Here is a 57,671-nt window from a genome sequence, read left to right as displayed (position 1 = left end):
CCACCTGGACAACGGCAAGATCCTCAGCACCCGGTCACGAGGCAAGAACGCCTACTACATCCCCGGCGGCAAACGCGAACCCGGCGAAACCGACATCGACACCCTCATCCGCGAGATCGACGAGGAACTCTCCATCACCATCATCCCCGCCACCGCCACCCACGTGGGCACCTACCAGGCCCAAGCACACGGCCACGCCGAGGGCGTCACCGTGCAGATGACCTGCTACACCGCCGACCATCACGGAGTGCCGACGCCCAGCAGCGAGATCGAAGAAATCACCTGGCTGAGCTACGCCGACCGCGACCGCGTGTCCCCAGTCGACCAGATCATCTTCGATCACCTACACCAGGCTGGACGACTTCGCTGACTCAGCAACACCCGAACCGATCCACAGGTATTGACTATTGCTCCGTCCGGCTGTTGTCGGGCGATGCCGACTGATCGTCCCCAATGCGGCCCCACACTCCGGAGCCCAGGACCTCGCTGATTCGCCGCTTGGCGATCTGGGTCTTGACCTCATGAGGCATTTCTCGTAAGCCCTGTGGAGAACCTCCACGCCGTTGCCTGCCCACTCGGCTACCCGCTTCGGCGGAACGCCCGCATTGAGCCACGTGGAGAGGCAGGCAGTGAGGCGTGGTCCCGGCGTCCCGAGCCGTCTCACGGGCCTTTCGCCAGATCCACAGGAATGTGCTCTTGGCCGGCTCGGCCACGGATGAAAAGGCTCAGCGCCTCCTGATCGGTTCCCCTGCCCTTTTGAAGGGGACGCCGCTTTGAAGGGGACGCCGCTTTGAAGGGGACGCCGCTCGGGCGGCAAAGATGTACGCGGGTCGCCCGCCGACGTCGGTTCCTTCTTGGCGCAGGTCAGAAGGGGCCGCTCTCCGGATAGCCAGCCTTTATGACGGCCTTGCGGGTCTTCGCGTTGAGTTTCTTCTCGCTGATGACTTTGCTGGCCGCCGGTGCGGCGATCTTCACCTTGGCGCCCCAACCCGAATACTTGGTATCGGTGTGGAAGACCATCTGGTCATAGGCCGCGGTGCCGCCGTCCGGGTAGGCCGTCGTGTCGACGACCGTGCGGGTGAGCAGGTTGTGTTCATCGAAGTACAGGTGGAACTCGACGTCGCCTTCCCCGGCGGACTTGTCGTGCCGGAAGTCAGCGAGTTTGGCGGTGCCCTGATATTCGCCGGTCTCCACTTCTGATGCGTTGTTCAGCATGAACTGCAGTTCCGCTGGAGTGACGCCCATGTCGAGGACGGCGTTTTCGTGTCCGCTGGTCTTCGACTGGATCCAGGAACGACCGGAAGGCAGCGCCTTGGCGATGCCGGCGTTGGTCACGTAGGCGTTTCTGCCCTCAGCGATGACCCGGTAGGGAAGGTTGGGCCCTTTCTGGCGTGAGGACATGCGGACACGGAGGTCGGCAGCCGCTACGTTGCCCTTGCCGAAAGCCAGGGTGCCGACCGTGTGGGTGCTCACCCGTACCTGCATAGACCGGTCGTCGGCGGTGAAATCGAGGGTGACGCCACTTGATTCGGTGACCTTTACGCTTTTGCCCGGGACCAGCTGGGCCTTCAGGGCTTTCACCGGGTCCGCTGGAGCGGCCTGCACGGATGCGACGGATGCCGCCTGAGCGGGTACGGCCACCGCGCACACGGTCGCGGCCGTTGCCACGAGGCCTGCGAAGAAGAGCTTCATCAGCGTCCTTGCTTGGGGGATATAGCAGGGAAAAGAGTAAAGGGTGGTTTTGACGAGATAAGGGATGTCTCGTAACGATCTTGTGTAGACCGGTGATCCCAAGTGGTGGTGATAGCCCTCGATAAAGGCGGGCGGGGTAGTCCTTGCGTCCGCTCTCGTATTTTCGGGTCAGGGCTGGCAGTTCCGCCGACGTGCCATCGGCCGGGAGAGTTCCCACGTGGATCCACCGTCGATGACGAAGGCAAGCGGGACCGGCTCGGCTGGAGCTGGGCCGTCCCCGGGTTCGGGCAGGAAGTGCCGATCTGCATGGGCACAGTGCCGATCCTGCCGCTGAGCAAGGGCGGCTACACCGTTCGCGACTGAGCGCATGACAGAGGTCTCCGCCTCAGCTGGCGGCAAGTGCCGTACAGCAACGCCGTACAGCGACACCGCCCTACACGATCACACGCCACCGACCCGTATCTCCCACCTGACCAGGCCGGGACGCTCATGACGAGGCGTCTGCCCTTCCCTACGGATCAGAAGGTCAGGGGTTCGAGTCCTCTCGGCCGCGCAGCAGGTCGAAAGGCCCTCCGGGATCATTCCGGAAGGCCTTCGGCATGCCACCACTGGTTCGGCCGCACCGCGGTGAAGTCCCGGTTCAACAGATCACAGGCCCGCTCACGGCCGTCGTCGTGGGGCGATTCCGGCGGTCACCAGATTCCGGCGGTCACCAGGCGTGTGGTGAAGCGCAAGGAGGTGTGCTGCGCGTACTACAGCGGGCTGTACCTTCCAGCGGGTGGCGAGGGGGATTCTCCTAAATGAAGCCTTTTTCTAGGGTTGTCGCCATGAGTGATCCGTATCGAATCGATCCTGGTGCCCGCCCGTCTGCCCCCCGGCAGCAGCGCGGTGGTTCCCTGCTGCGCGTGTTGCTCTGGATCCTGCTTGTCGTGGGTGTGGCGGTGAACCTGGTGTCCAACATCGCCATGAAGGGCGACCTCACGCCGGTCGGGCTGGCGGGCGGGGTGGTCGGCGTCGCGAGCATCGTGGGCCTGGTCGTGCACTACATCAGCCGGCGCCGCTCGTGACTCCGGTCGTCACCCTGGACCGGGTCACCAAGACCTACGGCGAGATCGTTGCGCTGGATGAGGTCACGCTGGCCTTTCCGCGTGGCAGGTTCGTGGCGATGATGGGGCCGTCGGGCTCGGGGAAGAGCACGTTGCTGCACTGCGCGGCCGCGCTTGACCCGCCCACCTCAGGCTCGGTCGTGATCGGCGACGTCGATGTCAGCCGGTTGTCCGAGACCAGGCGTATAGAGCTGCGCAGGAAACACGTCGGATTCGTGTTCCAGTCCTACAACCTGCTGCCCACCATCACGATCGAGGAGAACATCACGCTGCCGCTCCGGTTGGCGGGCGTCCGCCCGGATCGGGTCTGGCTCGGAGAACTGGTGGATCGGGTGGGCCTGCGCGAGCGGCTGCACCACAGACCGGCCGAGCTGTCGGGTGGTCAGCAGCAGCGGGCGGCGATCGTCCGCGCGCTGGCCGCGCGTCCCGATGTGGTGTTCGCCGACGAGCCCACCGGAGCTCTCGACCTGCGCAGTGCCGCGCAGGTGCTGGAGCTGCTGCGCGAGCTGGTGGACGAGCTCGGCCAGACGGTCATCATGGTCACGCACGACCCGGCGGCCGCCGCCCGTGCGCACGACACGCTGGTCATGGCCGACGGGAAGGTGGTCGACGTGCTCGGCGCCCCGTCGCCGGAAGATCTCGCGGTACGGCTCGCGCGGCTCAGTCAGGAGCCCGTCGCGTGATCAGGATGTCGTTGGCCATGGCCAGGATCGGCGGACTCGTCGTGGTGTTCGCGGCCGTGCTCGGCGGGATGGCGCTGGTGACCGCGACCGGGGTGATGGTGGACTCGGGGTTCCGCTCGCAGCCTGCCGTCCGGCTGGCCGGAGCGGATGTGGTGGTCTCCGCGCGCCAGTCGATCCCGCGTGAAGAGGATCTGCCGGTGGCGTTGCCCGAGCGCGCGACCGTGCCGAGTTCGCTGGTCGGCGCGGTCTCCGGTGTTCCCGGGGTGGCGGACACGGTGGGTGACCTGAGCTTTCCCGCCGCCGTCCTTTCCGGTACGGCGAGCCGTACGGCTGACCCGGCGACGGCGGGGCACGGGTGGTCTTCGCTCGCGCTGAGCGGGCGGCTCACAGCGGGGCACGCCCCGCGCGCCTCGAACGAGATCGCCGTGAACGGCGGGCGGATCGGGCAGCAGGTGCGGGTCGTGGCGGGCGGCCGGCCGGCGGCCTACCGGGTGACGGCGCTGGTCGACGCCCCCGGCCTGTACTTCGCCGACGCCAGGGCCGCCGAACTGGCGGGCAGGACGGCTGGCGCGCGGGCGGGCACCGTCGACCTCGTCGCGGTCCGGGCCGCGCCTGGCGTCGCCCCCGAGGCCCTTGCCGAGAGGCTCAGGGACCGCCTCGGCGAGCACTACGAGATCATGACCGGCCGGTTCAGAGCCGACGCGGAATCGCCGGGCGCGGCGGCGGGTCGAGGGCTGCTGCTGGTGCTCCCCGGCTCGATCGGCGGCATCAGCCTGATGATCGTCGGCTTCGTGGTGGGCGGCGGGCTGTCACTCTCGATCAACAGGCAGCGCCACGAACTGGCCTTGCTGCGGGCGGCGGGAGCGACCCCGCGCCAGGTGCGCCGGATGGTCGCCATCCAGGGCGCCGCGGCCGCCGTCCTGGCGCTGGCTCCCGGCGCCGCGCTGGGTTACTACCTGGCCGCCCGCTTCGGCGAACTGCTCGTGCGCATCGGGGCGCTCCGTGCCGACCAGCCGCTGGTGTACGGGCCGCTGCCCGCGGTGGCCGCGACGCTGTTGCTGCTCGGCGTCGTGAGGGTGGCGTCGTGGGCCGCCTCGCTCCGCATCTCGCGCATGCCGGTCGTCTCCGGCATCGTCGACACGCGCACTCCTTCGGGGGCACGCACGAACGCCGGCTTGTTGCTCATGCTGGCCTCCCTGGTGCTGGCCACTGCGCCGCTCGTCGTGCAGACCGAGGCAGCCGCGATCGGCCCGGCCACGGCCGCGCTCCTGGCCGTGATCGGCCTGGCGTTGGCGGGACCCCGGCTGGTCCAGCGGACAGCGGGAGCCCTGGCCGGGTCGCGGCTCATGGCTCGGGTCTCGGGCCCCGCCTGGCTTGCGGTCAACAACTGTCACGGGCACGCGCTCAGGACCGCGGGTGCGGTCGCCGCCCTCGGCATGGCGGTCACGCTCGGCCTCAGTGTGGTGCTCACCCAGACCACGATCACCAAGGCCATGTCGGAGCAGGCCACGCTGGGCATGCATGGCCTCGTCACCATCACCGCTCCCGGCTTGGGCGGCATTCCCCACGATCTGCTCGCCGAGGTGCGGGCGACCACCAGGGCCGCCGGGGTGGCGACGACCACGGTGGTGACCGAACCGCTCCTGTTCGGTGACGATCCGCGCCTCATGTCGAGACCCGCCATGGCGCTCGGACCGGACGCCGAAGGGCTGGTCGATCTGGAGGTGGTGCGTGGCGGGTTGGACGAGCTCGAGGGCGACGCGATCGCGCTCGACGAGCGGGTGGGTCAGGTCGGCCAGTCGCTCGACGTGACCATGGGCGACGGGGCGCGGGTGCGGGCGCGGGTGGTCGCGACCTACCGGCGAGGGCTCGGATTCGGACCGATCGTGGTCTCCCATGACCTGGCCGCCGGTCACATCACAACCGGCCTCGACACCGCGATTCTTGCCCGGCCCGCAGAGTTCGGCCCGCTGCTCGACCGATGGCCTGGGGTCGAGCTCACGACCCTGCCAGAGGGCCCGCAGGCTGGTTCGGCCTCGGCCCAGGCGCTGGTGAACATGGCCGTCCTGGCCGTACTGCTGGCCTACGTACTGGTGGCCGTCGCGAACCGGCTGGTGGCGACCACCACGGCCCGGCGTGACGAGCTGAACGCCCTGCGGTGGCTGGGCGCGACGCCGGGCCAGCTGAGGAGGATGATCCGCTGGGAGGCGGCGATGATCGGCGCCGGGGCGGCGGGGTCGGGGCTCGTGCTCTCGGCCGTACCGCTGGCCCTGCTCGGCGTCGGCTTCCTCGGCCGTCCTGTGCCGGCGGGGCCGCTGTGGCTGGTGCCGTCATCCGTACTGGTGGTGGGCTTGGTAGTGTGGCTTGCCGTTGAACTCCCCGCTAGAAGGATCCTCCGATAAGTGCGGTTGACACACGTGTGGCGCAACGCTCGATATCTTCTGGTGGGCTTGCCGACGGCGATCGCGACGATGATCCTCCTGCCGCTTCTAGCCGTCGGCGTGATGTCCACCGGGTTGGGCGGGCTGGGGCTCGTGGTGGTCCCGCGCATGATGATGGGGCTACGGCGGTGGGCCGAATGGCATCGGCGGCGCGCGGCCGCGCTGCTGGGCGTCACGATCTCCGAGCGGGAGGCGTGTCTGCCCGAGGGGGTTCGCGCGCAGTGGCGGCAGGTCCTGGAGGATCGTGAAAGCAGGCGCGACCTGTGGTGGATGCTCCGGCACATCGCGACCGGCGTCCCCGCCGGGCTGGTCGCGCTGGCGTCCCTCGGTGCGCTGGTGTTCACCGTGATCGCGGCCCCGATCTGGTGGCTGTTCCCCGCGGAGCAGCCGCTGACGTTGCTGGCCATCCCGGTGACCGGATGGGCGAGTGCGCTTGGTCTCGGCGCCCTGCAGATCGCCGTTGCGGGGGCGCTCGCCTGGTGGGCGCTGCCGAGGCTGGGTCGCTTGCACGCGCAAGGCTGCCTGGCGGTGCTGGAGCCGTCCGCGGAGGACCAGCTCGCCGAGCGGGTCGGCGAGCTGACCGAAAGCAGGGCGGGCGTGCTCGACGCCCACGGCGCCGAGCTGCGCCGGATCGAGCGAGATCTGCACGATGGAACCCAGGCCAGGCTCGTGGCCATCGCGATGCGACTGGGCGTGGCCAGGGAGGCGCTGCCCGAAGACGCCGGGATCCTCGCCAGGCTGCTCGAGGAGGCGCACGAGGGGACCGAGGAGGCGATGGCCGAGCTGCGAGACGTGATTCGCACGATGTACCCGCCCATCCTCGCCGACAGGGGGCTGCCGGGCGCGGTGACCGCGGTGGCCGCACGGGCGGGCATCCCCGTCGAGGTGACGCTGGACGACCTGGGACGGGTACCCGCGGCGGTCGAGGCCGCCGCATACTTCATCGTGGCGGAAACGATCACCAACGCCACCAAGCACAGCGGCGCCACGTGGGTTACCGTACGGCTGACCAGGCAGGGCGACAGGCTGCAGACCGAGATCGCCGACGACGGGCGCGGCGGGATCGACGAGAGCCGCGGCACCGGCATCGCGGGCATCCGCAGGAGAGTGGCCGCGCTCGACGGCACCGTGCTGGTCGAGAGCCCTGTCGGCGGGCCGACCGCCATCACCGTGGAGCTGCCGTGCGCGTCGTGATCGCCGAGGACAACGTCCTGCTCTCGGCGGGCCTGGAGCTGCTCCTGGGCACCAAGGGCATCGAGGTGGCCGCCGTCGTCACCGACGGGCCCAGCCTGATGGAGGCCGTGGACCGGCATCGGCCCGACCTCGTGATCGCCGACGTGCGGCTGCCGCCGTCCTTTCGCGACGAGGGGATCAAGGCGGCCGTGGCCATCCGGCAGGCGCATCCCGGCCTGCCGGTCCTGGTCCTGTCGCAGTACGTCGAGGAGGTCTACGCGCGCGAGCTGCTCGCCGACGGTTCCGGCGGGGTCGGCTACCTGCTCAAGGACAGGGTCGGCCGGGTCGGGCAGTTCATCGACGACCTGCGACGGGTCTCCGAGGGCGGCACCGTCATGGACCCTGAGGTCATCGCCCAGCTCATGGCCGGCGGCGGCGGGAACGCCCTCGACGTGCTCACCAACCGGGAGCGGGAGGTGCTGTCGCTGATGGCGCACGGCCTCAGCAACGCCGAGATCGGCCAGCGGCTGTCGGTCACCGACAACGCCGTGCACAAGCACATCGGCAACATTTTCGCCAAGCTCGGCCTGCCGGTCTCCGACGGAGGCCACCGCAGGGTGCTCGCCGTACTGGCCTTCCTCGACAACCAGTAGCGTTACGGTCCTGACTCAGGTGGCAATCCCCTCGAACCGTAGAGACTTCGGAAGCCCGGTTCGTATTACCCCCTGGCCGCACCCTCCGGCCAGATCACGGTCACTTGCACACCACGCTGCCGAGCTTCCACCACGACGTCGGCCGTACCGCCTGCACCCGTGGACGGCTCCCCATCCCATACCGCCATGAGTTCGTCGATGGAGCTCAACATCGCCGTATTGGCTCCGATGTACGCCTCCCGGTTGGCGTGATCGAAATCCATGACACGCACCCGCGCGGCCTTGCCCAGCAGCCGGTCGAACTGCTCTATGTGATCCGGCTTGACCTTGGTGTCGCGGTAGTCCCGTGAAGGCAGGACGACTTCAAGCGTCCCGCCCATCTCCAATACGGCGTCGGCGAAGAGAGAGTCGGCTCCGCGGGCGATGCAGGACACCCCCACCACCTCATCGGCTACCTGCGCAAGATACGAGCGAAGGGCGTCGGACACGAGACGAGCCGTATCCGGGGTCAGGTTCATATGGCCGGTAACACCGATACGCATCATCAGCATCTCCTGATCGACGACAGTGTTCTCCTAGCGTGCCAGCGTCTCCCGAATCTGTTGACTCAGTCCGGCCATCGCGGAGTCACTCCGAGCCGTGATCTCCACGTACAGCTCGCGGAGTTGAACGCGCACCCGGTCGGACTGAACTTGGCCGGCCGTGTCCGCAGCGGCACTCCCCGCTGCGACCGTCTCTCCTAGGTCGCCGTTCAACAAGTGCGCTTGAGCGAGCCCTATCTGGTCCAAGGCCAGGCTGCGCATGCTGGAACGCTTGCGAAGCTCCAGGGCCCGGCCGATATGAGTCACGGCATCGGCGGCGTGACGGCTGTTCTGGCGCGCCATCTCCAGGTAACGTCCGCCGGTGACGCCAGCGAACTCGGCCGCGTCGAAGTAGCTGATCCATTCGGGGTCGGGGTCGTCTTCGCAGATCTCGGTGAAGGCATCCTCGGCCGCGTCCGTCGCTCTCCGGAACGCTTCGTGTCGGCCGAGCGCGGCGTAAGCCCATGCCTCGCGGGTGTGCAGCATGGCCCGCAGCCGGGGCGTGCCGACCGTTTGAACTCCGTCCAGGGCCAGGCGGATCAGCTCCAGTGCGTCCTGCGGCCGGTCGAGGTAGAGCAACTGGCGAGCCATGGACGCCAGAACACTGGCCCCGAATGGTTGGTCCCCGGTGGGCTTGGCCGCCTGGAGGGCCAGGACGTAGTACTTCTGCGCCGCGGTCTGCATGCCGCAGTCCCACGACATCGTGGCGGCGATCTTCGCCAGCTCGGCCATCACGTGGAACAGCCGCACAGTGATATCGCGAGGATGGGAATCTCGAAGCAGGTCGGCGACCTCGTTGAGCTGGCCGATCACCGCTTTGCGTGCCAGGCCTCCGCCTCGGGAGTCGTCCCAGGTCCGGAAGACGTCGGCGGTCGCCTCAAGCTGAGCCACTTCATCAGCACCGATGCGACCCGGCCGGGAGGTGGCGGGAAGCTCTCTCGGGCTCTTGGTCAGCCAGCGCTGAACAGGATCGATGAGCGGAAGTCCCGCTGTTATGGCCAGCGCCTTAACGGCTTGGCGACGGTCAAGCATTAGATCACTTCTAGTGACGTCGTAAATGGCGCTTGCTGTAGATCGCGGTTCCCATATCCAGGGTAGAGCCGGTTCAGCCACCATAACACTCACTAATTCATCGCTCTCAGTGGGAGCTTGGGACACGAGCGGTGAGGAATTGAAGATAACAGCCTCATCAAGACAAAAAGCTCGGGCATACAGCGTTGGATACGGGTCCCTTGGCCGGTGCTCGCCCGCCTCCCAGCTCTTGATGTTGCGGATGATGCTTTCACGCGCAGGCAGATGGCCACGTGTCTCCTCGCTGGCTGCTTCTACCAGCCGCTTGGCCATATCGCGTTGAGACCATTCGCGATCACGCCGCTCATCCCGTAACCGTGCTGCCCAGGGGGGAACCGCGCCGGTCATCGGCACACCTCTTCGGAAGCAGGGGAAAGGGCTCTTTCCCTTAGTTTCCCCTAATCCCACCTGGTCGCACGTGCTTTTACAGCGATCTCATAAGAGGTGACTGTCTAAAACAAACGGAACCCGCGGGCGCTGACACGCCGCACGGGTTCCTTGATCAGGAAGTGACTCCTGACCCGTGACCAACTTTAATGCTCCGATCTTGGTTCGGCGGACGGCAAGTGACTGCGGCTGCTTCGCCGACGCGCCGCCGATGCCCATGGGTTGCGCCGTCTGCGGCCACGCCCCTTACGCGCACGGCTGTCCTGGCCGGCCCGCTGACCACGAGTACACCCAGCCCTCCGGCGCGTTGATGGCCGCGCGCTTGGAGGCTCGCCGTACCGGGTCAACCCGCCTGTCCTGCCCCGACTCGCCCGCCGTCGTGGCCCCGGCCGAGACGGTCCCACCTGTGCCCGCGCAGCCCTGCCCCGAGGGGGCTCCGACCACGGTGCCCGCCGTACCCGCGCCTCTGCCCGAGCGGGTGTCGCGTCCCGTACGACGCCCGGCACCCACGCCCCGGACCACCGTCACCTGTCGGCATATAGACGGGCGACGGCCGATGTCCTGTGCCGCGCGCGGCCTCGGCATCACCGCGTCCCCACGGCGGCCGTCCCTGCCGTACTGCGGGCTCCAGAGGCTTCTTCCCCATCGCGCAAGGCGGACCCGCCCGACGCTCCGAACGACCGGACGGGTCCTTGACCGGACACAGGAGGTCCGACCCATGGAGGATGTTAGATCCAGGATGCCCGAGCCCGCGATCCCCGGCTGGCGGCTGATCCTCAGTGACCGGGGCCGCTTCTGGGCAGTCCGCGAAAAGCCGTTCCCCCGGGGCGCGCTGCACGCCGGAGCCGAGCCCATCGTGGACGCCGACACCTTCGACGGGCTGGAGGCCGAGGTCGAACGGCAGGAAGAGATCGCCAAGCAGGTGGTCGCGTGATCGGGAACCCCCGCACACCCGGCCGCCACCGCGCGGGCCTGGCCCCCGTCGCCGTCGTCCCACGCCGTCTGTGGGACGGCCCGGCCCGTGCCGAAGCCGAACGGCTGGACGGCGCCTGGCCGGGGTGGACCGTCCTGTACGGCGCAGGCGGCCGCCGCTTCTACGCCATGGCGACCTGGCCGACGCCGGAGGCGCTGATCGTCTCTGATCCCACCCCCGAGGGCCTGGAGGCTCAGATGCACGATGCGGAGATGGCCCGGATCGTCCAGCGCCGGCCGTATGCGCCCGTGCCGGCCGGGGCCGGCCGCTCATGAGCAGGCACGGCGGCACCGTTTCCCAGGCGCGTGCCGCCGTGCCGTGGTTACCGCACAGCGCGGCGCGGAGGGGCGCCGGCGTTGTGCGTGACGCGGGCGGGCGGAGTCGTTACCCGACCCGCCCGCGTCGTCCAGGCGATGACCAATCCCGATGGGCAGACCTCATCCTCAGAGGTCCTCATGCGGGGGTGTGCGCCGTCACTCAATCCCAGCAACAACGACAGAAAGAAGGAAAGCATGACAACAGCAGTCGCCCCTTGGGGGCTCGGCCGGATGAGTGAATCTTTTCCGGAGGCCGAGTCGCCGTACATGACGGTCCAGCTCGACCCAGCGACCCAGCTCACCCGCTTTCACGGTGCGGACGGCGTGATCGTGGACATGGGCAAGAAGACCTACGCCACCATAAGCATGTCGAAGGGCGGCGGGAGCGACGGCTCAGGCGGCAGCGCGAACGTCGCGGACGACTCCAACACCGACTCGGCGTAGCGGATGCGGCCATCGCCACAAACCGTGCTGGTCATCACATCGGCGGAGGACGTCACCGCCAACCTGGTGATCGAGGCGCTGAACATGCGCCAGGTGCATGTTGCCCGCGTCGATCCTGCCGATATCGGCGCCGAACTGGTGTTCAGCGCCTCCATCGGTGATGGCTGCGGAGAGTGGGCTGGCCGACTCCGCACACCGAGTCGCGACATTGCGCTCGCGGAGGTCGGGGCGGTGTACCACCGCCGCCCCACCTCGTACTCGGCCCGGTTCGCCCACCTGCCCGCCCAGCAGCGCACCTTCGCTGTCACCGAAGCTCAGCACGGACTCGGCGGCATCCTGAACAGCCTGCACGGCGCGGTGTACGTCAACCACCCCGCCGACATCAGAAGGGCGGACTTCAAGGTCGCTCAGCTTCAGGTGGCCTCCCGGCTCGGTCTGCGCATCCCGCGGACCTTGGTCACCAACGATGCGGAGCAGGCGCGGAGGTTCGCCGAGCACAGCCCGATGATCTACAAATCGTTCCGGGGCGTTCCACATGCCTCAGACGGATCCGCTAGTGCGATATGGACGCAGCGGGTCACCCCGCAAGAGCTGGACGACTCGGTGGCAGTGACCGCCCACCTGTTCCAGCAGGAGGTGCGAAAGGCCGCTGACGCCAGGGTGACCGTGATCGGGCGGAACGTGTTCGCCAGCAGGATCAGTTCCCCCGACGGCGCTCTCGACTGGCGCAGCGGTGACTGGGAGAAGCTGGTCCACGACCCTATCGACGTACCCGAACCGATCAATCGTGCCCTACACGCCTACCTCGACCGGTTCGGGCTGGTGTTCGGCGCATTCGACTTCGCACTCGAAACCGACAGCGGTCAATGGATCTTCATCGAGTGCAACCCCAACGGGCAGTGGGCTTGGCTGCCTGACTCAGACGCGATGGCGCACGCCATCGCTGACGTACTACTGGAAGGGTGGTGGCCGTGAATACGGCCATGAAACTCCGCCACGCGCTGGCAGAGCATGTAGGGTCTCCCGACTGGCGCAAGGCGATCGAGCAGGTGCCGCGTGAGCTGTTCATCGGAGATGCCGTCTATCTGCGCGACGCGGCTCGCGGCGACCTGTGGACAGCCGCCCACCGTGCCGAGATGGACGAAGGCGACTGGCTGGCCCTGGTCTACTCCGATGAGACATGGGTGACCCAGGTAGACGGAGTACTGGCCGAAGAGGCGACAGGTGTGGTGACGGGCTCTCCCAGCTCGTCGTCCACGACTCCGAGCCTGGTCGTGCGGATGCTGGAGGCCGCCCAGATCACCGACGGTGACACGGTGCTGGAGATCGGCACCGGCACCGGCTACTCCACCTCGCTGATGTGCCACCGGATCGGCGACAGCGCGGTGACCTCGATCGAGTACGACCCTGCCGTGGCCGAGCGCGCCAGTAAGGCCATCACCGAAGCCGGATATGCGCCGACGCTGGTTGTGGGTGACGGCCTCCACGGCTACGACGACAACGCCGAATACGACCGGTTGATCGGTACCTGTTCGGTACGGACCATCCCGCCGACGTGGATGGGGCAGGTACGCGCCGGCGGAACCATCACCACCCCTATGTGGGGCTGGATGGGCGGGGTCGCGTTCGCGCATCTCACCCTCGCCGAGGACGGCACGGCGAGCGGACGCTTCCTGCCTGACGACTTGTACTTCATGCGAGCCCGCTCCCACCTGCCGCCGCCCAGGCCGCCGGTCATGACGGGCATCGGGGACGCTCGGGAGAGCAGGATCGATCCGGCAATTTTGGATGACGAAGCCGCACTGTGGGTCGCCCAGCTCGCCGCGGCGGGCACCCAGCGGTCGGTGGCCGGCGACACGACGATCCTGTTGGACGTCGCCACCGGCTCCCGGGCCGACACCAGGCCCAACCCCGGCGGTGGGTGGACGGTTCACCAGCACGGTCCCTTGCGCCTGTGGGACGCGGTCGAGGACGCCGTCCTGCTCTGGCAGGACGCCGGGTCTCCGCACCAGTCGGCGTTCGGCCTCACCGTCACCCGGGAGGGTCAGTACGTCTGGCTGGGCGACCCCCATGGCCCGAGCTGGAACCTGCCCGCATAGACGAAGGCGGTCCCGGCCCCCGCGTGTGTCTCACGTATCCGGCGTACCGCGAAGACCCGTACTTGCCGGCTGCTGCGACACCACGAATTCAAGATCAGTAGTTTTCGGAAAAGGATTTTCGGAAAGGGTCTCGGAAGAGAGTCTTGGAACGGAATTCGACTCGCCGGTTCCAGGACTGACGCCCCCCGCCAACGGAAGGTGGGGTGGCTGAGGTGGCGGAAGCTTCGGCGGGCGCGCAGGCCGGCGAGAGTTCCGTCGAGCTTGCGGGCTATCGGCAAGAGCTGAAACGGACGCTCGGCTCTTTTCAGGTGTTCGCGATCTCGTTCGCGTTCATCTCGGTGGCGGTCGGCATCTTCGCGACGTACGACGACGTGCTGCAGAACGCGGGGCCGGTCGGGATCTGGCTTTGGGCCATCGCGGCGGTGGGGCAGACCCTGGTGGCGTTGGTGGTCGCGCAGTTCGCGGCCCGCATCCCGCTCAGCGGCTCCTCCTACCAATGGGCCTCGCGGCTGGCCAACCCCAAGATCGGCTGGGGGTTCGGTTGGCTGACCTTCTGCTACCTGGCGATCGCCGTGGTGGCGGTCGACAACGCGCTCGCGAGCCAGGCGTTCATGCCGCTCGTCGGCATCGAGCCGGACGAGGACACCGCGCGCTTGATCACGCTCGGGGTGCTGCTCATCCAGGTCTTGCTCGCAGTGGGCTCGACGCGCATCGTCAGCTTGATCAACGCGAGTGCGGTGGGGCTCGAACTGGTGCTCGTCGTGGTGGTGGCGATCGCGCTCGTCATCGCCGTGGCGATCACGGGCAACGGCGCGGTCGACAACCTCACCTCGCGTGGTGTCGCCGAGAACGCCCCCGACTATTTCGCCGTCGGCGGCGGGTTGATGCTCGCGATGATCATGGGCCTCGCTACGCTCGTCGGCTTCGACGCCGCGGCGAACCTGGCTGAGGAGGCCAAGGACCCCTATCGCACCGTCCCGCGCGCGATCGTGGGATCGGTCGTGGCGGCCGGGCTGCTGGGGCTGCTGTTCCTGATCTCGCTCACCGTCGCGATCGACGATATCCCCCGGATCAGCGCCAGCGGCTCGCCGGTCGCGGCGATCATGCGCGATCAGCTCGGTCCGGTGATGGAGAGGACGCTGCTGGTCGCGATCACGTTCGCGTTCTTCGGCGCCGGGCTGGTGGTGATGGCCGCGTGTTCGCGGATCGTTTTCGCGATGTCGCGCGACTCACGCTTCCCCGCCCACCGGCTGATGCGGCGGGTCGACCCGCGCACGCATACGCCGGTCCCGGCGACGATCCTGATCTTCGTCGTGGGGGTCGTCCTGATGGTCGCGCTGCCGGGTGCGGCACTGCTGGAGCTGATCACGGCGGCGACGATCCTCCCGGCGATCATCTACGGCTTGACGATCATCCTCTACCTGGCGGTGCGCGGACGATTGGATCGCAAGAAGGGCGCGTTCGACCTCGGACGCTTCGAGCTGCCGGTCGCGATCGGCGCGCTGGTGTGGTCGGTCGTCGCGCTGTTCGTGCTGGTGGTGCCCGCGGGAGCGTTCGTCCCCGTCCTGATCGTGGTCGGCTTGCTCCTCGCGGGCGGGCTGTTCTTCCTCGGCCTGCTGGTATTCGATCGCCAGGCGCTGGAGACCGAGCCCGGAGACGTGAGCGTCTTCAAGCATTGACCGCGGGCCCGTCGATGCCCCTGGGGCCGGCGGGCGGTCAGATGGTCCTGGCCAGGGCGCGGGAGATGCCCAGGGCCGCGGCTTTGACGACGGGGGCCAGGCGGGTGGGCTGGAACCGGGCGAGGGGGACGGAGACGGACAGGGCGGCGACGGCCACGCCGGCGCCGAAGATGGGGGCCGCGATGCAGGCGCCGCCGAGCTGGGCCTCCTCGCGTTCGTAGGCCAGGCCCGCCGCCTGGATCTGGCCGATGGCCTCCTCAAGGCGCTGCGGGTCCACGATCGAGTGGGGGGTCATCCGGCGCAGGGGGCGGCCGAGAACCTCGTCGATCAGGTCGGGCCCCGAGTAGGCCAGCAGGGCCTTGCCGATTCCGGTGCAGGTCAGGGGGAGACGCCCGCCGACACGGGAGGGCAGGGCGAAGGCCGCCTGGCCGCGGATCTTCTCGACGTAGACCACGTCCAGGCCGTCGCGCACGCCCAGGTGCACGGTCTCGTGGGTGGCCTCGTAGAGATCGTGCATGAAGGGCAGCGCCGCATGTCTCAGGTCGCGTTCCAGGGGCACGATGCAACCGAGCTCGAAGAGGCGACGGCCCAGGTAGTAGCCGTCGTCGCGGCGGGTGACCGCACCGATCTCGGCGAGCTCGGTGAGCAGCCGGAAGGCGGTGGTCTTGGGCAGGTGGCACCGTTCGGTGACATCGGCCAGACGCAGGGGACCTCCCGTGGGGCGGAACGCGTCGAGCACGAGCCAGGACTTCTCCAGCACCGAAAGGTGGTCGGGGTTCCGTTTCACGGAACACATTGTTGCCGATGAACGGCTCTCACCTCTATACCCGTACCTAATGGCCCAGCCGGGTCCTACCCTGAGGAGAAGCCTTGTCTGACCAGGTAACCCACTTCATCGGTGGGGTGCCGGTCGCCGAGGGCGCGACGTTCGCCACGCACGACCCGGTGACCGGGCAGCCGGTCCGCCAGGTCCACGAGGCGGACCGAGCCATCGTCGACCGGGCGGTCGCCGCCGCACGTGCGGCCCTGCCGGAGTGGGCGGCGCTGCCGGTGGCGGAACGGGCCGCCTGGATGCGCCGTCTCGCCGACGCGATCGAGGAGCGGTTCGAGGAGCTGGTGGCCGCGGAGATCGCCGACACCGGTAAGTCGATCACGCAGACCCGCACGTTGGACATCCCGCGGGGCGCGGCCAGTTTCAGGTCCTTCGCCGAGATCGCGGCCCAGCGCCCGGAGAGCGCGTTCCATCTGCGCGACGTGCTGAGCTACACCGTGCGCAGGCCGCTCGGCGTGGTCGCGGTGATCGTGCCGTGGAACCTCCCCTTCCTGCTGGCGACCTGGAAGATCGGCCCTTCGCTCGTGGCGGGCAACACGATCGTGGTCAAGCCCTCCGAGCACACGCCGGGCTCGGTCGCGGTGCTGGCGGAGATCGCCGCCTCGATCGGCCTGCCGCCCGGCGTCCTCAACGTGGTGCACGGGTTCGGCGGCGGTTCCACCGGCCAGTTCCTGGTGGAGCACCCGGGCGTGGACGCGGTGACCTTCACCGGCGAGAGCCGTACCGGATCGACGATCATGAAGAGCGTGGCGGACCGGGTCAAGCCGGTCTCGTTCGAGCTGGGCGGCAAGAACGCCGGGCTGGTCTTCGCCGACGCCGACCTGGACGCGGCGGTCGAGGGAAGCGTGCGGTCGGTCTTCACCAACGGCGGCCAGGTCTGCCTGTGCACCGAGCGGCTCTACGTGGAACGGCCCGTCTTCGAGGAGTTCACCACGCGGCTGGCCGAGCGGGCGGGAGAGCTGAGGTTCGGGCGCCCCTCCGACGAGGACACCACGATGATGCCGATGATCTCGGCGGAGCATCGGGACAAGGTGCTCTCCTACTACGAGCTGGCCAAGAACGAGGGCGCCGAGATCCGGGCGGGGGGCGGCGTGCCGCGGTTCGACGACGACCGCGACGGCGGCTACTACGTCGAGCCGACCGTGCTGACCGGGCTCGCGCGCGACTCCCGGGTGAACCGGGAGGAGATCTTCGGCCCGGTCTGCCACGTCGCGCCGTTCGACACCGAGGCCGAGGCGGTCGAGCTGGCCAACGACAGCGAGTACGGCCTGGCGGCGACGGTCTGGACGACCAGCCTGAACCGGGCCCACCGGGTCGCCCGGTCGCTGGAGGCCGGCCTGGTCTGGGTCAACACCTGGTACCTGCGGGACCTGCGCACCCCGTTCGGCGGGGTGAAGCTGTCGGGCATCGGCAGGGAGGGCGGCACGCACTCGCTGGACTTCTACTCCGAACCCACCACGATCACGATCAAGCTGGAGCTGGGACATGACTGAGTGGAGCGAGGCCACGGACGTGCTCGTCGAGGCGGCCGACCAGCTGCTCGAGGCGGGGCGCAGCGGCAAGCCCTGCCCGCCGGTACGGGAGACGCTGCCGGACAGGACCGCCGAGATCGGCTACGCCGTACAGGAGATCAACACCCGGCGGGCGCTGCACGACGGCCGGAGGCTCGTCGGACGCAAGATCGGCCTGACCTCCCAGGCGGTCCAGCGCCAGCTCGGCGTGGACCAGCCGGACTTCGGCATGCTCTTCGCGGACATGGCCTACCTCGACGGTCTGCCCATCCCGACCGGCCGCTTCCTGCAGCCCAGAGCCGAGGCCGAGATCGCGCTGGTCCTCAAGAGCGACCTGGTGGGCGGGCCGTTCACGGTGGCCGAGGTCATCCGGGCGGTCGACTTCGTACTGCCCGCGATCGAGATCGTGGACAGCCGGATCGCGGGATGGGACATCACGCTCGTCGACACCATCGCCGACAACGCCTCCAGCGGCGCCTTCGTCCTGGGCAACACGCCCGTCCCGCTCGCCGGCCTGGACCTGCGGCTGGCCGGGATGACCATGAACCGGCGGGGCCAGGAGGTCTCCACCGGCGCGGGCGCGGCCTGCCTCGGGCATCCGCTGAACGCCGCCGTCTGGCTGGCCGACGCGCTGGGCCGCAGGGACTTCCCGCTGCGCGCCGGGGACATCGTGCTCACCGGGGCGCTCGGCCCTGTGGTGCCCGTCGAGCCCGGCGACGTCTTCGAGGTCGTCATCGACGGTCTCGGCTCGGTGCGGGCGGTCTTCTCATGACCCTCGGCGACAACGTGACCCTCGACGACGAAATGGCCCTCGGTGACGACATGGCTCTCAGTGACAGCGTGACTTCCGGCGACGCCGGCGCGACGACGCCGGCCGCCGGGCGGGTGAGAATCGCGATCATCGGCTCGGGGAACATCGGCACCGACCTGATGTTCAAGGCGCTGCTGTCCGATCGGGTCGAGGTCGTCGCGATGGCGGGCATCGACCCCGACTCCGACGGCCTCGCCCGCGCCCGCAGGCGCGGGGTGGCCACGACCCACGAGGGCGTCGAGGGCCTGGTCGGCCTGCCCCGGTTCACCGAGGTGGACCTCGTCCTCGACGCGACCTCGGCGAAGGCGCACCTCCACAACGACCGGGTGCTCCGGGCACACGGCAAGCGGGTCATCGACCTGACCCCCGCCGCCGTCGGGCCCTACGTGGTGCCTCCGGTCAACCTGGACGCCCATCTCGCCGAGCGCAACCTCAACATGGTCACCTGCGGCGGGCAGGCGACGATCCCGATCGTGGCGGCGGTGGCCTCGCAGGCCCCCGTCAGGTACGCCGAGATCGTCGCCTCGATCGCCTCCCGGTCCGCCGGGCCCGGCACCCGCGCCAACATCGACGAGTTCACCGAGACGACCTCACGGGCTATCGAGGAGGTCGGCGGGGCCGCCAAGGGCAAGGCGATCATCGTCCTCAACCCGGCCGAGCCACCGCTGATCATGCGAGACACGGTCTACTGCCTGGTCGACGAGTGTGACGAGGCCGCGGTGGCGCAGGCCGTGCGGGACATGGTGGAGAAGGTCCGTGACTACGTGCTCGGCTACCGGCTCAAGCAGGACGTGCAGTTCGAGAGGATCCCGCCGGGAGAGCCGCTGCCCGGCGGGGGGCGGAACGGTGGGACCAAGGTGAGCGTCTTCCTGGAGGTGGAGGGGGCGGCTCACTACCTGCCCTCCTACGCCGGAAACCTGGACATCATGACCTCGGCCGCGTTGCGCACCGCCGAGCGGCTGGCGGAGCTGCCGGGCGGATCGGGCGCGATCATGGATGCGAAGGTGGGCGCGTGAAGCTCTACGTCCAGGACGTGACGCTGCGGGACGGCATGCACGCCATCCGGCACCGCTACACCACGGCCCAGGCCGCCGAGATCGCCGCGGCGCTGGACGCCGCCGGTGTGACGGCCATCGAGATCGCCCACGGCGACGGCCTGGCCGGGGGCAGCTTCAACTACGGCGCGGGCGCGCACACCGACGACGAGTGGATCGAGGCGGTCGCGGGAGCCGTACGGCAGGCGAAGCTGACGACCCTGCTGCTGCCCGGCATCGGAACGATCCACGATCTCAGGCGCGCTCACGCGCTCGGCGTGACCTCGGTCCGGATCGCCACCCACTGCACCGAGGCCGACATCTCCGCTCAGCACATCGCCACCGCGCGCGAGCTCGGCATGGACGTGGCCGGGTTCCTGATGATGTCCCACATGGCACCGGCCGAGGAGCTGGCCCGGCAGGCCAAGCTCATGGAGTCCTACGGCGCGCGGTGCGTCTACGTGACAGACTCCGGCGGCCGGCTGACCATGGACGGGGTCCGGGAGCGGGTCCGGGCCTACCGCTCGGTGCTCGACGAGGACACGGAGATCGGCATCCACGCCCACCACAACCTGGGACTGGGGGTGGCCAACTCGGTCGTGGCCGTGGAGAACGGCACCTACCGGGTGGACGCCTCCCTGGCGGGGATGGGCGCGGGCGCGGGCAACTGCCCGATCGAGGTGTTCGTCGCGGTGGCCGACCTGATGGGCTGGGAGCACGGCTGCGACCTGCACGCCCTGATGGACGCCGCCGACGACCTGATCCGGCCGTTGCAGGACCGGCCGGTCCGGGTGGACCGGGAGACGCTGACGCTCGGCTACGCCGGGGTCTACTCCAGTTTCCTGCGTCACGCCGAGGCCGCGTCCGCACGCTACGGGATCGACACCCGCACCATCCTGACCGAGGTGGGCCGCCGCCGGATGGTCGGCGGCCAGGAGGACATGATCGTGGACATCGCGCTGGACCTGGCGCGTGCGGAAGGGGCCTCGTGAGACCGATGACCGACGTCCACAAGCTCGCCGCGGTGCTGGACGAGGCGGCGCGCACGGCCCGCGCGGTGCCGCAGCCCGAGCAGGACTACGACGTGGCCACCGCCTACCGGGTCCAGGAGGAGCTGCTGCGGCTCCGCCTGGAGCGGGGTGACCGGCTGTCGGGGGTGAAGCTGGGCTTCACCAGCGAGGGCAAGCGCCGCCAGATGGGCGTGCACGATGTGATCTTCGGCCGGGTGCCGGAGTCGTCGGCCGTTCTCGACGGTTCATGCGCCGATATATCGGGCTATATCCATCCGCGCGTTGAGCCGGAGGTCGTCTACCTGATCGGCCGCCGCATCGCCACGGTCGCCGACGCGCTCGCGCCCGGTGCCGTCGCGGCGGTCGCCCCCGGCATCGAGATCATCGACTCGCGCTATGAGAACTTCCGGTTCTCCCTGCCGGACGTGATCGCCGACAACACCTCGGCCGCCGGATACGTGATCGGCCCATGGCAGCCCTGGGATTCCACCCGGTGGAACCTCGGCGTCGTCTTCGAGATCGACGGTCGCCCCGCGCACACCGGTTCCACCGCCGCCATCCTGGGGGACCCGCGCCGGGCCGTCGTCGAGGCCGCCCGCCTCGCCGCGGCGAACGGGGTGGTCCTGGAGTCCGGATGGATCCTGCTCGCCGGGGCCGCCACGCCCGCCGAGCCGCTGCCCCCGGGCGCCTGCGTCAGGGCCGAGATCCAGCACCTGGGCTCGGTCTCGTTCACCGCCGCCAGGGGGGAGTCGTGACCGACGGGCTCGTCGTCCGCGGGAAGGCCACGCCGCGTGGAAGGTTCCCGCACGTCAAACGGGCCGGGGACTTCATCTACGTGTCGGGCACCAGCTCCCGCCGGCCGGACAACACGATCACCGGGGCCGAGGCCGACGAGTTCGGCACGGTCAGGCTCGACATCGCCGAGCAGACCCGGGCCGTGATAGAGAACATCGGCGACATCCTCAGGGCGGCCGGAGCCGACCTGAGCGACCTCGTCCAGCTCACCACCTATCTGGTGAACATGAACGACTTCGGTGGCTACAACGCGGTCTACGCGGAGTATTTCGACGAGACCGGTCCGACCCGCACCACCGTGGCCGTTCATCAGTTGCCCCACCCCCACCTGCTCATCGAGATTCAAGCCGTGGCCTACCGACCGGAGGAACGCCAGTGATCCCCCCCATCGACTTCACCAAGTGGATCGACGAGCACGCCCACCTGCTCAAGCCGCCGGTGGGCAACAAGATCATATTTGAGGACTCCAACGACCTCATCGTGATGGTCGTCGGCGGCCCGAACGCGCGGACCGACTTCCACGTCGATCCGTACGAGGAGCTCTTCTACCAGGTCCGCGGCAACATGCACATCAACGTCATGACGCCCGAGGGGCCGGAGACCGTTCACGTCCGCGAGGGTCAGATGTGGCTGCTCCCGCCGAACCTGCCGCACTCGCCGCAGCGCCCCGAGGAGGGCTCGGTCGGTTTCCTGGTGGAGCGGGTCCGGCCGGAGGGCGTGCTGGAGAAGTTCCGGTGGTACTGCCAGGAGTGCGACGCGGTGGTTCACGAGGTCGAACTGCAGGTCCGCGACATCGTGGCCGACCTGCCGCCGATCTTCCAGGCCTTCTACGACGACGAGAAGTCCCGCACCTGTGACGCCTGTGGCGCTCTTCATCCAGGCAAGGGATAACCTTTGATCATTGACGTTCACGCGCACCGTGCCCCAGGGGCCGACCGGATCTCGGCCGGCCCGGGGCGCCGTGGCTCCAGGTGTGAGCCGAGCGTGAGGCCATGATCATTCTAAGTGATCACGAGTTTCACCCGGTCCGAGAAGACCGCCGGAGCGCGTCGCGGACGCTGATGGACACGATGGGAGAGGGCCGGGTCACGCTCGGCTCGGACCTGCCCCGCCCGCTGGGCGAGTCGCCGGTGGGATCGCCGATCGAGGAGGCGGGACTCCCGTCCGGCACCGCCCGCACCGAGCCCCTCGGCGGCGACGCCGCGCGGGTCCCCGGTCGGTGACCTTCGTGTTGTCGTTGCACGGGGTGACGATGCACTTCGGCACCGTCAAGGCCGTGGAGGAGCTGGATCTGACGATCCGCCGGGGCGAGCGCCGCGCGTTGGTCGGATCGGCCGGGTCCGGCAAGTCCACGGTGATGCGGCTCATCGCCGGAGCGATCCGGCCCACCGGAGGCCGGGTCGAATACGACGGGCAGGACGTCACCGACCTGCCCGAGGGTCGCCGCTCGGGCATCGCCAGGATCTTCCAGCACGGCACCGCCGTGGCCGGGCTGACCTGCGTGGAGCACGTGGCGATGGCGTTGGGCGCGCACACCTGCGGCAGGCGGCTCACCCCGCTCGCACCGGACCGGCGGCACGCCATGGCGGTCGAGGTGCTCGACCTGCTGCGGATCGTCGGTCTGGCGGAGGAGGCCAACCAGTCGACCGACCGGTTGCCGCCGGGCTCCCGGCGCAGGCTGGAGATCGCCATGGCGCTCGCCGCGCGGCCCCGGCTGCTGCTGCTGGACGAGCCGATGACCGGGATGACCGCGCAGGAGCGGGCCCTGTTCGCCGACCTGGTCCGGGGGCTGCCCGCCGACCTGGCCGTGGTGCTGACCGGTGGCGACCGGGAGGCCGTGGCGGCCGTGTCCTCACACGTCACGGAGCTCGAACGGCCCGAGCAGATCACGGTCCCCGCCTGGAGGGTTCGGCGCCGTCCGGCCCGGGCATGTCGAGCGTAAGTTCCATGTCCCGGAACCCCTCTATGCCCTGGCCTTCACCGATGCCTGATGATGGAGGAGCTGGTAAGCACCTAACTCGGAGATGATTCGTGACCATCAGCCGTGCGGACTGCGTCGCCCTCGACGCGGACGATCCTCTCAAGCACCTCAGGGACGAGTTCGTCCTGCCCGACGGAACGATCTACCTGGTCGGAAACTCACTCGGGGCCATGCCCAGAGCGGCCTCGGCCGCGACGGCGCGGGTCGTGGAGCAGGAATGGGGCCGTCAGCTGGTCGGCGGCTGGAACTCCGCCGGCTGGTTCGACCTGCCGCTGACCACCGGTGACCGTCTGGCCCCGCTGATCGGGGCGGGCCCCGGCCAGGTCGCGGTGGGCGAGAGCACCTCGATCAACATCGTCAAGGCCGTCACGGCCGCCCTGGGCCTGCGTCCCGGGCGCCGAGTGGTCATCTCCGACCTCGCCAACTTCCCGACCGACCGCTACGTGGTCGAAGGCCTGGTCAAGGCGCTGGACGGCTACGAGGTCCGGGACATCGGGGACCTCGACGAGGCCCTGTCGGACGACGTCGCGTGCGTACTGCTGTCGGAGGTGGACTATCGGACCGGGGAACGCCACGACACCGCCGCGGTGACCGCGCGGGTCCAGGCGGCGGGCGCGCTGATGATCTGGGACCTGTGCCACAGCGTCGGCGCCTTCCAGGTGGACATGTCGGCGGCCGACTTCGCGGTCGGGTGCACCTACAAATACCTCAACGCCGGCCCGGGAGCCCCCGCGTTCATCTACGTCCACCCGCGTCACCAAGCCACGGCCGAGCACATGCTGACCGGCTGGCACGGCCATGCGGCGCCGTTCGCGTTCGAGGCGGGTTTCCGCCCCGCCGAGGGCATCCGGCGCTTCACCGTGAGCACCCCGCACGTGCTGTCCTTCGCCCCGCTCAACGCGTCGCTGGACATCTGGGAGCGGGTGGACCTGGCCGAGGCCCGGGCCAAGAGCGTGGCGCTGACGTCGCTCTTCATCGACCTGGTCGAGGAGGCCGGCGCGCCGTACGGTCTGGAGCTGGTCTCGCCCCGGGACCCGGAGCGCCGCGGCAGCCAGGTCAGCCTCCGCCACCCCGACGGCTACCCGGTCATGCGCGCGCTGATCGACCGCGGCGTCCACGGGGACTTCCGCGCCCCCGACGTCCTGCGCTTCGGCTTCGCCCCGCTCTACATCCGCTTCGCCGACGTCTACGACGCCGCCGCCATCCTGGCCGAGGTGCTCCGCGAGGAGCACTGGCGCGACGAGCGGTACCGGCAGCGCCTGGCCGTCACCTAAGGGCTGGTGTTCCGCGAGATGGAACCCATCAGGTTCCATCTCGCGGAACGGAGCGTGGTCGCAGAGGGGGCGGAACCGAAAACCTGGCCGCGTTCCCCCCTTTCATTGAAAGGTCGCGCCATGCGCCACTTTCTCCGGCATGCCCTGATCACCTCCGGCGTCGCGGGCCTCGTCCTCACTTCCGGTACGGCGGTGCGGGCGGCGGCCCCCGACGACCCCGACATCCCCTCCGTCTGCGGCGACCGTCGCCCGGCCGACCCCCAGCCCGGCGCGTACGGCATGCAACTGGACGGCGGCTTCCGGCACCCGTCCCTGACCCCGGCCGGTGAGGAGCGCTTCGCCTTCCCCGGCGGCGCCCAGGACATCTTCGGAAAGACCAAGGGCTACGACCCGAAGTCCTACATCGAGGGCCCGATCAAGCTGGAGGCCGCCTACCGCGGTCCCGCGTTCACCCCCGACTACTTCCACAGCTGGCAGAACATCGTCGACTTCGACGGTCGCCGTTACCTGTTCCAGTACGACCGCAGCGAGGGCCGCGTCTACGACGTGACCGACGTCAAGAAGGTCAAGGTCGTCGAGTCGCTCAGCCGCAACGACATCAAGGCCGAGTACGGCGAGAACGTCGAGGTCAAGGACGGCAAGGACTGGAAGGCCCACGACTACTGGGGCGCCTCGACGATCCAGTGGAACGCCGGGCTCGACGCCTACGTCATGGTCCAGAGCTTCGAGCAGAAGCGGCAGGTCGGCGAGCTGGGCGACGCGGCCGAGCATTCCAAGTTCCACAACGCCGAGGGCGTCAGGAAGCTTCGTGAGACCACGAGCTTCAAGGGCTTCAAGGTCTACCGCCTCGACGGCCCCCGCAAGAAGGACTGGAAGCTGCTGGCCACCGTCACCACCGACGGCTCGGTGGACGACCCGCTGAACGCCCCGGTGAACGGGCCGCAGCAGGGATCGGGCTCGCTGGACGTGCCGTACTGGACCGGCGGCAAGTACATGTTCGTCGCCGCGGCGCCGCTGGACACCTGGAGCAACACCGAGGTGCCCACCTACCTGTACTCGGCCGGCTACCAGGCCTACGACATGTCCGACCCGGCCAAGCCGAAGAAGGTCGGGGAGTGGCACCGCAAGGGCCAGGTCGCGGACGAGAGCGCCGACTACGCCAGGAACCCGCGCTGCGGCAACCAGACGTCCTGGATGGGCGCGCGCATGCCGCTGTTCATCCCCAAGCCGGTCGAGCAGGGCGGCCGGTACGGCTTCGCGGCCATGGGCGGTTACGGCCTGTCGGTGCTGGACATCTCCGACCCGGCCAGGATGCGGGAGATCGCCCACTTGGACCTGCCGATGTCGGTCGGCGGCACCGAGGCGGACAACGTGGACGTCTCCCAGTTCGAGAAGACCGGCATGATCTACGTGTCCGGCTATCCGCTGGGCGAGGACTGCCACGAGCCCTACAAGGACATCTTCCAGGTCGACGTCCGCGATCCGGCCAAGCCGCGCATCGTCGGCGCCCTGCCCAGGCCCAAGCCCGCCGCGAACGCCCCGTTCGGCGACTACTGCCAGCGCGGCGGCAGCTTCGGCCCCAAGCGTTCGGGCTACTACACCTCGCCCGGCGATCCCCGGCAGGGCCTGCTGCCGTACGCGTTCTACAACGCCGGCGTGCAGTTCTTCGACACCCGCGACCCGAAGCACCCGAAGATCGTCGCGCAGTTCGTTCCCACGGGCTTCGACAGGAAGGTGCCCGACTACGCCCTGGGCAACCAGACCCACGGCACCTACGTCGAGTGGGACCGCAAGATCGCCTGGGTGTTCACCAACGACGGCATCTACGCGATCTCCTCCAAGAAGCTGCTCGGCACCCCGAACCTGGGCAGGCCGGCCAAGCCGTTCCGCAACAGCGCCAGGTGAGGCCTCCCCGGCCGGGAGAACCTCCCTCTCCCGGCCGGGTGACCGTGGGGTTTCCCCGAATGCGTAGGATGAGCGCGCCCACAAGGCACCTCGCACCATCCGATGTTCAGGGAGACCCCCGTTCCATGCTGACGACCTTCGCGGTCACGGCGCTTGTAATGATCATGATTCCCGGGCCTGACCAGGCCCTGATCACGCGCAATGCCCTCGCCTTCGGCCGTACCGCCGGCCTGCTGACCATGTTCGGCGGCCTGCTCGGCCTCACCGTCCACGCCACCGCCGCCGCCGTCGGCCTGTCGGCCCTGCTGCTGACCTCCGCCACCGCGTTCACCACGCTGAAGATCGTCGGCGTGGTCTACCTGCTCTGGCTCGGCATCCAGGCCCTGCTCTCCAGTCGCCGTACGGCCGCCGCCCCGCAGGTCGTCCTCCAGGAGCGGCGCTCCCCGCTGCAGCACATCCGCAACGGCTTCCTGTCGAACACGCTCAATCCCAAGGTCGCGCTGTTCTTCGTCACGTTCCTGCCGCAGTTCCTGCCGGCCCACGGCAACCCGCTGCACCAGGCCATGCTGCTGTCGGCCATCTTCGCCGGCCTCTACCTGGTCTGGTTCAGCTTCTACAACGTGCTCGTGGACCGGATCGGCGCCCTGCTCCGCACGCCCAGGATCCGGGCCCGGGTGGAACGTGCCACCGGCCTGCTGCTGGTCGGCTTCGCGATCCGGCTGGCCGTACAGCAGCCCTGAGACCGGCCGCGCGGCAGCCCCGGCCCGAAACCGGGGCCGGGGCTGCCGGACGAGCGGCTACGGTCGCGTCCCCTACTTGGGGGACAGCTGGTGTCCCTTGTAGATCGGGTGCTTGGTCTCCCAGTATCTCCAGCCCTCCACCCTCGCGGGGACGCTGGCGACACCGGTGGCGACCACGTGCGAGCTGCAGTCGCTCAGCTGGTGCCACGAGGAGAAGCCCACGCGGTAGCCGAAGACGCGGTACCAAAGGTTGCCGTACATGCCGTCGCTGATCTCCTGCGTGTACTCGTGCCCCGTCTCGACGATGAGCTCCTCGGCGAGCAGCGGGTTCACGTTGTTACGCAGCCGGCGGAGCAGGGCCTTCGTGTCGACGATCCCGTTGGCGGTCTCGTTGGCGGTCGAGTTGGTGGTCGTGCCGGCGGTCGTGCTGGTGGTCGTGCCGTTGGTCCTGGTGGTACTGGTGGTGTGGAGCTTGTCGATCTCGGAGCCCTTCTCCCTCTCGATCTCGACCTCGAAGTAGACGCGGTGCTGCCGCCTGACCGACGCCGTCACCGAGCCGCCGGGGCCGTCGATGAAGTGCGTGCGGGGAACGAAGAAGTTGATCGGATGGAAGCCGTGGAACCTGAAGAAGTTCCTCGGCGAGCACTTCCTCTCCGCCTCCTCATGGAGCGAGGGCAAGTGAGGGTTGGGAGTGGAGGCCGCGACCGGAGCGGCGAACTCGGCGGCCTGGGACGCGCCGGTGGTCGAGGCCAGGGTGGCGGCGAGCGCCACGGACAGGGAGCCGGCCAGGGTCAACGTCGCCAACCCCTTCGTCGGCCGGCGCCGCTTCGACCGGGTGTGCGCGGTGATGGGATTGATCTGGGGATCGGGCGTGAACATAGAAATACTGTTCCTTTCGGAACGCGGCTCGCGGCCGCGACTATCTCGCTGGCCGGAATGCGGCCCGTGCCGGTTCGCTGAATAGCTCAACGTGACAGTAAGGATGCTTACAGTCACCAGTGGGTGCATTGCGGTGCCACGCCGCCCCTGATTCCCTTAAACAGGGAAAGGAGGGGTGAAAAGGTGTCTACGCCGATTGTCCTTGACGGTCGGCTTGGAAGCCGGCCGCGCCGCTCTGGCCGCCGATGCGAGGCGGACCGGCCGTACCAGGTAGACAGGCCGTGCCGGACAGGCCGTGCCAAGCGGGCCCGCTGTGCCGGGCCGACGGTGTCGTCAGGCCTGGCCGGTGATGTCGAGCCGGGCGGCGAGCCTCCTGGGGGCGACCGCTCGGTAACTCTCCTCGATCCAGTCGAGCAGCACCTCGGTCTCGGGCGTGCCGGCCAGCGGGATCGTCACCCATCCGGCCCTGCCGAGCCCGTACCCCGAGGGCTTCGCGCCCGTCACGGCCAGCGCGTGGCCGTTCGACTCCGGCAGCTTCACCCCGACGGCCGGGCTCCTCGATCCGTCCGGCTCCTCGGCCCCGAGGAACACGAAGATCTTCTTGTTGACCTTGACGACGGTCTCGCCCCACGGGTGATCCTCATACGCCTCGGGCAGGCTCAGCGCGAAGTCGAGCAGCGTCTGGCGGACCTCACGCCGATTCTCCATGGGCGTCATTGTGCACGGGGGCACCGACAGTCGTGCGCCAGCGGTCGAGCACCCGGTCGATGGTCGCCCGGATTCGGTCCCGTGCCTCGGAGCGGGACACCCCCGACATCAGCAGCCGGTCGTAGTCGGTGTCGAGGTGCCGCACCGAGGCGACCACGGCCAGTGTGATCGCGTCCTCGTCGAAGATCCGGGCGGCGGCGGTGCGCCCCACCCGGCCGCTGCCCCGCTGCCCCGCGTGCCGGGCGATCTCCTCGGCCCGCTCGGGCGGGCAGCCGGGGAACATCCGGGAGATCTCCCTGGCCATCGCGGCCTGGAACTCCACGTCCTCGCCGGCGCGTCGCACCCGGTCGCGCTCACGGCGGCGCAGCCGTACCTCCTCGTCGGCCAGGCACCGCCCCTCGGCCAGTGCCAGCGCGGCCTCCTCGACCAGGACGCCGCGCCGTTCGTAGCGTTTGCGCCGGGGGTTGAACCTGACCACCACGGCGGCCAGGCCGCTCTCCTTCTTCGCCCGGCGGCTGAGCGCCGCGTCACCCGCGGGCAGGAAGACGAGGTGGTCCATGTCCGCGCAGGTCAGACAGTGCGGACCGGCGTTCTCCATGATCAGGTAAGGGCCGGTGCCGGCGCAGCCCGCGCACCCCCACGGCTGCTGCGGCTCCACCACGACGAGGTCGGGGGCCTTGTTCTGCCGCTCGGTGAGCTGCCGCAGCCGGGCCTCGCTCATGTCCGGCGAGATCCAGTGGACCCGGAAGGCACGGTCGTCCCCGTCGGCGACGAACCGCAGCTCTCCCCGGTCCCGGCCGCCGGACACATAGGCGGTCTCGCTCGGGGTGAGCCCCCGGCCCAGCGCCCAGCGCCGCAGCGCGGCCACCGCGTCGGCCATCTTGGCGCCGTCCACGGCCGCGAGCTCCTCCAGCGCGGCGACCCGGCCCTGCCGCCAGGTGTCCACGTGCCGGGCGTGCAACCACCGGATCCCGGTCAGCACGTCGATCGCGGTGACGAACTTCCGCTGCGCGAGCGCGGCCTCCGCCGCCTCCACGATCCGGCGCTCAAGTTTGCTCACCCGCTCAAGCTTGCCCTACCCGGCGGGTGTCACGGGCGCCGGATGTTGCGCAGGTTCGCCCGCGCCATGTCGATCATGCGTCCCACCCCGCCGGTCAGCACGACCTTCCCCGCGCCCAGGGCGAACCCCTTGACCTGCTTGGCGGTGATGCGCGGCGGCATGGAGAGCACGTCGGGGTCGGTGACCACGTCCACCAGGTACGGCCCGGGCGTCGCGAAGGCGGTGGCCAGCGCCTCACGGACGTCGGAGGGCTTCTCGACCCGGACCGAGCCCAGCCCGATCGCGGCGGCGATCGCCGCGTAGTCGACCGGCGTGACGTCGGTGCCGAAGTCGAGCAGCCCGTCGACCAGCATCTCCAGCTTCACCATGCCGAGCGAGGAGTTGTTGAACACCACGATCTTGACGGGCAGGTCGTACATCTGGACGGTGAGGAGCTCGCCCATGAGCATGCCGAGCCCGCCGTCGCCGGAGAGTGAGACGACCTGCCGCCCGCGACGGGCGAACTGGGCGCCGATGGCGTGCGGGAGCGCGTTGGCCATGCTGCCGTGTTTGAAGGAGCCGATGACACGGCGGCGGCCGTTGGGGGTGAGGTAGCGCGCGGCCCAGACGTTGCACATGCCGGTGTCCACGGTGAACACCGCGTCGTCGGCGGCGAGCTCGTCCACGATGTTCGCCACGAACTCCGGATGGATCGGCGTGTGGTGCTCGATGTCGCGGGTGTAGGCGTTGACGACGGTGTCGAGCGCCTTCACGTGCCTGGACAGCATCTTGTCGAGATAGCGGCGGTCGGACTTCTGCGCGACCTCGGGCAGCACCGCGCGCAGCGTCTCGCCGACGTCGCCGTGTACGGCCAGCTCCAGCGGAGTTCTGCAGCCCAGCCGCCCGGCGTCGTGGTCGATCTGGACCGTGTGCCGGCCCGGCAGGAAGTCGTCGTAGGGGAAGTCGGTGCCGGCCAGCACCACCAGATCGGCCTCGTGCATGGCCTCGTAGCACGCGCCGTAGCCGAGCAGCCCGCTCATCCCCACGTCGTAGGGGTTGTCGAACTGGATCCACTCCTTGCCGCGCAGCGCGTGCCCGACCGGCGCGAGCGTGCGCGCGGCCAGCGACATGACCTCCGCGTGCGAGCCGCGCACCCCGGCGCCGCAGAACAGCATCACCTTCTCCGCGCTGTTCAGCGCCGTGGCCAGCTCCGCCACCTGATCGGCAGGGGGCCGGAGCGTGCCGTGCCGGGTGAGGAGCTCGTGAGCGCCGGTGTCGTGCTCGGTCGGCAGGTCCGCGACGTCACCGGGGAGCACCACGACCGCGACGTCGTCGTCGCCGATCGCGTGCTGGACGGCGGTGCGCAGCACCCGGGGCATCTGCCGGGCGGTGCTGATCATCTCGCAGAAGCCGCTGCACTCCATGAACAGCCGTTCAGGGTGGGTCTCCTGGAAGAAGCCGGTGCCGATCTGGACGCTGGAGATGTGCGAGGCCAGCGCGAGCACCGGCGCCCGGCTGCGGTGGGCGTCGTAGAGCCCCTGGACCAGATGCGTGTTGCCGGGGCCGCAGCTTCCCGCGCAGACCGCCAGGCGACCGGTGATCTGCGCCTCGGCCGCGGCGGCGAACGCCCCCGCCTCCTCGTTGCGCACGTGCACCCACTCGATGCCGCCGCCCTTGCGGATCGCGTCCACGATCGGGTTCAGGCTGTCGCCCACCACCCCGTAGACCCGCTCCACCCCGGCCTGGCGCAACACCTCGATGAACTGTTCGGCAACGGTGCCCATGGTCCCCCCTCGCTCGTCGCGTCACCGGGTTACCTCACCGGATTTCGCCGAGTCACTCCCCTCGTGGGGAGCCGATCGGCTCCGGCGGGACGAGCCGGGGATCCGGATGGGATGAGCGAAGCCGTGTACCTCGGACGATCACACGCCCTAACATGCCAGGGCGAGGTCATCGATGCGGTAAGTCGCGGGGGAAAGGAAGTGCGTGACCGGGCGGAGCCCTGCCATGACGTCCGGATACGTCTTCGACAACGAAGGCGCCCACTCCGCCGACCAGCATCGCCATCTGGCGGAGCTTCTCGACCCGCTGACGTTCGAGCGGCTCGGGCAGACCGGCGTCGCCGACGGCTGGAGCTGCCTGGAGGTCGGCGCCGGGGGCGGCAGCGTGGCCCTGTGGCTGGCCGATCGGGTGGCGCCGACCGGCCGTGTGCTGGCCACCGACATCAAGCCCGCTCTCATCCCCACCCGGTCCGGGCTCACCGTCGTCAGGCACGACATCGTCGACGACCCGCTGCCCTCCGACGAGTTCGACCTGATCCACGCGCGGCTGGTGCTGAGCCATCTGCCGCGGCGGCAGCGGGTGCTGGAGCGCCTGCGCGCCGCGCTGCGGCCGGGCGGCTGGCTGCAGATCGACGAGATCGACATCAGCCGCTGGGCGCCGCTGCTCACTCCCGACGAGCGGGCACGGGAGCTGTACGAGACCTACATCGAGACCATGGCCCGCGTGCTGGCCGCCGCCGGCAGCGACCCGACCTGGGGTGGGTCCGCCGCGCAGGCGATGAGCGAGGCGGGTCTGGTCGACATCGACCCGCAGTGTCACACCGAGGTATGGGGTCCGGGGTCGGCCGGGATCGGGCTGCTCACCAGCAACAGCCTCCACCTGGAGGAGCGCTTCGTGGCGGCGGGCATGACCAGGTCTCAGCTCCGCGACGTTCGGGCGGTCATGGCCGACCCGGGGTTTCGGACGGTCTCGTTCACCGTCCATTCCGTTCTCGCCCGCAGAGCCCGGTAAAAACCTTCGGGAAGTCGTCCTGAAATGACAGGCGGCTGCCGCGTGTCCAATGACCGGAATATCTGTCATTCCTTCCTACACTTGCTCTCGAAAGAGTTCCGGAATTCATCCCGGGCTTATCGGGGGAAATAGTGAAATATCCAAAGCTTGGTGGGTTTGTCGCGCTCATTGCCGGTCTTGTCCTTTTCGCCGCTTCTTCTCCGGCCGGCGCGGTGGACGAGCCCATCAACCTGTGGAGCCAGCAGACCTCCCGGCCCGTTCACAGCGTCACCATCGTCAACCTCTTCGGCGGCGTCCAACGGATCGACTACGTCGACGTCGACGGTGTCGCCGTCATCGAGGGGGACATCGCGATCGGCTCCGTCGACGAGGTCGCCCGCGGGAAGTTGCATCTGCCCGGCGTCGTCCCGCCGGCCGGGACCACCCCTGTGACCGGCGCCGTCACCGCCCCCGGCGCCACCGCCCCCGGCACCACCGCCTTCACCGCCACGTCGCCGGCGAGCATCCCGCTTCCGCTGCGGGTCGGCGGACGCTGCGCCCATCCGGCCACCAGCGCGTCCATCACCTCGGACGCCTTCCTGTGGAAGGCTGGGAGGGTCCCTTACGCGCTGGACGCCGGTCTGTCACAGAAGGCGCGTGACGCCGTCGCCGCGGCGATCGCCGACTTCCACTCCCAGACCTGCATCCGGCTGTCGCCGCGCACCACGGAAAGCGACTACCTCCACATCTTCCCCGGCGGAGGTTGTTACTCGTTCCTGGGACGCCGGGGCGGCCGGCAGAACGTCTCGCTGGGCGCCGGGTGCGAATACAAGGGCATCGCGATGCACGAGTTGATGCACGCCCTGGGTTTTTACCACGAGCACATGCGGTCGGACAGGGACATTCTGCTGACCATCAATCCGGGCAATATCGCCCCGCAGTACCAAAGTCAGTTCATCAAGCTCTCTTCGGCTCAGAATCGCCTTTACGGTGATCTCGACCTCGCCTCACTCATGACCTACGACAATTACGCATTCAGCAACAACGGCCAGAAGACGCTGGAGGCGAAGAGCGGTCAGGTGCTGATCCACGGAGCGCTCAAACCCGGCTTCAGCGCCGGCGACGTGGTTGGCATCCGCGCGCTGTACGGCTGCTGAACCCACCACGTGGGCCCGCCTCGGCGCTCACCGCGCCGGGGGCCTCGCGCGTCATGGCCGGGGCGCGGCAGGGGTGCGGCCGGGTCGTGGCAGGTGAGACGGCGACCGTACGGCTCGGAAGGTTTGCGGGCGCTGGAGAGTGGCGCACCGGCTGCGGGGTAGGCGGACCGTATGTCACAGGAACATAACAGCACGCCTCCGGCCCAGTCCCAGCCCTACCCGGGGGAGAGCGGGGCGATGACCCCCGAGCCCAGGGACGAGATGCGCGACTACGTCGGCCGTGATCTCCTGGCAGGCAAGCGTGCGCTGATCACCGGGGGTGACTCCGGCATCGGGCGGGCCGTGGCGGTGGCGTTCGCCAAGGAGGGGGCCGACGTCGCCATCGCCTACCTGTCGGAGCACCGCGACGCCGAGCACACCAAGGGCCTGGTCGAGAAGGAGGGGCGACGCTGCCTGCTGTTGCCGGGCGACCTGGCCAGGCCGGACCACTGCCGGGAGGTGGTCGAGTCGACCGTCTCCGTGTTCGGGGAAATCGACATCCTGGTCAACAACGTCGCCACGCAGTCACCGGTGGAGTCGCTCGAAGACCTCTCCGACCGGCAGTGGGAGCGCACGTTCGCGGTGAACATCCACTCCTACTTCCGGGTCACCAGGGCCGCGCTCCCGCACATGCCCGACGGCGGCGCCATCGTCAACACCTCTTCGATCAACGGGCTGCGCGGCAACAAGACGCTGATCGACTACTCCGCGACCAAAGGGGCGATCAACGCTCTCACCTACTCGCTCGCCCAGACGCTGGTCGAACGGGGCATCCGGGTGAACGCGGTGGCTCCCGGCCCGGTCTGGACGCCGCTGATCCCCGCGACCATGCCGCCGGAGAAGGTCGAGAAGTTCGGCCGGCAGGTGCCGATGGAGCGTGCCGCCCATCCCGACGAGATCGCGCCGTCGTATGTCTTCTTCGCCGCCGAGCGGCTCTCGTCCTACTACACCGGCGAGGTCCTCGCCCCGATCGGCGGTGAGACCCTCCCGGGCTGAACCGCGGCCGGTATCGGCGGTGAGACCCTCCCGGGCCGAACCGCGGCCGGCGACCGCGGCCGACTGGTCCCTGATCACTCCCGACCCCACGTTCCGGTCCGTCTTTCCAGCTCACCGTATGAGTAGCCGGTGAAGATCCCGGGCTTTCACCCGATGCGGCGGACGGCCCGTCCGCCGCATCGGTACGTGACGCTTTAGGGTGGTCGGCGTGGGGGAATGGCAGCCGGCGAACGTGTTCGAGGAGCGTCTGGGGGAGGCGTTGGCGGTTGGTGATCTCGTCTTCTGCCTGGGCCTGCTGCGGCATGCGGAGTTCGTGCTGCCGATCACTACGGCCGCCGCGGCGGGTCACGAGCCGGTCGTCTGGCCCATCGAGGCGGACGACGAGCGGACCTGGTTGATGGTCTACACCTCGATCGAGGCGATGCGGGCCGGGACCGGCGGCGCCTTCCAGCACGGCCGGGTCGCCTCGCTGCCCGAACTGGCGGCCGCCTGGCCCGACCTGCGCTGGGGGCTGGCGATCAATCCCGGCCTTCCGGTCCACTTCTTCCTGGAGCCCGGTGCGGTGGCCAGGCTGGCGGTGCCGTCGCTGGTCCAGGACCGCGAGGTCGAGCCGGAGTCCGGAGTGGCGATCGTGCAGAAGCTGCTTCGCCCCCGCGACGTCCACGCTTATCTCGCCGACGGTGAGTTCCGGGTCTCGGGTTACTGCCACCACGCCCTGGACGTCGCGCACATCGCGACTCCGACCGTGCTGGCGGACGCGCTGGGGCAGTCGGCCGAGGAGATGGTGACCGAGGAGGGGTCCGTCGTCATCCTGCGGTGGTACGCGGTCGGCCCGGACCTCTACCGCACCCCGTACGGCGGCGTCGACGAGGAGACCATGACCGCGGTGGCCGGATGGGTGATCGAGGAACCTCCGTTCATCGGCATGGGGCTGGTGCCCAACGTCGGCCAACTGATCCGCGAGTACAAGGTCGACGGGGTCGAACTGCCGTACGGCGCCGAGATCTACGAGCTGACCATCGAAGGGGTCGAGCGCCGGCGTGCGATGTACGACGGCGATCTCGGGCGGTGGAGGGTGGTCCACGACGCGCCGGTCGGCGTTCCCGACGGGCGGCACGGATCGGAGAGCTCGTGACGAGGTGGCACTTCTATCGGGCCCGCTGGCGGGGAGCCGAGTATCCCGCCAGTCTCGACCAGCATCCGGACCGGCTGTGGATACGGCTGCGAAGCTCCGAGCCGGTGGAGGGCTTCGAGGAGGTGGCGCCGGGTTGTTTCGTCCGGCCGGTGCCGGCCGAGGACTGCCAGGCGGTCCACTTCGTCACGACGGTCTGCGAGTGGCGCGGCGCGGTGTGCCAGGTGCGTGACGAGCGCGACGGCGAGCTGCTCGTCGAGTACATCGGTGGGCAGGTGCCGGTCGCTCTGGCGCTGGGGATGGAGCGAGTCGAGCGGGGCGTCTACCGGCGCTGGATTCCGGGACCCGAGGTGGACAAGCTCTACGAGAACGCCGTGCTCCTGGCCCTGTGACGGCACCGGGAGTGACGGTTGGGGCCGACAGGGAAGACGCGGCGTCATGTCATGACTTAGCGGCATCCAAGACGTGACCTTTTGTCCTTATTTGCGGGAAAACTAGCTCTTGCAGAAGATCGTTCGGGGATGCAAAAATGCCAAGAAGTTAACTACAGGTGTTTCCTGTGTTAAATCGGGGTCACGCGGTGCTGCTGCTGGGTGAGCCCGTCAGCGTTGCGAGGGGGCGACGTGGAGCAGTTCAAGCCGGTGGACGCGGCGGACGTGGCGGGTATGCGGGCCTATGCCGACGAGTTGCGGACCACCTTCATGCGCCTGCAGGACGAGGCTTCGGCGGTGCACGAGGAGGCGCGAGCCATCCAGGTGACCGAGAAGTCACCCGACGGCCTGATATCGGTGACGGTCGGCGCGCGCGGGGATCTCATCCGGCTCGACATCGACCCCCGCATCTACCGCAAACCCGATGCCCGCCAGCTGGCCGACTCCATCGCGGACACCGTCCACCGCGCCGCGGCCAAGGCCCAGGAGCGGGTCATCGAGCTCTTCGAACCGCTGATCCCCGGCGATCAGATGAAGGTGCATCTGGAGGGAGACCTCCAGGGAGTGCTGGAGCAGATGGCGAGCCAGCTGCTCGGGAAGAGGTGACCGGCCATGCCCAACGACTTCACGCACGTCGGCATCGATCCGACGGTCTACGTCGAGCTCGCCCAGTGGGATCGGGTGGCGTCCGATGTCTCCACGATGTGGAAGGAGATGGTGGCCAAGATCCAGCGGCTCAACGATTCCTCGACATGGGGCCGTGACACCGCGGGCCGCGCGTTCCAGGCGTCGTACTACCAGGGCGGCTCCCTGCACCAGATGATCACCAATGGAGGCCAGATCATCGCCGAGGCCGCCGCGGAGCCGGCGCGGATCCGCAAGGCCGTCGACAACTCCCTCGCCACGGACCATGATCAGGGCCGGATGATGGGCGACCTTCAGGCGACGAAGGGCAGCCTTCGGGTGTAGGGAACACCATCAGACGCTGAGCCGCTCTCCTCGCAGCCGGCGCGGTGAGAGTACGTGAGCACGCCGGCCATCCAGCGTGCGTCCGGCGGTCGACGGAAGCCGAAACGGGGGCGACGTGAGCGGCAGCACGAGTTCTAGCAACACGGATACCTCTAGCGGGTACGTTGCCGCGGACCCCGGCGACGGCTTCGCCACCGACGTCACGCCCGCGTGGGGCGAGAGCCTCCCGGCCTGGGCCGACACCCTGGTCGCCCTGCTCTCCTCCGGCCAGATGTGGCCGGAGGGCAGTGAGAGATTGTCGTGGATGCTGCGGACGCTGTGGCACGAGCTGGCACAGCGCCTGGACTCCCACGCCGACGAGGGCGTCCGGGCAGCCGGCAGGACCCTGCGGAAATGGGACGCGCCCCCGACGGACAACTCCGTCGCGAAGCTCCAATCGCTTTACTCGCCGGACTCGGGCGTGCCCGTCCTGGTGGAGAACGCCCTGGCCTTCGCCGACAAGCTCGCCAACTACGCACTGGATACGCAGTTCGCCAAGCTTGCGATCAACGTGGCGTTCTGGATCGCGTTGATCGCTATCTCCATCGCGCTCATCGTCTTCTTCTTCACCTCGGGACTGGCCGCCCGGACCGTCGTGCTCATCGCCAGGAAAACGCGCTGGGACATCGACACGATCCTCCGGCGGCTCGTCGCGGTGGCCGGACGAGCCGCCGGTGTCAGGGCCGTCCCGGCCGCCCAGCAGGTCGCGGTCCAAGCGGTGGGCAGCGGTTCCGCCCGGACGCTCCTCAGCGCCGCCGGCAGAAAAGCCCTTGCGTGGGAAATGTTCGAGGAGAGCACAGAAGAAGGCATCATCGAGGCGAAGGCCGAGCAGGACCAGAAGGAGCTTGGAACGCGGGCCAAGCTCAACGGGCGGGCGATATTCGACGCGATGCTGGGCGGGGCCGCGGGCGGGGTTCTCGGCATGGCGGTCGCTCCGAAAGTGTCCAGACTGGTCAGCTATGGCAAGACCCCCAAGTCCTTTCCCGGCCGGACACTGCAGGCCGTCACACAGTCGGGCCTGGTCAACGTCATCGCCTCGGCCGGTGGAGGCGCGGTCGTCGGCTTGACCCACGGTCAGCTCCCCACGCTCCCGACAGGGGAATCCGGTGTCGGCTCGTTCCTCGCCGCCGCCGGCCGGCACGGCTCGATCGGTCCCACCAGCAAGGAATTCATCCACGCCGTCAGGGCTCCCTCCACGACGATTCTCAGCGGCCTCGAGTCCTCCTTCGCGGCCTATGACGCGGCCGTGGCGGCGCGTGATGCCAAGCTCGCGACCGCGACCAATTCCGCGCCTGACACCACCGCCTCGGCCGCTTCCCCAGGCGGCGCGTCCCCGGCGGGGACGCCGTCCGCCGGCGGCGGTCCGGCGGTGGCCGGCGGAGTCCAGGTCATGAACGGCCCGGCTGGATCCAGCGGGCAGTCGACGCCCGGCGGGCAGGCCGCGCCATCCCGGCCCGTGCCGGGCACATCGAGCGGGACCGCGCAGGGCGGCTCCGCGCAGGGCGGTCAGGGGGGTTCCACACACGCTGCCGGGCAGGGTACGTCTGGTGCGTCCGCGCGCACCGGGCAGCTCGCGCAGAGTGGACAGGGTTCGCCCGCGCAAGCTGGGCAGGCCGCGCAGAGCGGGCAGGGTTCGCCCGCGCAAGCTGGGCAGGCCGTGCAGAGCGGGCAGGGTTCGTCCGGGCAGGCCGCGCAGGCTCCGCAGGGTGCGCAAAGTGGACAGGGCACGCAGGCCGCGCAGGGTGGACAGGCTTCGTCCGCGCAGGCTCCGCAGGGTGCGCAAAGTGGACAGGGCACGCAGGCCGCGCAGAGTGGGCAGGGTTCGCCCGCGCAGGGCGCACAGGCTGGGCAGGGTTCGTCCGCGCAGACCGCGCAAGCTGGGCAGACTGGGCAGGCCGCGCAGACAGGATCGGATCTGTCTGGTTCCGCTGCGCAAGCTGGGCCGGATCCGCAAGCCGGGCAGGCCGCGCAGGCTCCGCAGGCCGGGCAGGCCGGGCAGGCTCCGCAAGCAGGGCCGGGTCCGCAGGCCGGGCAGGCAGGGCCGGATCCGTCTGGGGCGGGTGTGGCTGCGCAGAACGGGCAGAGCGCCTCCGGCTCCACCACACAGAGCGCGGAGGTAGGACCGGACCCGTCCGGGTCGAATGCGGCTGTGCAAAGTGGGCAGTCCGCGCAAAGTGGGCAGTCCGCGCAAAGTGAGGCTGCGTCCGCTCCGTCCGCGCAGGGGGTGGCGCCACAGGTCGGGGGACCTGTCTCTGCCACGACCACTCAGGGCCAGACGACCCCCCAGACCCAGACGACCACTCAGGGCCAGACGACCCCCCAGACCCAGACGACCACTCAGGGCCAGACGACCACGCCGAGTGTCGCGGGCACGCCGAACGGGCAGGCCACGACAGGTTCCACGACCAGGACGGAGCTCGCCGAATCGGCGATGGCCGACGTCATGGGGAGCCTGGGACTCGACGCGTTGCTGGTAGAGGGCGGCCATGTGCGGCTGAGCAGGGCGGACGGAAGCGTCGTCCATCTTCCCGCCGCCACGCTCCGCCTCGTGAGGGAACGGCTGGCGACCCGGGCCGGGGACGGCACCGGCCCGCACCGGCTGCGCGCGGAGGCGGCCGCCTGGCTGGGCATCGAGGTCGCCCGGGCCGACGGCCGGCCGCCGATGGAAGGCGCGATCCAGGCGCTCCACTTCCTGGCGGAAGTGTCTCCCGAGACCGGCGACGCGGCCCTGCGGGTGGCCACGGAAATAGTTATGGACAACCCGGACGGCCTGGACCCCTCCGGGCTGACCGAGGGCGCGAGCCGGCTGGCGAGCCAACTGATCGAGGAAGCGAACAAGCCGGCGAGCGCGCCGGCGGACGAGTACGACGCGCTCCGTCCGGGACGGCAGGTCGCCGAGGCCGAGGAGATCGTCCGGAAGATCGACGAGCTCGTCGCCGAGCTGGCCGGGACGGCCTCGAACCCCGCCGGAACAGGCACGTCGGCGGAGCCTTCCATGCTCTCCGATCTGGCCGAACAAGTGGAGGAGCTGACCGAGTCCCTGGCAGAGGCCGAGCGCGGCTTGACGGAGCGCAGGAAGGCCAGGGCGCGCAGTGCCGGGGAAGCCAGGAAAAGCGCCAGGGAAGCGCTCGCGAAGGTCAAGGCCGCCGAGAAGGCGGAGCGGGACGGGAAGCCACTCGACGGGGAGCGCGACAGCGGGGCACCGGGGCGGCGCCACGAGGCTCGCCTGCAGGCCAAGCTCGACGAGGAGTCCGCGGCCCGGGATCTGCGGATCGCGGCCAATTACGAAGAGGCCCGTGCCCAGGCCGAGGCCGCGCGTTCGGCGCTGGCGGCGACGTCACGCGCTCTGGGCCGGCTGATCGCCCACCAGCGGACGGGCCACGCCGGAGCGCTGGCCGCCCAGGTCGCCCGGCTCGCGAGTGAGGCCGAGTCCCAGCTCGCCAGGTATCGCGAGGCCATGGCGGCGGCGGCGCCGTCGGAGGCCATGCTGGCCGCCGGCCTGCCGACCGGCCAGTTGCCGTACATGACCAGGCTGACCGAGGAGGTCAACAAGGCGCTGGCCGCCAAGAAGGTCGGCCACCGCTTCACCGTCGCCGAGCTGGAGTACATGCTGGAGACGGAGTTCGGCCGGATGCTGTCCCCCGACGGAGCGGTGCTGCGGGTGGCGGGCGTCGAGCTGAGGGTCAAGATGCGGGTGAGCGATCTCGTCGAGGTCCTCCGCTCGAAGGGTTGGAAGATCTCCGAGGGGATGACCGGCCTCTTCATCCAGGGCAACCACGGCGTGTCGACCAGCAGCGGACGTAACAGCGGCTGGGCGGCGGATGTCGACGTGCCGGGTCTGCTCGGATTCCTGGTCAAGGGGCTGCCGGAGGAGAACGGCTTCCGGAAGTGGGTCGAGGCGGTGGGACCGCACGCCATACTCGGCGGCGGTTACGGCCGTGGTCAGGGGGAGTCGACCTCCGCTAACTTCGCTGAGTTCGTGCGGAAGGGCGCAGTCCTGGACAACCGGGGCGAATCATCGGAGTACGACGGGGTCGCCGAGTACGAGTTCGAGGTCGTCGCCCCGGGGGAGGCCGGGGGAAGCTCGGTCGTGCGGGTCGCCGACGGCGCCGCCGGCGACGCGACGAGGGTCGAGATCGGAGTCTCGCACGCGCACATCGAGCACGGCCCCAAGGGAACCGAACAGCGCACCTTCGAGCTGACGGAGACGCCGCCGCCTCTTCCGAAGACCGCGCCCATCAACGTCGAAGGTCTGGAAGAGGCGCTCGAGAAGTTCAGGACACAGCTGCTCGCCCAGGCGCCCGGTCTGGCCCGCAACAGCCATGCACAGGAGCAGATACGCACCTTCATCGTCGGGATGACGCCGGTCCAGCTCGCCGAACTGGCAAGCTCGCACGGACTGCGGCAGACCATCAGCGTCCCGGGGCAGCCGGACCTGACCATCACGTTGAAGGGCAAACCCAAGTATGAGCTGACCGAGGACGGGAAGCTGAGACTGATCGCGCAGGTGGATGGCACGGCCAGCACCAAGCAACTCGGCGAGGGCGTGGACGTCGGGTTCTCCGCGGTGTCGGGGGGTCAGGGGGCCAGCCGGTCACGAAGCGCGAACGGCGCACTGGGGGGCAAGATCTCCAGCAAACTGCTCGCCAAGCTGTCCCTCTGGTTCCAGAACCTGGCGGCGAGTGTGACCCTCCTCAACGGCTCCCGTTCCAGGTCGGAGTCGACGGGGTTGAGCGCGGGCGGCACGGCGATCACGCCGATCGTGAGACGGAAGTCCGGGCACAACCAGGTCGTCACGTTCGAGATGGATCTGGAGATCACGAGCACGCTTCACGATGGCGGAAAGAACAAGCCGCTTCCTCCGATCGACGCCACGATCAAGGCGACGGCTCAGGTAGCGGAGAACGTCGCCGTCGCCGCGGGGTTCCCCTACGACAAGGAGGCGGTCGTACGGGACGATTCCGGCGCGGAGCGCCGGCGCACCGACGGTTCGCCGATGCTGCGAGACGATTCCACACCCGAGCCGCCGCCCGGCCGGAAGGGCGAGGCGCCGGCCTGGCAGGGCGACGGACCAGGCCAGGTGCGCGGAGTCGGAGTCGGACATGTGGAGCTGGACGACATTTCCAAGCTCCAAGCCGAGGTGGCGGTGTTCCTGCGCGAGCGCGGCGTGCTGCCCCAGGTGGACGGCAACGGGAAGATGAACCCGGTGTTCTCGTCCGACCCGGTGGAGCGGGCCAGCCAGGAGGCCATGCTGGACTTCCTGGAGAACCAGCTGAAGGATCAGCTGCAGGTCCACTACAACCAGGCCGTCCAGGGCGGCATCCTCATGCACTTCGTGCACCAGCGGACCGGTCAACCGGCAGAGCATCTCACCCTGCATGTCCAGCTTGGCGGCGGGAAGAAGACGTACGCCGGGGAAACCGACGCCGAGACGATGGTCACGCTCTACATCGGGTCCGATACCGGCGGCAGCTCAAGTGGCGAGTCGGCTTCCTGGGGGCTGGGTGTCGGGGCCGGCGTCGACTACACCTCCGGTGACAAGGAGACCACCGCCTCGATCGGCGGCGGTTACACGGGCGGAAAGAGCCACGAGACCTCCCAGAACGCGGGCGGCACCGGCAACGGGGTCGTCCTGGTGGAAGCGCTGGGGAAGGATACGGATCTCAAGGGGACGGAAAAGGCGACGCTCTCCGAGGTGACGGACGACTATCAGGTGCGCGAGGTCGCCTCCACGTATGTGGAGGTGAGGCAGGGGATTCCCAGCGACATGCTGTCCGAGGACGGGGCTCCGCGGCCGGACAAGATCCCGACCTCCGACGAGCTGCTGGCCGAGACCGTGCCGCTGGGTCTGGACCTGGGCAGGAACGCCGACAACCTGGTGATGGAGATCGCCAAGAAGATCGGCGTACGGCCGAACACCCCGGCCTTCCACCAGCTCGCCCGGCAGCTGAACGCCTACCAGCTCATCGCTCACCCCGAGTTCCTGAACGACGGTTTCGAGGTCGAGATCGTCGTGGACACGGAGGAGTTCGGGCAGCGCCGCTTCTCGGTGTCGATCGGCGGTCGCCTGGGCGAGTCGCAGATCGCCACCAGGGGCCGCTGGCTGACCAGTCGCATCGGGTTCGACATGCTCAGCGGTACCACCTCCTCCGGTGAGCAGACCAGCCACTCGGGGAACGGCTCCGTCTCGGGAGGCTGGAGCCAGGCCGAGAACCCGAAGAACGGCGCGGGGGCCTCCGGGTCCCATTCGACGAACCATGGCACTTCGCAGTCGAGCACCCCGATCAAGGGAATAGAAGGCCTGCCCATCGACGTCGGCCCCCAGGTCGCGCTCACGGCGGAGCTGAGCACCACCGTCGTCATCAGCGAGGTGGGCACGGTCAACACCGAGACGATCACCACGACCGGCGGCGGGTACCTGTACAGCAAGTCCCTGCGTGACGTCCTGAGCCTGTACGCGCAGGGGGAGATACCGCTGTCGCTGCACCATGTGTCCGACGTGGTGGAAGCGTTCATGTACGGCCATCTGAAGCTCGATCGCGCCACGCGGGTTCCGCTGCTCGAGCGCTACCTCAACGACCTGGCGGCCGCCGAGAGCTCCGGAGACCTGCTGCCCCCGCTGGCCGCCCGTCACACGCCGGAGGTGTTGCTCGAACCCCTCATGAAGCAGTTCGGCAACCAGGACGAGAGCCTCAAGCAGGAGCCCGATCCCCGCCAGGCGCTGACCCGGCTGCTGGCCGAGGAAGGCGCGAAGGACGCGGGCCCGGAGATGGGAGTGCTCCCGGACAAGGCCCGCAAGGGCATGGGCGAGTCCTGGCCCCATCGTGCCGTCCTGCGCACGCAGGACGGCACGACGACCGACCTGTACAACGCGATACTGGAGGCCGTCGAAGCCTACGCGCCGGGCGCCCTGGCCTCGAATCCGTCGCTGCGCCGCCGATTGTTCGGCGACTTCTCCGGCAGCCGCTGGTGGGGAAAGATCGTCAACATGCTCGGCCCGATCGGGCACCGGCAGTCCCAGCCGGTGCGGGACGCCGGCCAGATCCCCATCCGGCTGCTCATGGACTTCGGCGACGGGCCGGTCGAGGTGGTCGCCCGCCTCAGCGACATGCTCCTGATCATGCAGGACTACGGCTACAAGAACAGCGGTGTCACCCAGTCGTCCGGCAATTCGCAGGGAGGCGGCGTCAGCCGCAGCGGTTCGGTGGGGAATGACGATGTCAGTCTCAGCCCCACCGGCTCGGTGGAGAGCGGCCAGAGCCTCTCCAACTCGGCGACCAACAGCGAGCAGTGGACCGAGCTGGCGCGGGGCGCCGCGTTCGAGGGCCTGGCCAAGATCCGCCACGCGGTCGGGGTCACCATCGTGGTCGGAGAGAGCCCCGGGTCGGAACCGGCCACGGGAGAGTCGGAGCAGGCTTCGGGAGAGCAGGGCAGGCAGGGTGAGGCCCGCCAGCCGGTCGTGGTCGAACTGCAGGGAGAGATCACCCGGCTCGTGCCGGAGGAGATGGTGGATGCGACGGAGGAGTCCCAGGTTCCCGACCCCCGGCCGCTCACGCTTCCGCACTCCTTGAAGCCGAACGGTGTACAGGCCGATGGGTTGGTCGCGGCCGTCCAGAACATGCTGGCGGACGACAGGCTGTTCGGCGAGAAGGCGGCTCGGAAGGTCCGGGCGATGCTGGAGCAGCAACTGAACCGGATGCAGAACGCGGCCGACTTCCGGCAGATGCTCCAGGAGGACGGCGGCTTGGTGATCGCCGTCCCCCACCCGGACAAGCGGGGCACGGTGGTGAACGTGACCGTCCGGGTTCGGCCCGAGGACGTGCACGTCACCGTCGCCGGTCGGAAGAACCTCGAGATCGGCCGGGTGCTCCGGGTGCAGCACGTGACCGAGGTGGCCACCGGTCAGAGCCAGAGGTTCTCCCTCAAGGGGCTCATGGGGATGATCGGGCTGAAGTTCGGCCGCTTCATCGGATTGAACGTCTCCGTCCGGACCACGGTCAGCCACGGCGTCCGCCTCGAACGCAGCATCTTCAAGAGGGGCACCGGCGCCAGCGTCGAGGTGCCGCTCACATTCGACCTCGTCGCCGAGCTGACGACCGTGAAGGCCGACCCTGCCAAACCTCCCAAACTGCGGATCGAGGTGCAGGACGCCGCGACCGGCACGGCCGACCTGAACGTGTTCGAGCAGGAGCTGAGCGAGGCGAGGGCTCAGCGCGGCGCCGAAAGGCGGCGCCGGTGGGGCTGGAACCTCGGCGATCCGGAGGTCACCCGCACCACCCGCACCACCGAGCGTCCTGGCTGGCGGGCGGGGTGGCGGAGCACGCCGCCGGTGGCGGCGCTGCCCTCGCTCGACCTGGACGCGCTGACCACCCAGGCGATGGACATCGCGCAGACTGAAGGGAACGCCGGCTCCGGCGTCACTCCCGACGCCCTGCACCGGGCAATCGTCGAGACGGCGCGGTGGAGCCTGGCCGGCCGCTGGACGACCGGAACGCCGATCGTGCTCACCGCCACGGTGGGCGTCCCCGGACAGATGGGCCAGGTGACCCAGGCCCGACTGCTGGCACGCGGGCTGCACACCGACGTCCTCATCGAGCTGCGCGAGGCCGACGGCACCGTGCGTCGCTACCGTGCGACCTCCAGGGGCAGGCTGTACAGCGAGGTGCCCGACGGCGGGTTCGCCTCGGCGTTCGCCACGCTCCCTCCCGAGCTGGTGACCCGCGCCGACCAGGCCGGTGTGGACCTGCGCGCGCTGCACAACAGCGCGCCGGAGGCGGGCGACTTCGCCGGGCGGGTCGGCGAGGCGCTGGCCGCGTCCACCGCTTCGCCTGCCGCGTCCGCCGCCGCGCCGCAGAGTCCCTCCGGCCCGGGGACGCCGCAGCAGCCGAGCACGACGCGACCGAGCGGCAGCGTCTACCAGCCGGCCGGCATCGGTCCGGTGCCGGCGCGGGCGGCGTCCGCGCCGCGCCAGGGCGTGCTCCGCCGCTTCCTGGAGCCCCTGATGGGTACGCGGAGCGAATACGTGGCGGCACGGTACAGCGAGTACGCGCATCTGGCGGAGCGGTGGCAGAAGGCACGTGCGGCCGTCCGCACCGTGGAGCAACAGCTCAACGCCTCGGAGCAACGGCCGGCTGCCCTGGAAGAACAGCTCAAGGCCTTGCAACAGCGGCTCGACGCTTTGGAACAACAGCTCGACAAGGTGGCGCGGACCCTGCGCGAACGTGGTCAGGCGCCGCCGGTGCCGCCCTGGGAGACCGATTCGCCGGCGGCGTCGAGGCCGGGTGGCGCGCTGGCGAACCTCCTCAACCGGTCCGACGGCGAGACCGTCCCGCCCAGCCACTGGGAAGACCAGTTCTGGGACCGGATGCGCCGGCTCTCCAACCCCTCCGGCTGGGATCCGCCGGAGGCGGAGGAACCATGCCTCTGCCCGCCCGACGGGCCGTGCGTCTGCGGGCGGCGACCGGGGGAGCTCGACCCGCGGTCCGACGCCACGCCGCAGGCGCCCGGTTCCGGCTCCTCGCCGGCCCCGTCGCCCTCCCCGGAGGGCGCTGCGCCGACGCCGTCGGCACCGTCGGCGCAGCCGAGTCCCCCGGCACAGCCAAGCCCCCCGGCGCAGCCGCAGGGCTCGCCGTCCCCGGGCGGCCGTACCGTCACCACCGACGGTGGCAGCACGCTGTGGAGGATCTCCGAGCAGGCGTACGGCGACGGCCGCTACTGGAAGGAGATCTGGGACAGTAACCGGGAGGTGATCGGTTCCGACCCTGACTCCCTGCGGTCCGGCCTGAAGCTGACCGTTCCCGACCGTCCGAAGTCACCGTGATCGACCTCGTGGTCCGAGCGGTTCGTGCCGGAGCCCCTCGGGGTGATCACGTGGTCTTCGGGGCGGAGCTCCGGTGGGACGATGTCGTCCGCGCCGGCCGGTTCTCCGGCACGGCCGGTGACCGGTGCCCGGGGAGGCCCGGCCGGGCGGACCCGTCCGGTTGGGCGTCGGCGAGGAGCGCCGACAGGGGAGGAAGGATTCCGATGCCGTTTTCGGTGGCGCGGAGCGGGGACGAGGCACACCTCTACCTCGACCTGCACCCGTGCGCGTGCGGTTCGGCGGACACGGCCTGGGAGAGCGAGTTGGGCAGCGTCGAGGAGGAGCCGGTCGCCCGTTACTCCGGCACGTGCCCCGGCTGCGGAGCGGAGCGAGAGTTCGTGTTCGGCCTGCCGGAGCACGAGGTGCCGTCCGTGCGGTTTCCCACGTTCGGCGGCCGGGAGCCGTCTCAGTTGCTGGACGCCGGGGAGTGGATGTGGGTGGCCGACCTGACGGCGAGCAACGTTCCGGCCGACGATCCGCGCGGGGCGGAGCAGGCGCTGGCGATCGCGACGGCGGCGGTCGACGAGGTGATCAAGTTCGTTCCCCCCGGGGAGGACGAGGTGCCCGAGCGCGCGTTCTGGTCCGCCCGGGGGAGGGGGATGCGCGACGCCGAGCCGTCCCGGTTCGTCTTCGACCGCTTGCTGGTCGTCCGGAACGCCTACCGGGACGCCGCCGCCAGGCGGTAGCGAACCCGGCGGCGTGCCGTACGGCCCGGCGGGCGCGGGATCACGGGGAGGGCGGCGTGCCGCCCGGCGGCTCGGCGGCCGGGCAGCCGGGACGCGGGAGGGGCGCGCCCGTGGCGTCCCAGCCTTGCCACAGCCGCTCCGGGATGTCCAGGGTCACCCGCTGCCCGTCGGCGAGGGTGCGCACGCTGCCCGTCAGCAGCAGGTGCGCCGCCTTGTCCAGCACCGCGCGGGCCGCCCGGTTGTCGTCTTCGACGCGCTCCAGCCGCCGCATCAGGCGGCTGCCCGCGGTGGTGAACCGGGTCCAGAAACGGGGGTTGGGCACCTGGAGCGCGTCGGCGATCTCAGGGCCCACCACCTGCCGGACCATGGCCGGGACGATCCCGTCGAAGGCCTTGCCGGGGATCATCTCCTCGTAGAAGGCGAGCAAGTCGCGGGTGAGCTCGATCCCCTCGGGGGAGGAGCCGAGGTGGCGCTCGACGAGCAGGGCGTTGACCTCGCGGGCCTCGGCCAGGGTCTCGGGGGCGATCTCCGGGCGGATGCCGAGCATGGCGCCGGCCACCCGCCAGACGTAGTAGTAGTCCTCGGCCTCCTGGTCGGTGACGGTGATGCCGAGCCTGCGCATGCCGTCGATGACGTGGACCGAGAAGATCATCATCGCGCCGAGCAGGTCCTCCTGGCAGATCGGGACGCCGTCGCGCGCCTCGTCCCACTGGGGGGAGGAGCGCACGAGGTGCCGGACGGCGGCGTGGATCAACCGGGTCTTCTGGATGGTCGGCACGAAGCTCCCGCCGGAGCCGAACGGGTCCGGCGCCATCATGTTGACGACGAACTGGCAGGTCTCCGCGAGCCGCCGGTGGGGCTGGTCGAGCCGGTGGGTGATGTCCAGGACCCGGGAGGGGACCCGCGCGGCGTAGCAGGAGGCCATCGCGCCGTAGCAGAGCACGGTGGCGACGTGCATCCCGTCGTCGACGAAGAAGTCGTGGGCGTTCGCGATCCGGGAGGCGTCCGCCCACTCGGGCGGGGCGTCGGTGGCCTTCAGGAACGCGTGCACCGCGGGCGGCAGGCCGGCGGGGATCGGCTGGTCGTTGCCGTGGAACTCCCGCAGGATCCGGTTGACCTCGCCGACCTTCCCGGAGCCCACCAGATCGGCGATCACCGCGTCCGCCGGGGGGTCACCCTCATGACGGAGCGCGTCCAGGCTCTGTGAGGTGTGCCGCATGCCTACCACCGCCTAGCTCTGGCCGGGGACGGGCCACGCCGTGCGGCGCCGTGCCCCGGGACGGGCGTGCGCGCGGACATCGGAAGGGGTCATCGCGACTCCTCTATGCGCACGAATGATCACTCTGGGTAAAGAAACCTTAGTCAGAGTACATGTGGAAGGCATGCACGGATAGGGCGGGCCGACCGGCCGCGAGGCGTTCCCCGGCGGCCGGTCCGTCGAACCCGCCCGGTCGACCCGCCGGGACGCGCCGCTGCCGCGTCACCTCCGGGCCCCCTTCGCCGCCGGCTCCGGCTGATCTCGCCGGGCGGGTGGTTTCGAACGGTCCAACCGCATAACGGTCCCGATATGACCATTAATAGCCCTCTATTTGGCGGCAAGGGCGTTTAGGATGCTGACCCTCTTGATACTTGTGTGACTTGGGGGACAGAAGTGACAATGCTCAGCCGCCGCAACCTCCTCAAAGCGGGCGCGGGGTTCGTCCCCGCCATGGCCCTTGGCACCGGGACCGCCCAGGCCACGCCCGTCATAAGGGTCAGCGGGGTCGTTCCCGCCGCGCTGGCCGGATTCGACACCGCCATGAAGAAATACATCACCGAGCGCCAGATCTCGCACGCCCAGCTCGCCGTGGCGAGGAAGGGCAAGATCCTGCTCGCCTGCGGCTACCGCTACATGGACCGCAAGCCGGGCGACATGCCGGTGTGGATGGCCCCGCTGCAGCCCACCGCACTGTTCCGGGTCGCGAGCCTGAGCAAGCACATCACCTCGGCGGCGATCATGCGGCTGGTCCAGGACGGCAAGCTCAGCCTGTCGGCCCCGGTCACCACGCTGCTGGGCCTGTCGGCCACGGCAGACCCCCGCCTGGCGCAGGTCACCGTGCTGCGCCTGATGCAGCACCTGGGCGGCTGGGACCGGAACGTGTCCAAGGACCAGCTCTGGATCGACCACACCATCTCCGCCGCGCTGGACGCGCCGCTGCCGATCGGCCACGACGACATCATCCGCTACGCCACCGCCCGCCCGCTCGACTTCGACCCGGGCTCGAAGATGGTCTACAGCAACTACGGCTACCTGCTGCTGGGCCGGATCATCGAGAAGGTCTCCGGCACGAGCTACGAGTCCTACGTCAAGCAGAAGCTCCTGGCGCCGGTCGGCATCACCCGGATGCGGCTGGGCCGAAGCCTCAAGGCCGAGGCCGCGCCGACCGAGGTGCCCTACACCTCGAAATACACCAACAAGAGCGTGGTCGACGACTCCGGCGCCGTGGTGCCCTACCCCTACGGGGGCTTCAACATGCCCAACCAGGACGCCAACGGCGGCTGGCTGGCCTCCGCCGTCGACCTGGTGAAGTTCGGCATGGTCTTCGACGCCGCCGGCCCGGTGCTCAACGCCACCTCGATCGCCAAGCTGTTCGCCAAGCCGGAGATCGGCGTCTCCTCCGACGGGTCCTGGTACGGCGGCGGCTGGTCGGTGCGTTCGAACGGCAGCGGACTCAACACCTGGCACACCGGCTCGATGCCCGGCACGTTCAGCTTCCTCGCCCGGATCCAGAACGGCGTCAGCTACTGCGCCGTGTTCAACAGGCGCGAGGAGGAGGGCTCGCCCGACTTCGACGTGATCGACCCGCTGCTCGGCAAGGCGACGGGCGCCGTGACGACCTGGCCGACCACCGACCTCACGCCGAACTACTTCTGACGTCACCTCTGAGCGGGCCCCGCCGTCCTGGCCGGTGAGCCGGTTGAGCGGACCCCGTCGTGGCCGGTCGAGCCGGTTGAGCGGACCCCGTCGTCCTGGCCGGTGAGCCGGTGGTGAGCGTGCGGTGAGCCGTCGCCGCCATTGTTGGGCCATCGCCGGATCCGCCGAGGACCGGCCACCGAGTGAGGAGCAGGGCGATGGGCGTTCTGGACGGCAAGACGGCGTTGGTCACGGGCGGGTCGCGGGGCATCGGGCGGGCGGTCGCGTTGCGGCTGGCCGCCGACGGGGCTCTGGTCTGCGTGCACTACGGCGGCGACGAGGACGCGGCCAAGGAGACCGTGGCGCGGATCGAGGAAGCGGGTGGCCGGGCGTTCGCCGTAAGGGCTCGGTTCGGTGAGGACGGCGCGGTGGACCGGCTGTTCGAAGGGCTGACCGAGGGGCTGGCGGGACGTGGCCTGGACATCCTGGTCAACAACGCGGGCATCGGCTCGGGCAACCCGATCGCGCAGGTCACTCCGGAAGAGTTCGACAGGCTGCTCGCGATCAATGTGAGCACGCCGTTCTTCGTGATCCAGCGGGCACTGCCCCTGCTGAACGATGGTGGTCGCGTCGTCAACATGGGCTCGACCGCCAGCCGGTTCGCCGTCTCCATGCAGATCGGCTACACCATCAGCAAGGCGGCGCTGGAGTCGATGGCCCCGACTCTGGCCAACGACCTCGGCAGGCGCGGCATCACGGTGAACACGGTCGCGCCCGGCGCGGTGCGGACCGACATGACCGCGGGCTACACCTCGATCCCGGAGGTGGTCGCCGGGCTGGAGGCGATCACCGCGCTGGGACGGATCGGCGAGCCGGAGGACGTCGCCGACGTGGTCGGCTTCCTGGCGGGTCCGCAGGGCCGGTGGGTGACCGGCCAGACCGTCGACGTATCGGGCGGAACCTACCTCGGTCCCATCGCGTGAGCGCTGCCGGTGGATAATCACCGGCATGCACTTCGGAATCCTTGGCGAGACCCGGGCGTGGCGCGACGACGGGGCCGAGGTTCCACTGGGCGGCCCGGCCCGCCGCGCGCTGCTGGCGCTGTTGCTGGTCCACTCCGGTCAGGTCGTGTCGGTCGACCGGCTGACCGAGGAGATCGAGTCGGGCACGGCGCTGTCGGCGCACGCGCTGCAGTCCCAGGTGTCCCGGCTGCGCTCGGCCCTGGGCCCGGTGGTCACGATCGAGCGGGCCGGGGCGGGATACCGGATCGTGGTCGCGGACGACGACGTGGACGCCCGCCGGTTCGAGCGGCTGGCAGCCGAAGGCCAGGCCGTGCTGCGCGACGGCGACACCGGACGGGCGGTCGCGCTGCTGCGCGAGGCGCTGGAGCTGTGGCGGGGGCCGGCGGCGCTGGCCGACCTCGCCGAGAGCGAGACGGCCCGGGCCGCCGCCGTACGGCTGGAGGAGCTGCGGCTCGGGGCGCTGGAAGACCGGATCGAGGGCGAGCTGCGGCTCGGCGAGCACCGCGCGGCCGTTCCCGAGCTGCGCGAGCTGGTCGGCCGCCACCCGCTCCGGGAACGGCTGGCGGGGCTGCTGATGCGGGCGCTGTACGCCGAGGGCGGACAGGCCGAGGCACTGGTGGTGTTCGAGAAGACCAGACAGCACTTGGCCGACGAACTGGGCGCCGATCCCTCGGCCGAGCTGGTCGCGCTCCATCGGGAGCTGCTGAGCGCCGATCCGTCGCCCTCGCTCGCCGCGCCGCCCGCCCAGCTGACGTCCTTCGTGGGCCGCGCCGAGGAGGTGGCCGAGGTCGCCGATCTGTTGCGCGTGGCCCGGCTGGTCACGTTGATCGGTCCCGGTGGCGTCGGCAAGACCCGGCTGTCGGTCGAGGTCACCGAGGTGGTGGCCGACGACGTCTGCTTCGTGGAGCTGGCCCCGGTGCGCGACGGCGCGGGACTGCCACGGGCGCTGCTGGGCGCGCTCGGCCTGCGCGAGAACGGGCTCCACATGGAGGGCGGCCCGCAGACGCCGGTCGACCGTCTGATCGCGGCGCTGTCGGACCGGGTGCTCCTGATCGTCCTGGACAACTGCGAGCACGTGGTCGAGGAGACCGCCGCGTTGGCGGCGCGGCTGCTGGCCACCTGTCCACGGCTGCGTGTCCTGGCGACGAGCCGGGAGCCGCTCGGCATCATCGGTGAGAACGTCTGGCAGGTGCGGCCGCTCGACGGCGACGCGGCCGTCCGGCTCTTCACCGACCGGGCCGGTGCCGCGCGGCGCGGTTTCGCCGCCGATCCCCGGCTCGTCCGGCGGATCTGCGCGGCCCTCGACGACCTGCCGCTGGCCATCGAGCTCGCGGCGGCGCGACTGCGCACGCTGGACGTCCACGACCTCGCGGAACGGCTGGACGACCGGCTCGGAGTCGCGGCCCGCGGCAACCGGACGGCCGACGAGCGGCACCGGACATTACGGTCGGTGGTCGCCTGGAGCTGGGACCTGCTCTCCGAACCCGAACAACGGGCCGCGCGGCGGTTCACGGTCTTCACCGGAGGCGCGACGGCGGAGGCCGCGCAGCGGGTGTGCGGCACCGACGGCGAGACGCTGGAGGCACTGGTCGACAAGTCGCTCCTGGAGGTCGCCCGCGGCCGTTACCGGATGCTGGAGACGATCCGCGCCTATGGCGCCGAGCGGCTCGACGAAGCGGGCGAACGCGAGTCGGCGCGGCGCGCCCACGCCGGGCGTTTCCTGGACCTGGTGCGAACCGCCGATCCGTACCTGCGACGGGCCGAACAACTGGAATGGCTGCCGATCCTCGCGGCCGAGCACGACAATCTTCTGGCGGCCCTGCGCTGGGCGGTCGAGGCTCCGCGGACGGCGACGGCCCTGGAACTGCTCGCCTCGGCCTCGACCTACCTGTGGATCCGCGGCGTGTCCGCCGCGGTCGCCCCGTACGCGGTCACGCTGCTCGACGCGATCGGCGCCACACCCCCGGACGGGCTCGGCGAGGAGTACGCGACGTGCGTGCTGCTGGCGGCGTCCGACCGGCCGACGTGGCAGCGCCACCGCGCAACGGCCCAGAGCGCGCTGGCCGCCTCCTGGCCGGGCACCCGGGCGGGCCGATACCCCGCCGCCCTGCTGTTGTGGATGATGCGGAACGCGATCGAGGCGGACCCGCAGGGTGCGTTCGCGCTCGTCTCGTCCCAACGGGACTGCCCTGAGCCGTGGGCGCGGGCGACCGCCCGGTACGTGTCGGGATTCGATCCTCTCAGCGGAGGAGACATCGCGGCGGCCGAGCGCACCTTCGGCGCGGCCGTCGAGGGGTTCCGCTCGCTCGGTGACCGCTGGGGCACCGCGCTGGCCCTGGACGTCCTCGCCGGCCTGGCGGGCGGGCGCGGCGACCGCGCGCAGGCGATCGCGCTGACCGACGAGGCCCTCGCCCTCACCGGGCAGCTCGGCGCCCTGGAGGACAGCGCCGACCTGCTGGTCAACCGGGGCGACCATCTCGACGACCCGGCAGCGGCCCGCGCCGACTACGCCAAGGCCGCCGATCTGGCTCGCCGCGCCGGAAGCTCGACCTATTTGGCGGCGGCCCTGCGCGGGCTCGGTGACATCGCTCTGCTGGAGGGAGCCCTGGACGAGGCGGAACGGCTCTACGTGGAGGCCCTGGAACGGATCGATCCGCACTGGGTCAAGAGCCTCGGCAACCGGGTACGCACGCTCGCCGGACTCGGCCGTGTCGCCGAGGAGCGCGGCGAGCACTCCGCGGCACGCGGGCGCTACCGGGAGGCGGCCGAGGCGGCGGGACCTCCCGGCGCGCTCCTCCTGCTGGGCCTCCCCGAGGCCCTCGTCGAGGCGGTGAGCAAGCGGTGAGCCTCCGGTGAGCCCTCCAGGACAAGCTCTCCGTCATGAACAACCGCAACGTACTGATCTCCGGCTCCTCCGTCGCCGGCCCCGCGCTCGCCTACTGGCTCCACCGGCACGGCTTCACTCCCACGATCGTGGAACGCGCCCCCGCGCTGCGCGACGGCGGCTACGCCGTCGACTTCCGGGGCGAGGCGCACCTGTCGATCCTGCGCCGCATGGGCGTCCTCGCCGACCTCGAACGCGCCCGGACCGGCACGGGCTCCATGTCGTACGTCAACAGCGCGGGCAAGCCGGTGGCCAAGCTGCCCGCCGACCTGTTCGCCGGAGACCTCGAGATCCTGCGGGGCGACCTGGCACGGATCCTCTACGACGCCACCAGGGAGCACACCGAGTACATCTTCGGCGACTCCATCGCCTCGCTCACCGAGGACGCCGACGGCGTGACCGTCACCTTCGAACGCGGCGCGCCGCGCAGGTTCGACCTGGTCATCGGCGCCGACGGGCTGCACTCCAACACCCGCCGCCTGGCGTTCGGGCCCGAGGAGCAGTTCGTCAAGCACCTGGGCGTCTACTGCGCGATCTTCACCACCGCCAACCACCTCGGGCTGGACCACACCGGGCACGCCTACCGCACCGCGGGCAGGCTCGCCGCGATGTACAGCGCCCGTCACAACACCGAGGCCAAGGCGGTCTTCTACTTCGCCTCGCCGGCCATGGACCTCGACCGCCGCGATGTGGTGCGGCAGCAGGCCGTCCTGGTCGAGCAGTTCGCCGGCAACGGCTGGCAGAGCGATCGGCTGCTGCACGACATGCGGTCCGCGCCCGACTTCTACTTCGACTCCGTGGGACAGGTCCGCATGGACTCCTGGACCCGCGGCCGCGTCGCCCTGGTCGGCGACGCCGCCTACTGCCCCTCCTCCCTGTCGGGTATGGGTTCGGGCCTGGCCCTGGTCGGCGCGTACGTCCTGGCGGGCGAACTGGCCGCCGCGTACGGTGACCACCGCGTCGCGTTCGCCCGCTATCAAGAGGAGATGCGAGAGTATGCGGCGGGCTGCCAGAAAATGGGGGACGGCGTCGCCAAACTCATGATCCCCGGCAACCGCTTCCTGGCCTCGGCTCTCAACCGCTACTACAAGGTCATGCCCTACCTCCCGGGAAAGGACATGGCCGCCAAAATCGCCCGCAAGACCGCCGAGAACATCACGCTCCGCGACTACAGCGACCTCACCAGGCGCTAGGTGACCGGCGCCACTGCGGACCTACTGCGGAACCCACCGCGGATCTACTGCGGGACCACTGCGGACCCACTGCGGACCCACTGCGGACCCGCTGCGGACCTCGGCAGATCCGCGCGAGCCCCGTCATTCGGCAGGATCGGGGACCGGACGGGGAGTCGTTCCGGCAGGGCGATCGCCTTGTTCCCTCTCAAGCCCCCGAACACCGCCGTTCTCAGCAAATGTCACGATTTCAATATCACGCCCCCATTGCCGCGATATATCGGATCTATCACCGTATTCTCGGCAAACTTGCTCGGGGCGGTGATTCGCCGGAATGTGCATATATCGGGGCGCAATAAATGCACGGGAGGCGATTGTATGCGGGGGCGAACGCCGTTGGTGTTGCGGCGTGCGCTCAGCGAACCGCTCCTGCTGTTCGCGGCCTTCGGCGCGATCCTGCTCGCCACCACGACACTCGTCGGGCTGACCATGTACGCCACCTCGGTGGCGGACGGGGGCGTCAGCCGGACGCTGGAGGCGGCACCGATCGGAACCGCCGGGGCCGTGATCAGCTCCCCGGTGCGCGGTGACTCCCTCGCCCGGATCGACCGCGCCGTGCGGGCGCAGGTCGCCGGAACCTACGCGGGCCTGCCGGTCTCGGTGGCCATGAACGCCCAGTCGGATTCCTACGCCATGCCGGGTCAGGAGCGCAGGCAGCGGCCCGAGCTGCTCAGGTTCGGCGTCTTCCAGGGACTGGACGCGCACGCCAGGCTGCTGGCGGGCTCCTGGCCCGGCCACAGCCGCGGCGGGACGGTGGAGGCCGCGATCACCGGCGCCGTCGCCCGCGCCACCGGCTTGTCCGCCGGAGACCTGATCACGGTGGAGGGACGGCTGGACCACCGCCGGGTCCGCGTCCGGATCGCCGGCGTCTTCGAGCTGCGTGACCCCTACTCCGACCGCTGGAACGGCCAGACACTGCTCAGCCGAGGTGTCGAGATCGGCGGCTACGTCACCCACGGGCCGCTCATGGTGCCCGAGCAGACGTTCGCCGAGCGGTTCGCGGCCGGCACCACCGTGAGCTGGCTCGCCGTACCCGACCTGCGCTCGGTGCCGCGCGAGCGGCTGCGGGCCTTCGCCACCGAGGTCGCCGGCTTCCAGAAGGCACTCAGGACGCGCCCCGGCTGCGAGGGCTGCTCGGTGTCCACCCGCCTGCCGGAGGCGCTCGCCCAGCTCGCCACCGCGACCCTGGTGGCCAGGTCGACCATGCTCGTCCCGGTCCTGCAGCTCCTGCTGCTCGCCGCCTACGCGCTGATGATGACGGCCCGCCTGCTGGCCGACCACCGGCGGATGGAGACGGCGCTGCTGCGCTCGCGCGGCGCGGGAGCCGTACGACTGGCACTGCTCGACGCGGGCGAGGCCGTCGCGGTGGCGCTGCCCTGCGCGGCCGTCGCGCCGCTGCTGGCCCCGCCGCTGCTCGAAGCGGTCAGCGCGCTCCCCTGGCTGGAGACCTCCGGGGTGCGGCTCGCACTCGGCGCGAATCTCGCGGCCTACGCCGTCTCCGCCGTGGTCGCCCTGGGTTGTGCCGTCCTGATGACCCTGCCCGCGCTGCGCGGCGCCCGCCGCACCTACGTGGAGGAGCAGTCGGCGAGCGGGCGCGGCGAGCGGTACGGCCTCGCGCAGCGGGCGGGCGCGGACCTGGCGCTGCTCGGGATCGCCGCGCTGGCGGTCTGGCAGCTCCAGCACTACGGCGCGCCGGTCACCGCCACCGCCGGGGGCGACCTCGGCGTCGACCCGCTGATCGT

At 69.8% G+C, this 57,671-nt stretch carries 47 protein-coding genes (2 of these 47 cut by a window edge); 38 read left to right on the top strand and 9 right to left on the bottom strand.

Features of this window, described 5'->3' with window-relative positions; translation table 11 throughout:
• Nucleotides 1-370, top strand: the 3' portion of a protein-coding gene (locus tag ACQPYK_RS46790) for an NUDIX hydrolase (RefSeq protein WP_433247306.1). 32 nt of this gene lie to the left of the window's left edge; the window shows 370 of its 402 coding nt (coding positions 33-402); its start codon lies beyond the left edge, outside the window; the stop codon is at nucleotides 368-370.
• Nucleotides 371-864: 494 nt separating this feature from the next.
• Here the strand turns inward: ACQPYK_RS46790 and ACQPYK_RS46785 are convergent, their stop codons facing one another.
• Nucleotides 865-1,692, bottom strand: a complete 828-nt coding sequence (locus ACQPYK_RS46785; RefSeq protein WP_433247303.1) for a hypothetical protein — start codon at nucleotides 1,690-1,692, stop codon at nucleotides 865-867.
• A gap of 827 nt (nucleotides 1,693-2,519) precedes the next feature.
• Here ACQPYK_RS46785 and ACQPYK_RS46780 point away from each other — a divergent pair.
• Genes ACQPYK_RS46780 through ACQPYK_RS46760 form a run of 5 tightly spaced genes read left to right on the top strand, consistent with a single transcriptional unit; the run spans nucleotide 2,520 to nucleotide 7,748 of the window.
• Entirely contained in the window at nucleotides 2,520-2,759 is a 240-nt protein-coding gene (locus tag ACQPYK_RS46780; RefSeq protein ID WP_433247300.1) for a hypothetical protein, read from the top strand.
• A complete protein-coding gene (locus tag ACQPYK_RS46775) occupies nucleotides 2,756-3,481 on the top strand; it encodes an ABC transporter ATP-binding protein (protein ID WP_433247297.1) in 726 nt (241 codons plus the stop codon). The genes ACQPYK_RS46780 and ACQPYK_RS46775 overlap by 4 nt, the downstream gene beginning before the upstream one ends.
• A gap of 5 nt (nucleotides 3,482-3,486) precedes the next feature.
• A complete protein-coding gene (locus tag ACQPYK_RS46770; RefSeq protein ID WP_433259117.1) occupies nucleotides 3,487-5,883 on the top strand; it encodes an FtsX-like permease family protein in 2,397 nt (798 codons plus the stop codon).
• The gene (locus ACQPYK_RS46765) at nucleotides 5,884-7,116 is read left to right on the top strand and encodes a sensor histidine kinase (protein WP_433247294.1); all 1,233 of its coding nucleotides are present in this window, start codon (nucleotides 5,884-5,886) and stop codon (nucleotides 7,114-7,116) included.
• Nucleotides 7,104-7,748, top strand: a complete 645-nt coding sequence (locus tag ACQPYK_RS46760; RefSeq protein WP_433247291.1) for a response regulator — start codon at nucleotides 7,104-7,106, stop codon at nucleotides 7,746-7,748. The genes ACQPYK_RS46765 and ACQPYK_RS46760 overlap by 13 nt, the downstream gene beginning before the upstream one ends.
• A gap of 65 nt (nucleotides 7,749-7,813) precedes the next feature.
• Here ACQPYK_RS46760 and ACQPYK_RS46755 read toward each other — a convergent pair whose 3' ends face one another.
• Together ACQPYK_RS46755 and ACQPYK_RS46750 are read right to left on the bottom strand one after the other, a co-directional pair.
• On the bottom strand, nucleotides 7,814-8,293 hold the full coding sequence (locus ACQPYK_RS46755; RefSeq protein ID WP_433247288.1) for a hypothetical protein: 480 nt from the start codon (nucleotides 8,291-8,293) through the stop codon (nucleotides 7,814-7,816).
• Between the two features lie 30 nt (nucleotides 8,294-8,323).
• A complete protein-coding gene (locus tag ACQPYK_RS46750) occupies nucleotides 8,324-9,748 on the bottom strand; it encodes a hypothetical protein (RefSeq protein WP_433247285.1) in 1,425 nt (474 codons plus the stop codon).
• A gap of 757 nt (nucleotides 9,749-10,505) precedes the next feature.
• On the opposite strand from ACQPYK_RS46750, the gene ACQPYK_RS46745 reads away from it, so the two are divergent.
• The 6 genes from ACQPYK_RS46745 (at nucleotide 10,506) to ACQPYK_RS46720 (ending at nucleotide 15,299) form a co-directional block, all read left to right on the top strand.
• Entirely contained in the window at nucleotides 10,506-10,721 is a 216-nt protein-coding gene (locus tag ACQPYK_RS46745; RefSeq protein WP_433247282.1) for a hypothetical protein, read from the top strand.
• Nucleotides 10,718-11,035: a hypothetical protein gene (locus ACQPYK_RS46740; RefSeq protein ID WP_433247279.1), complete on the top strand. Its 318-nt coding sequence runs from the start codon at nucleotides 10,718-10,720 to the stop codon at nucleotides 11,033-11,035. The genes ACQPYK_RS46745 and ACQPYK_RS46740 overlap by 4 nt, the downstream gene beginning before the upstream one ends.
• A gap of 138 nt (nucleotides 11,036-11,173) precedes the next feature.
• Nucleotides 11,174-11,521 (top strand): putative ATP-grasp-modified RiPP, encoded by a 348-nt coding sequence (tgmA, locus tag ACQPYK_RS46735; protein WP_433247276.1) that lies wholly within the window; start codon nucleotides 11,174-11,176, stop codon nucleotides 11,519-11,521.
• Nucleotides 11,522-11,524: 3 nt separating this feature from the next.
• On the top strand, nucleotides 11,525-12,496 hold the full coding sequence (gene tgmB / locus ACQPYK_RS46730; RefSeq protein WP_433247273.1) for an ATP-grasp ribosomal peptide maturase: 972 nt from the start codon (nucleotides 11,525-11,527) through the stop codon (nucleotides 12,494-12,496).
• 8 nt (nucleotides 12,497-12,504) lie between these two features.
• Entirely contained in the window at nucleotides 12,505-13,620 is a 1,116-nt protein-coding gene (gene tgmC, locus ACQPYK_RS46725) for an ATP-grasp peptide maturase system methyltransferase (RefSeq protein ID WP_433247270.1), read from the top strand.
• 203 nt (nucleotides 13,621-13,823) lie between these two features.
• Nucleotides 13,824-15,299: an APC family permease gene (locus ACQPYK_RS46720; RefSeq protein ID WP_433247267.1), complete on the top strand. Its 1,476-nt coding sequence runs from the start codon at nucleotides 13,824-13,826 to the stop codon at nucleotides 15,297-15,299.
• A gap of 37 nt (nucleotides 15,300-15,336) precedes the next feature.
• Here the strand turns inward: ACQPYK_RS46720 and ACQPYK_RS46715 are convergent, their stop codons facing one another.
• Nucleotides 15,337-16,095, bottom strand: a complete 759-nt coding sequence (locus ACQPYK_RS46715) for an IclR family transcriptional regulator (RefSeq protein WP_433247264.1) — start codon at nucleotides 16,093-16,095, stop codon at nucleotides 15,337-15,339.
• Nucleotides 16,096-16,169: 74 nt separating this feature from the next.
• On the opposite strand from ACQPYK_RS46715, the gene ACQPYK_RS46710 reads away from it, so the two are divergent.
• The 12 genes from ACQPYK_RS46710 (at nucleotide 16,170) to ACQPYK_RS46655 (ending at nucleotide 27,192) form a co-directional block, all read left to right on the top strand.
• Nucleotides 16,170-17,624: a 2-hydroxymuconic semialdehyde dehydrogenase gene (locus ACQPYK_RS46710; protein WP_433247261.1), complete on the top strand. Its 1,455-nt coding sequence runs from the start codon at nucleotides 16,170-16,172 to the stop codon at nucleotides 17,622-17,624.
• On the top strand, nucleotides 17,617-18,414 hold the full coding sequence (locus ACQPYK_RS46705) for a 2-keto-4-pentenoate hydratase (protein ID WP_433247258.1): 798 nt from the start codon (nucleotides 17,617-17,619) through the stop codon (nucleotides 18,412-18,414). Before ACQPYK_RS46710 ends, ACQPYK_RS46705 begins: the two co-directional genes overlap by 8 nt.
• On the top strand, nucleotides 18,411-19,469 hold the full coding sequence (locus ACQPYK_RS46700; RefSeq protein WP_433247255.1) for an acetaldehyde dehydrogenase (acetylating): 1,059 nt from the start codon (nucleotides 18,411-18,413) through the stop codon (nucleotides 19,467-19,469). The genes ACQPYK_RS46705 and ACQPYK_RS46700 overlap by 4 nt, the downstream gene beginning before the upstream one ends.
• Complete coding sequence (gene dmpG, locus ACQPYK_RS46695) at nucleotides 19,466-20,479, top strand: 4-hydroxy-2-oxovalerate aldolase (RefSeq protein ID WP_433247252.1); 1,014 nt, start codon at nucleotides 19,466-19,468, stop codon at nucleotides 20,477-20,479. Before ACQPYK_RS46700 ends, dmpG begins: the two co-directional genes overlap by 4 nt.
• A 5-nt stretch (nucleotides 20,480-20,484) precedes the next feature.
• A complete protein-coding gene (locus ACQPYK_RS46690; RefSeq protein WP_433247249.1) occupies nucleotides 20,485-21,252 on the top strand; it encodes a 2-keto-4-pentenoate hydratase in 768 nt (255 codons plus the stop codon).
• Entirely contained in the window at nucleotides 21,249-21,671 is a 423-nt protein-coding gene (locus ACQPYK_RS46685; RefSeq protein WP_433247246.1) for a RidA family protein, read from the top strand. The genes ACQPYK_RS46690 and ACQPYK_RS46685 overlap by 4 nt, the downstream gene beginning before the upstream one ends.
• Complete coding sequence (locus tag ACQPYK_RS46680) at nucleotides 21,668-22,183, top strand: 3-hydroxyanthranilate 3,4-dioxygenase (RefSeq protein WP_433247243.1); 516 nt, start codon at nucleotides 21,668-21,670, stop codon at nucleotides 22,181-22,183. The genes ACQPYK_RS46685 and ACQPYK_RS46680 overlap by 4 nt, the downstream gene beginning before the upstream one ends.
• A 101-nt stretch (nucleotides 22,184-22,284) precedes the next feature.
• Nucleotides 22,285-22,515 carry a hypothetical protein gene (locus tag ACQPYK_RS46675; RefSeq protein ID WP_433247240.1) on the top strand — a complete coding sequence of 77 codons (231 nt, stop codon included), beginning with the start codon at nucleotides 22,285-22,287 and terminating at the stop codon, nucleotides 22,513-22,515.
• A 5-nt stretch (nucleotides 22,516-22,520) separates the two neighbouring features.
• The gene (locus ACQPYK_RS46670) at nucleotides 22,521-23,234 is read left to right on the top strand and encodes an ATP-binding cassette domain-containing protein (RefSeq protein ID WP_433247237.1); all 714 of its coding nucleotides are present in this window, start codon (nucleotides 22,521-22,523) and stop codon (nucleotides 23,232-23,234) included.
• Between the two features lie 89 nt (nucleotides 23,235-23,323).
• Nucleotides 23,324-24,547 carry a kynureninase gene (kynU, locus tag ACQPYK_RS46665; protein ID WP_433247234.1) on the top strand — a complete coding sequence of 408 codons (1,224 nt, stop codon included), beginning with the start codon at nucleotides 23,324-23,326 and terminating at the stop codon, nucleotides 24,545-24,547.
• 120 nt (nucleotides 24,548-24,667) lie between these two features.
• Nucleotides 24,668-26,452 carry a hypothetical protein gene (locus ACQPYK_RS46660; protein WP_433247231.1) on the top strand — a complete coding sequence of 595 codons (1,785 nt, stop codon included), beginning with the start codon at nucleotides 24,668-24,670 and terminating at the stop codon, nucleotides 26,450-26,452.
• A 125-nt stretch (nucleotides 26,453-26,577) separates the two neighbouring features.
• Nucleotides 26,578-27,192 carry a LysE family translocator gene (locus tag ACQPYK_RS46655; protein WP_433247228.1) on the top strand — a complete coding sequence of 205 codons (615 nt, stop codon included), beginning with the start codon at nucleotides 26,578-26,580 and terminating at the stop codon, nucleotides 27,190-27,192.
• A gap of 72 nt (nucleotides 27,193-27,264) precedes the next feature.
• Here the strand turns inward: ACQPYK_RS46655 and ACQPYK_RS46650 are convergent, their stop codons facing one another.
• The 4 genes from ACQPYK_RS46650 to ACQPYK_RS46635 all read right to left on the bottom strand — a co-directional run bounded on the left by ACQPYK_RS46650 (nucleotide 27,265) and on the right by ACQPYK_RS46635 (nucleotide 31,602).
• Nucleotides 27,265-28,071, bottom strand: coding sequence for a hypothetical protein (locus ACQPYK_RS46650; protein WP_433247225.1), 807 nt, complete (start codon nucleotides 28,069-28,071; stop codon nucleotides 27,265-27,267).
• A 333-nt stretch (nucleotides 28,072-28,404) separates the two neighbouring features.
• Nucleotides 28,405-28,779 (bottom strand): MmcQ/YjbR family DNA-binding protein, encoded by a 375-nt coding sequence (locus tag ACQPYK_RS46645; RefSeq protein WP_433247222.1) that lies wholly within the window; start codon nucleotides 28,777-28,779, stop codon nucleotides 28,405-28,407.
• Nucleotides 28,763-29,839 carry a DUF2293 domain-containing protein gene (locus ACQPYK_RS46640; RefSeq protein WP_433247219.1) on the bottom strand — a complete coding sequence of 359 codons (1,077 nt, stop codon included), beginning with the start codon at nucleotides 29,837-29,839 and terminating at the stop codon, nucleotides 28,763-28,765. Before ACQPYK_RS46640 ends, ACQPYK_RS46645 begins: the two co-directional genes overlap by 17 nt.
• Before the next feature lie 29 nt (nucleotides 29,840-29,868).
• The gene (locus ACQPYK_RS46635; RefSeq protein WP_433247216.1) at nucleotides 29,869-31,602 is read right to left on the bottom strand and encodes a pyruvate dehydrogenase; all 1,734 of its coding nucleotides are present in this window, start codon (nucleotides 31,600-31,602) and stop codon (nucleotides 29,869-29,871) included.
• 223 nt (nucleotides 31,603-31,825) lie between these two features.
• Between ACQPYK_RS46635 and ACQPYK_RS46630 the strand changes: the two genes are divergently transcribed.
• From ACQPYK_RS46630 to ACQPYK_RS46590, 9 genes are all read left to right on the top strand, one after another.
• Nucleotides 31,826-32,611 (top strand): class I SAM-dependent methyltransferase, encoded by a 786-nt coding sequence (locus tag ACQPYK_RS46630; RefSeq protein WP_433247213.1) that lies wholly within the window; start codon nucleotides 31,826-31,828, stop codon nucleotides 32,609-32,611.
• A gap of 212 nt (nucleotides 32,612-32,823) precedes the next feature.
• Nucleotides 32,824-33,747 carry a M12 family metallopeptidase gene (locus ACQPYK_RS46625; protein ID WP_433247210.1) on the top strand — a complete coding sequence of 308 codons (924 nt, stop codon included), beginning with the start codon at nucleotides 32,824-32,826 and terminating at the stop codon, nucleotides 33,745-33,747.
• A gap of 171 nt (nucleotides 33,748-33,918) precedes the next feature.
• Entirely contained in the window at nucleotides 33,919-34,782 is an 864-nt protein-coding gene (locus tag ACQPYK_RS46620; protein WP_433247207.1) for an SDR family oxidoreductase, read from the top strand.
• Between the two features lie 208 nt (nucleotides 34,783-34,990).
• Nucleotides 34,991-35,917 (top strand): SseB family protein, encoded by a 927-nt coding sequence (locus tag ACQPYK_RS46615; protein ID WP_433247204.1) that lies wholly within the window; start codon nucleotides 34,991-34,993, stop codon nucleotides 35,915-35,917.
• Nucleotides 35,914-36,306 carry a hypothetical protein gene (locus ACQPYK_RS46610; RefSeq protein WP_433247201.1) on the top strand — a complete coding sequence of 131 codons (393 nt, stop codon included), beginning with the start codon at nucleotides 35,914-35,916 and terminating at the stop codon, nucleotides 36,304-36,306. The genes ACQPYK_RS46615 and ACQPYK_RS46610 overlap by 4 nt, the downstream gene beginning before the upstream one ends.
• A gap of 231 nt (nucleotides 36,307-36,537) precedes the next feature.
• Nucleotides 36,538-36,951: a YbaB/EbfC family nucleoid-associated protein gene (locus ACQPYK_RS46605; RefSeq protein ID WP_433247198.1), complete on the top strand. Its 414-nt coding sequence runs from the start codon at nucleotides 36,538-36,540 to the stop codon at nucleotides 36,949-36,951.
• A gap of 6 nt (nucleotides 36,952-36,957) precedes the next feature.
• On the top strand, nucleotides 36,958-37,314 hold the full coding sequence (locus ACQPYK_RS46600) for a hypothetical protein (protein WP_433247195.1): 357 nt from the start codon (nucleotides 36,958-36,960) through the stop codon (nucleotides 37,312-37,314).
• Between the two features lie 115 nt (nucleotides 37,315-37,429).
• Complete coding sequence (locus ACQPYK_RS46595) at nucleotides 37,430-47,173, top strand: hypothetical protein (protein ID WP_433247192.1); 9,744 nt, start codon at nucleotides 37,430-37,432, stop codon at nucleotides 47,171-47,173.
• A gap of 203 nt (nucleotides 47,174-47,376) precedes the next feature.
• Nucleotides 47,377-47,898: a hypothetical protein gene (locus ACQPYK_RS46590; RefSeq protein ID WP_433247189.1), complete on the top strand. Its 522-nt coding sequence runs from the start codon at nucleotides 47,377-47,379 to the stop codon at nucleotides 47,896-47,898.
• A 40-nt stretch (nucleotides 47,899-47,938) separates the two neighbouring features.
• On the opposite strand, the gene ACQPYK_RS46585 is transcribed toward ACQPYK_RS46590, so the two are convergent.
• Nucleotides 47,939-49,117, bottom strand: a complete 1,179-nt coding sequence (locus tag ACQPYK_RS46585; protein ID WP_433247186.1) for an oxygenase MpaB family protein — start codon at nucleotides 49,115-49,117, stop codon at nucleotides 47,939-47,941.
• Between the two features lie 438 nt (nucleotides 49,118-49,555).
• Here ACQPYK_RS46585 and ACQPYK_RS46580 point away from each other — a divergent pair, with 438 nt between their 5' ends.
• The 5 genes from ACQPYK_RS46580 to ACQPYK_RS46560 all read left to right on the top strand — a co-directional run.
• Nucleotides 49,556-50,812: a serine hydrolase domain-containing protein gene (locus ACQPYK_RS46580; protein ID WP_433259115.1), complete on the top strand. Its 1,257-nt coding sequence runs from the start codon at nucleotides 49,556-49,558 to the stop codon at nucleotides 50,810-50,812.
• Nucleotides 50,813-51,009: 197 nt separating this feature from the next.
• Nucleotides 51,010-51,774 (top strand): SDR family NAD(P)-dependent oxidoreductase, encoded by a 765-nt coding sequence (locus tag ACQPYK_RS46575; RefSeq protein WP_433247183.1) that lies wholly within the window; start codon nucleotides 51,010-51,012, stop codon nucleotides 51,772-51,774.
• A gap of 25 nt (nucleotides 51,775-51,799) precedes the next feature.
• The gene (locus tag ACQPYK_RS46570) at nucleotides 51,800-54,658 is read left to right on the top strand and encodes a BTAD domain-containing putative transcriptional regulator (RefSeq protein WP_433247180.1); all 2,859 of its coding nucleotides are present in this window, start codon (nucleotides 51,800-51,802) and stop codon (nucleotides 54,656-54,658) included.
• A gap of 35 nt (nucleotides 54,659-54,693) precedes the next feature.
• Complete coding sequence (locus tag ACQPYK_RS46565) at nucleotides 54,694-55,890, top strand: FAD-dependent monooxygenase (RefSeq protein ID WP_433247177.1); 1,197 nt, start codon at nucleotides 54,694-54,696, stop codon at nucleotides 55,888-55,890.
• A gap of 357 nt (nucleotides 55,891-56,247) precedes the next feature.
• Nucleotides 56,248-57,671, top strand: the start of a protein-coding gene (locus ACQPYK_RS46560) for an FtsX-like permease family protein (RefSeq protein ID WP_433247174.1). Its footprint extends 1,870 nt past the window's final position; the window shows 1,424 of its 3,294 coding nt (coding positions 1-1,424); the start codon lies at nucleotides 56,248-56,250; its stop codon lies off the right edge, out of view.

Origin of the sequence: Streptosporangium sp. CA-135522, from assembly GCF_050949235.1 — a bacterium.
GTDB lineage: Bacteria > Actinomycetota > Actinomycetes > Streptosporangiales > Streptosporangiaceae > Streptosporangium.
This window is presented reverse-complemented; position numbering and strand designations above follow the sequence as displayed.

Coding starts and splice junctions, on each gene's coding strand:
- ACQPYK_RS46645 (WP_433247222.1), bottom strand. CDS start 28,779: ATGGAGAATCGGCGTGAGGTCCGCCAGACGCTGCTCGACTTCGCGCTG.
- tgmA (WP_433247276.1), top strand. CDS start 11,174: ATGACCAATCCCGATGGGCAGACCTCATCCTCAGAGGTCCTCATGCGG.
- ACQPYK_RS46745 (WP_433247282.1), top strand. CDS start 10,506: ATGGAGGATGTTAGATCCAGGATGCCCGAGCCCGCGATCCCCGGCTGG.
- ACQPYK_RS46585 (WP_433247186.1), bottom strand. CDS start 49,117: ATGCGGCACACCTCACAGAGCCTGGACGCGCTCCGTCATGAGGGTGAC.
- ACQPYK_RS46755 (WP_433247288.1), bottom strand. CDS start 8,293: ATGATGCGTATCGGTGTTACCGGCCATATGAACCTGACCCCGGATACG.
- ACQPYK_RS46770 (WP_433259117.1), top strand. CDS start 3,487: ATGTCGTTGGCCATGGCCAGGATCGGCGGACTCGTCGTGGTGTTCGCG.
- ACQPYK_RS46660 (WP_433247231.1), top strand. CDS start 24,668: ATGCGCCACTTTCTCCGGCATGCCCTGATCACCTCCGGCGTCGCGGGC.
- ACQPYK_RS46780 (WP_433247300.1), top strand. CDS start 2,520: ATGAGTGATCCGTATCGAATCGATCCTGGTGCCCGCCCGTCTGCCCCC.
- ACQPYK_RS46570 (WP_433247180.1), top strand. CDS start 51,800: ATGCACTTCGGAATCCTTGGCGAGACCCGGGCGTGGCGCGACGACGGG.
- ACQPYK_RS46750 (WP_433247285.1), bottom strand. CDS start 9,748: ATGACCGGCGCGGTTCCCCCCTGGGCAGCACGGTTACGGGATGAGCGG.
- ACQPYK_RS46650 (WP_433247225.1), bottom strand. CDS start 28,071: ATGTTCACGCCCGATCCCCAGATCAATCCCATCACCGCGCACACCCGG.
- ACQPYK_RS46705 (WP_433247258.1), top strand. CDS start 17,617: ATGACTGAGTGGAGCGAGGCCACGGACGTGCTCGTCGAGGCGGCCGAC.
- ACQPYK_RS46575 (WP_433247183.1), top strand. CDS start 51,010: ATGGGCGTTCTGGACGGCAAGACGGCGTTGGTCACGGGCGGGTCGCGG.
- ACQPYK_RS46590 (WP_433247189.1), top strand. CDS start 47,377: ATGCCGTTTTCGGTGGCGCGGAGCGGGGACGAGGCACACCTCTACCTC.
- ACQPYK_RS46580 (WP_433259115.1), top strand. CDS start 49,556: ATGCTCAGCCGCCGCAACCTCCTCAAAGCGGGCGCGGGGTTCGTCCCC.
- ACQPYK_RS46565 (WP_433247177.1), top strand. CDS start 54,694: ATGAACAACCGCAACGTACTGATCTCCGGCTCCTCCGTCGCCGGCCCC.
- ACQPYK_RS46600 (WP_433247195.1), top strand. CDS start 36,958: ATGCCCAACGACTTCACGCACGTCGGCATCGATCCGACGGTCTACGTC.
- ACQPYK_RS46785 (WP_433247303.1), bottom strand. CDS start 1,692: ATGAAGCTCTTCTTCGCAGGCCTCGTGGCAACGGCCGCGACCGTGTGC.
- tgmC (WP_433247270.1), top strand. CDS start 12,505: ATGAAACTCCGCCACGCGCTGGCAGAGCATGTAGGGTCTCCCGACTGG.
- ACQPYK_RS46655 (WP_433247228.1), top strand. CDS start 26,578: ATGCTGACGACCTTCGCGGTCACGGCGCTTGTAATGATCATGATTCCC.
- ACQPYK_RS46630 (WP_433247213.1), top strand. CDS start 31,826: ATGACGTCCGGATACGTCTTCGACAACGAAGGCGCCCACTCCGCCGAC.
- ACQPYK_RS46690 (WP_433247249.1), top strand. CDS start 20,485: ATGACCGACGTCCACAAGCTCGCCGCGGTGCTGGACGAGGCGGCGCGC.
- ACQPYK_RS46715 (WP_433247264.1), bottom strand. CDS start 16,095: ATGTGTTCCGTGAAACGGAACCCCGACCACCTTTCGGTGCTGGAGAAG.
- ACQPYK_RS46700 (WP_433247255.1), top strand. CDS start 18,411: ATGACCCTCGGCGACAACGTGACCCTCGACGACGAAATGGCCCTCGGT.
- ACQPYK_RS46635 (WP_433247216.1), bottom strand. CDS start 31,602: ATGGGCACCGTTGCCGAACAGTTCATCGAGGTGTTGCGCCAGGCCGGG.
- ACQPYK_RS46620 (WP_433247207.1), top strand. CDS start 33,919: ATGTCACAGGAACATAACAGCACGCCTCCGGCCCAGTCCCAGCCCTAC.
- ACQPYK_RS46675 (WP_433247240.1), top strand. CDS start 22,285: ATGATCATTCTAAGTGATCACGAGTTTCACCCGGTCCGAGAAGACCGC.
- tgmB (WP_433247273.1), top strand. CDS start 11,525: ATGCGGCCATCGCCACAAACCGTGCTGGTCATCACATCGGCGGAGGAC.